The organism is Paenibacillus sp. FSL R10-2796 (assembly GCF_037965315.1).
In the GTDB taxonomy this organism is placed as follows: Bacteria; Bacillota; Bacilli; order Paenibacillales; family Paenibacillaceae; genus Paenibacillus_AQ; species Paenibacillus_AQ odorifer.
In genome coordinates this window covers 5,762,779-5,820,449 of record NZ_CP150178.1, presented here as the reverse complement: position 1 = coordinate 5,820,449, position 57,671 = coordinate 5,762,779, and the positions used below count along the sequence as shown (strand labels likewise).

The 57,671-nt window shown below is 43.7% G+C and carries 45 protein-coding genes, 8 tRNA genes and 3 rRNA genes (2 of these 56 only partly in view); 43 read left to right on the top strand and 13 right to left on the bottom strand.

All coding sequences use genetic code 11. The features are described 5' to 3' along the window. The 12 genes from NST58_RS26075 to NST58_RS26020 all read left to right on the top strand — a co-directional run. Nucleotides 1-377: the final stretch of a LysM peptidoglycan-binding domain-containing protein gene (locus tag NST58_RS26075; protein WP_339244609.1), read on the top strand. The gene continues 1,390 nt to the left of window position 1, outside the view; only the last 377 of its 1,767 coding nucleotides appear in the window; the start codon falls outside the window, past its left edge; it ends in the stop codon at nucleotides 375-377. Nucleotides 378-831: 454 nt separating this feature from the next. Further along, nucleotides 832-2,389, top strand: a 16S ribosomal RNA gene (locus NST58_RS26070). 232 nt (nucleotides 2,390-2,621) lie between these two features. Continuing rightward, nucleotides 2,622-5,543: ribosomal RNA gene (locus NST58_RS26065) — 23S ribosomal RNA — on the top strand. A 146-nt stretch (nucleotides 5,544-5,689) separates the two neighbouring features. Next, nucleotides 5,690-5,806: ribosomal RNA gene (gene rrf / locus NST58_RS26060) — 5S ribosomal RNA — on the top strand. Together the 16S, 23S and 5S rRNA genes form the textbook arrangement of a ribosomal RNA operon. 619 nt (nucleotides 5,807-6,425) lie before the next feature. After that, nucleotides 6,426-6,500: transfer RNA gene (locus tag NST58_RS26055), tRNA-Glu, on the top strand. 89 nt (nucleotides 6,501-6,589) lie between these two features. Further along, nucleotides 6,590-6,665 (top strand) — tRNA-Val (locus NST58_RS26050). A gap of 89 nt (nucleotides 6,666-6,754) precedes the next feature. Continuing rightward, a tRNA-Met gene (locus tag NST58_RS26045) sits at nucleotides 6,755-6,831 on the top strand. Between the two features lie 25 nt (nucleotides 6,832-6,856). Then, a tRNA-Asp gene (locus NST58_RS26040) sits at nucleotides 6,857-6,934 on the top strand. A gap of 14 nt (nucleotides 6,935-6,948) precedes the next feature. Beyond that, a tRNA-Lys gene (locus tag NST58_RS26035) sits at nucleotides 6,949-7,021 on the top strand. 36 nt (nucleotides 7,022-7,057) lie between these two features. Beyond that, nucleotides 7,058-7,132, top strand: a tRNA-Gly gene (locus tag NST58_RS26030). 10 nt (nucleotides 7,133-7,142) lie between these two features. Further along, nucleotides 7,143-7,219 (top strand) — tRNA-Arg (locus tag NST58_RS26025). Between the two features lie 19 nt (nucleotides 7,220-7,238). After that, nucleotides 7,239-7,317, top strand: a tRNA-Leu gene (locus NST58_RS26020). A 499-nt stretch (nucleotides 7,318-7,816) separates the two neighbouring features. Here the strand turns inward: NST58_RS26020 and NST58_RS26015 are convergent. Beyond that, on the bottom strand, nucleotides 7,817-7,981 hold the full coding sequence (locus tag NST58_RS26015; RefSeq protein ID WP_139331146.1) for a hypothetical protein: 165 nt from the start codon (nucleotides 7,979-7,981) through the stop codon (nucleotides 7,817-7,819). A gap of 262 nt (nucleotides 7,982-8,243) precedes the next feature. Beyond that, nucleotides 8,244-8,531, bottom strand: coding sequence for a transposase (locus NST58_RS26010; protein WP_339244607.1), 288 nt, complete (start codon nucleotides 8,529-8,531; stop codon nucleotides 8,244-8,246). Nucleotides 8,532-8,989: 458 nt separating this feature from the next. Here NST58_RS26010 and NST58_RS26005 point away from each other — a divergent pair, with 458 nt between their 5' ends. The 5 genes from NST58_RS26005 (at nucleotide 8,990) to NST58_RS25985 (ending at nucleotide 14,105) form a co-directional block, all read left to right on the top strand. Beyond that, entirely contained in the window at nucleotides 8,990-9,658 is a 669-nt protein-coding gene (locus tag NST58_RS26005; RefSeq protein ID WP_036687472.1) for a hypothetical protein, read from the top strand. Next, nucleotides 9,648-10,511, top strand: a complete 864-nt coding sequence (locus tag NST58_RS26000) for an ABC transporter ATP-binding protein (protein ID WP_076220372.1) — start codon at nucleotides 9,648-9,650, stop codon at nucleotides 10,509-10,511. The genes NST58_RS26005 and NST58_RS26000 overlap by 11 nt, the downstream gene beginning before the upstream one ends. Further along, nucleotides 10,504-11,712, top strand: a complete 1,209-nt coding sequence (locus NST58_RS25995; protein WP_339244603.1) for a hypothetical protein — start codon at nucleotides 10,504-10,506, stop codon at nucleotides 11,710-11,712. The genes NST58_RS26000 and NST58_RS25995 overlap by 8 nt, the downstream gene beginning before the upstream one ends. A gap of 18 nt (nucleotides 11,713-11,730) precedes the next feature. Beyond that, nucleotides 11,731-12,876 (top strand): hypothetical protein, encoded by a 1,146-nt coding sequence (locus tag NST58_RS25990; protein ID WP_076220373.1) that lies wholly within the window; start codon nucleotides 11,731-11,733, stop codon nucleotides 12,874-12,876. 71 nt (nucleotides 12,877-12,947) lie between these two features. Next, complete coding sequence (locus NST58_RS25985) at nucleotides 12,948-14,105, top strand: hypothetical protein (RefSeq protein ID WP_339244600.1); 1,158 nt, start codon at nucleotides 12,948-12,950, stop codon at nucleotides 14,103-14,105. A 207-nt stretch (nucleotides 14,106-14,312) separates the two neighbouring features. Here the strand turns inward: NST58_RS25985 and NST58_RS25980 are convergent, their stop codons facing one another. Then, entirely contained in the window at nucleotides 14,313-14,582 is a 270-nt protein-coding gene (locus tag NST58_RS25980; protein WP_254849021.1) for an AAA family ATPase, read from the bottom strand. Between the two features lie 726 nt (nucleotides 14,583-15,308). On the opposite strand from NST58_RS25980, the gene NST58_RS25975 reads away from it, so the two are divergent. The 5 genes from NST58_RS25975 (at nucleotide 15,309) to NST58_RS25955 (ending at nucleotide 21,888) form a co-directional block, all read left to right on the top strand. Beyond that, nucleotides 15,309-17,294: an AraC family transcriptional regulator gene (locus tag NST58_RS25975; protein ID WP_339244597.1), complete on the top strand. Its 1,986-nt coding sequence runs from the start codon at nucleotides 15,309-15,311 to the stop codon at nucleotides 17,292-17,294. Then, on the top strand, nucleotides 17,281-18,330 hold the full coding sequence (locus NST58_RS25970) for an iron ABC transporter permease (protein ID WP_339244595.1): 1,050 nt from the start codon (nucleotides 17,281-17,283) through the stop codon (nucleotides 18,328-18,330). Before NST58_RS25975 ends, NST58_RS25970 begins: the two co-directional genes overlap by 14 nt. Further along, a complete protein-coding gene (locus NST58_RS25965) occupies nucleotides 18,327-19,334 on the top strand; it encodes an iron ABC transporter permease (RefSeq protein ID WP_339244591.1) in 1,008 nt (335 codons plus the stop codon). Before NST58_RS25970 ends, NST58_RS25965 begins: the two co-directional genes overlap by 4 nt. 344 nt (nucleotides 19,335-19,678) lie before the next feature. Continuing rightward, the gene (locus NST58_RS25960; protein ID WP_036687483.1) at nucleotides 19,679-20,068 is read left to right on the top strand and encodes a BlaI/MecI/CopY family transcriptional regulator; all 390 of its coding nucleotides are present in this window, start codon (nucleotides 19,679-19,681) and stop codon (nucleotides 20,066-20,068) included. Nucleotides 20,069-20,070: 2 nt separating this feature from the next. Continuing rightward, entirely contained in the window at nucleotides 20,071-21,888 is a 1,818-nt protein-coding gene (locus tag NST58_RS25955; protein WP_339244588.1) for a M56 family metallopeptidase, read from the top strand. Between the two features lie 364 nt (nucleotides 21,889-22,252). On the opposite strand, the gene NST58_RS25950 is transcribed toward NST58_RS25955, so the two are convergent. The 3 genes from NST58_RS25950 to NST58_RS25940 form a co-directional block, all read right to left on the bottom strand. After that, nucleotides 22,253-22,882, bottom strand: coding sequence for a glycoside hydrolase domain-containing protein (locus NST58_RS25950; RefSeq protein WP_339244585.1), 630 nt, complete (start codon nucleotides 22,880-22,882; stop codon nucleotides 22,253-22,255). A 563-nt stretch (nucleotides 22,883-23,445) separates the two neighbouring features. Then, nucleotides 23,446-24,735 carry a GHKL domain-containing protein gene (locus tag NST58_RS25945; RefSeq protein ID WP_339244582.1) on the bottom strand — a complete coding sequence of 430 codons (1,290 nt, stop codon included), beginning with the start codon at nucleotides 24,733-24,735 and terminating at the stop codon, nucleotides 23,446-23,448. After that, complete coding sequence (locus NST58_RS25940) at nucleotides 24,728-25,465, bottom strand: LytTR family DNA-binding domain-containing protein (RefSeq protein WP_339244581.1); 738 nt, start codon at nucleotides 25,463-25,465, stop codon at nucleotides 24,728-24,730. The genes NST58_RS25945 and NST58_RS25940 overlap by 8 nt, the downstream gene beginning before the upstream one ends. A 156-nt stretch (nucleotides 25,466-25,621) precedes the next feature. Between NST58_RS25940 and NST58_RS25935 the strand changes: the two genes are divergently transcribed. Both NST58_RS25935 and NST58_RS25930 read left to right on the top strand, forming a co-directional pair. Further along, nucleotides 25,622-26,563 carry an ABC transporter ATP-binding protein gene (locus tag NST58_RS25935; protein ID WP_339244579.1) on the top strand — a complete coding sequence of 314 codons (942 nt, stop codon included), beginning with the start codon at nucleotides 25,622-25,624 and terminating at the stop codon, nucleotides 26,561-26,563. After that, nucleotides 26,560-27,342 (top strand): hypothetical protein, encoded by a 783-nt coding sequence (locus tag NST58_RS25930; RefSeq protein WP_076193197.1) that lies wholly within the window; start codon nucleotides 26,560-26,562, stop codon nucleotides 27,340-27,342. The genes NST58_RS25935 and NST58_RS25930 overlap by 4 nt, the downstream gene beginning before the upstream one ends. Before the next feature lie 210 nt (nucleotides 27,343-27,552). Here the strand turns inward: NST58_RS25930 and NST58_RS25925 are convergent, their stop codons facing one another. The 3 genes from NST58_RS25925 to NST58_RS25915 all read right to left on the bottom strand — a co-directional run bounded on the left by NST58_RS25925 (nucleotide 27,553) and on the right by NST58_RS25915 (nucleotide 31,281). Continuing rightward, nucleotides 27,553-28,473: an aldo/keto reductase gene (locus tag NST58_RS25925; RefSeq protein ID WP_339244575.1), complete on the bottom strand. Its 921-nt coding sequence runs from the start codon at nucleotides 28,471-28,473 to the stop codon at nucleotides 27,553-27,555. A gap of 162 nt (nucleotides 28,474-28,635) precedes the next feature. Next, the gene (gene fabV, locus NST58_RS25920) at nucleotides 28,636-29,826 is read right to left on the bottom strand and encodes an enoyl-ACP reductase FabV (protein WP_036687496.1); all 1,191 of its coding nucleotides are present in this window, start codon (nucleotides 29,824-29,826) and stop codon (nucleotides 28,636-28,638) included. 519 nt (nucleotides 29,827-30,345) lie between these two features. Continuing rightward, on the bottom strand, nucleotides 30,346-31,281 hold the full coding sequence (locus NST58_RS25915) for an aldo/keto reductase (protein WP_076185518.1): 936 nt from the start codon (nucleotides 31,279-31,281) through the stop codon (nucleotides 30,346-30,348). Between the two features lie 182 nt (nucleotides 31,282-31,463). On the opposite strand from NST58_RS25915, the gene NST58_RS25910 reads away from it, so the two are divergent. From NST58_RS25910 to yajC, 11 genes are all read left to right on the top strand, one after another. Then, nucleotides 31,464-32,438, top strand: coding sequence for an ornithine cyclodeaminase family protein (locus NST58_RS25910; protein ID WP_076185517.1), 975 nt, complete (start codon nucleotides 31,464-31,466; stop codon nucleotides 32,436-32,438). A 14-nt stretch (nucleotides 32,439-32,452) separates the two neighbouring features. Next, nucleotides 32,453-33,613: a membrane dipeptidase gene (locus NST58_RS25905; protein ID WP_280753799.1), complete on the top strand. Its 1,161-nt coding sequence runs from the start codon at nucleotides 32,453-32,455 to the stop codon at nucleotides 33,611-33,613. An 11-nt stretch (nucleotides 33,614-33,624) separates the two neighbouring features. Next, entirely contained in the window at nucleotides 33,625-35,751 is a 2,127-nt protein-coding gene (locus NST58_RS25900) for a CocE/NonD family hydrolase (protein ID WP_339244570.1), read from the top strand. Nucleotides 35,752-36,437: 686 nt separating this feature from the next. After that, nucleotides 36,438-37,163, top strand: a complete 726-nt coding sequence (locus NST58_RS25895) for a BofC C-terminal domain-containing protein (RefSeq protein WP_076130403.1) — start codon at nucleotides 36,438-36,440, stop codon at nucleotides 37,161-37,163. Nucleotides 37,164-37,408: 245 nt separating this feature from the next. Continuing rightward, nucleotides 37,409-37,912, top strand: coding sequence for a crossover junction endodeoxyribonuclease RuvC (gene ruvC, locus NST58_RS25890; protein WP_036677679.1), 504 nt, complete (start codon nucleotides 37,409-37,411; stop codon nucleotides 37,910-37,912). Beyond that, complete coding sequence (gene ruvA, locus NST58_RS25885; protein ID WP_036677675.1) at nucleotides 37,909-38,526, top strand: Holliday junction branch migration protein RuvA; 618 nt, start codon at nucleotides 37,909-37,911, stop codon at nucleotides 38,524-38,526. The genes ruvC and ruvA overlap by 4 nt, the downstream gene beginning before the upstream one ends. Before the next feature lie 36 nt (nucleotides 38,527-38,562). Further along, on the top strand, nucleotides 38,563-39,570 hold the full coding sequence (gene ruvB / locus NST58_RS25880) for a Holliday junction branch migration DNA helicase RuvB (RefSeq protein WP_036677672.1): 1,008 nt from the start codon (nucleotides 38,563-38,565) through the stop codon (nucleotides 39,568-39,570). A gap of 32 nt (nucleotides 39,571-39,602) precedes the next feature. Then, a complete protein-coding gene (locus NST58_RS25875) occupies nucleotides 39,603-41,702 on the top strand; it encodes a SpoIID/LytB domain-containing protein (RefSeq protein WP_339244567.1) in 2,100 nt (699 codons plus the stop codon). Between the two features lie 9 nt (nucleotides 41,703-41,711). Next, on the top strand, nucleotides 41,712-42,740 hold the full coding sequence (gene queA, locus NST58_RS25870) for a tRNA preQ1(34) S-adenosylmethionine ribosyltransferase-isomerase QueA (protein WP_076130401.1): 1,029 nt from the start codon (nucleotides 41,712-41,714) through the stop codon (nucleotides 42,738-42,740). Nucleotides 42,741-42,761: 21 nt separating this feature from the next. Further along, nucleotides 42,762-43,898 carry a tRNA guanosine(34) transglycosylase Tgt gene (gene tgt / locus NST58_RS25865; RefSeq protein WP_036677666.1) on the top strand — a complete coding sequence of 379 codons (1,137 nt, stop codon included), beginning with the start codon at nucleotides 42,762-42,764 and terminating at the stop codon, nucleotides 43,896-43,898. Between the two features lie 50 nt (nucleotides 43,899-43,948). Then, nucleotides 43,949-44,269 (top strand): preprotein translocase subunit YajC, encoded by a 321-nt coding sequence (yajC, locus tag NST58_RS25860; RefSeq protein WP_036677664.1) that lies wholly within the window; start codon nucleotides 43,949-43,951, stop codon nucleotides 44,267-44,269. Nucleotides 44,270-44,364: 95 nt separating this feature from the next. On the opposite strand, the gene NST58_RS25855 is transcribed toward yajC, so the two are convergent. Next, the gene (locus NST58_RS25855) at nucleotides 44,365-45,204 is read right to left on the bottom strand and encodes a phosphatase PAP2 family protein (protein WP_248549480.1); all 840 of its coding nucleotides are present in this window, start codon (nucleotides 45,202-45,204) and stop codon (nucleotides 44,365-44,367) included. 94 nt (nucleotides 45,205-45,298) lie between these two features. Beyond that, nucleotides 45,299-45,691, bottom strand: coding sequence for a TIGR04086 family membrane protein (locus NST58_RS25850; RefSeq protein ID WP_339169415.1), 393 nt, complete (start codon nucleotides 45,689-45,691; stop codon nucleotides 45,299-45,301). 226 nt (nucleotides 45,692-45,917) lie between these two features. On the opposite strand from NST58_RS25850, the gene NST58_RS25845 reads away from it, so the two are divergent. Continuing rightward, nucleotides 45,918-46,682 carry a DUF421 domain-containing protein gene (locus tag NST58_RS25845; RefSeq protein WP_076130399.1) on the top strand — a complete coding sequence of 255 codons (765 nt, stop codon included), beginning with the start codon at nucleotides 45,918-45,920 and terminating at the stop codon, nucleotides 46,680-46,682. 4 nt (nucleotides 46,683-46,686) lie between these two features. Here the strand turns inward: NST58_RS25845 and spoVB are convergent, their stop codons facing one another. Then, nucleotides 46,687-48,285: a stage V sporulation protein B gene (spoVB, locus tag NST58_RS25840; protein ID WP_076185511.1), complete on the bottom strand. Its 1,599-nt coding sequence runs from the start codon at nucleotides 48,283-48,285 to the stop codon at nucleotides 46,687-46,689. 196 nt (nucleotides 48,286-48,481) lie between these two features. Here spoVB and NST58_RS25835 point away from each other — a divergent pair, with 196 nt between their 5' ends. The 6 genes from NST58_RS25835 (at nucleotide 48,482) to NST58_RS25810 (ending at nucleotide 55,287) form a co-directional block, all read left to right on the top strand. Further along, nucleotides 48,482-48,733: a post-transcriptional regulator gene (locus NST58_RS25835; RefSeq protein WP_036677655.1), complete on the top strand. Its 252-nt coding sequence runs from the start codon at nucleotides 48,482-48,484 to the stop codon at nucleotides 48,731-48,733. 221 nt (nucleotides 48,734-48,954) lie between these two features. Continuing rightward, nucleotides 48,955-50,205, top strand: coding sequence for a protein translocase subunit SecD (secD, locus tag NST58_RS25830; RefSeq protein WP_036677653.1), 1,251 nt, complete (start codon nucleotides 48,955-48,957; stop codon nucleotides 50,203-50,205). Next, on the top strand, nucleotides 50,195-51,097 hold the full coding sequence (gene secF, locus NST58_RS25825) for a protein translocase subunit SecF (RefSeq protein WP_052097271.1): 903 nt from the start codon (nucleotides 50,195-50,197) through the stop codon (nucleotides 51,095-51,097). Before secD ends, secF begins: the two co-directional genes overlap by 11 nt. 143 nt (nucleotides 51,098-51,240) lie before the next feature. Beyond that, entirely contained in the window at nucleotides 51,241-52,191 is a 951-nt protein-coding gene (locus NST58_RS25820; protein WP_036677651.1) for a cation diffusion facilitator family transporter, read from the top strand. Between the two features lie 29 nt (nucleotides 52,192-52,220). Beyond that, nucleotides 52,221-54,623, top strand: a complete 2,403-nt coding sequence (gene recJ / locus NST58_RS25815) for a single-stranded-DNA-specific exonuclease RecJ (RefSeq protein ID WP_339244564.1) — start codon at nucleotides 52,221-52,223, stop codon at nucleotides 54,621-54,623. Nucleotides 54,624-54,768: 145 nt separating this feature from the next. Then, a complete protein-coding gene (locus tag NST58_RS25810) occupies nucleotides 54,769-55,287 on the top strand; it encodes an adenine phosphoribosyltransferase (RefSeq protein WP_036677647.1) in 519 nt (172 codons plus the stop codon). 253 nt (nucleotides 55,288-55,540) lie between these two features. Here the strand turns inward: NST58_RS25810 and uraA are convergent, their stop codons facing one another. Further along, nucleotides 55,541-56,854: a uracil permease gene (uraA, locus tag NST58_RS25805; protein ID WP_038572987.1), complete on the bottom strand. Its 1,314-nt coding sequence runs from the start codon at nucleotides 56,852-56,854 to the stop codon at nucleotides 55,541-55,543. A 313-nt stretch (nucleotides 56,855-57,167) separates the two neighbouring features. On the opposite strand from uraA, the gene NST58_RS25800 reads away from it, so the two are divergent. Next, on the top strand, nucleotides 57,168-57,671 hold the beginning of the coding sequence (locus tag NST58_RS25800; protein WP_036677643.1) for a bifunctional (p)ppGpp synthetase/guanosine-3',5'-bis(diphosphate) 3'-pyrophosphohydrolase. 1,677 nt of this gene lie beyond the right edge of the window; the window shows 504 of its 2,181 coding nt (coding positions 1-504); the start codon lies at nucleotides 57,168-57,170; its stop codon lies beyond the right edge, outside the window.

The window sequence follows — 57,671 nt, the reverse complement described above, 5'->3', positions numbered from 1 at the left end:
ATGGAGCAGGAATGCCTAATCAGGGAACGGTACCTACTTCTACGCTTGGAGCATTTGGTGGACCGGATAACTCTAATATTCCATCCAATCCGCAGTATCCAGGGATAGGTAATTATTCGCAGCATAATCGGGTGCCGGAAATTCAAGAACCTGAAGCGTTCGTGCAGGAATCTCCCGAAACGGCTAGAACAGAGAGTGATGAGTCAACTTCTAACGCATCTCTCAAGAATAAGGGGAATGTAGCAAAGGAAACAGCAACAGGCAAAAAAGCAAAGACCTCAGGTCAACCTAGTAGCAAGAAAAGCAAAACTGCTACGAAATCTCAAGGTTCAGCAGCGAGTACTAAAAAACGTAGAAATCCTTGGATTTCAAACTAATAAATTTATATATTAAGCCGTTGTTTGACTTACGTGTAGATTCTGTATCCTTAGAATCTACACGTTTTTTTATAGGTAAATAGGGATAAAAGATGTTAAATAAAGTGGGGCAAAAGCACTTATTTATAAAATATAAATTTTTAAGTGTTGTTTTTATGTAGGGATATATGGTACATTATAAATCCAGTCGCAAAGAGGAACTATAAAGCTTTCGGTTGGTGAATGATAATCTGAATTAGATTGCAAAGAACTTTGAAAAAAAAGAGTTGCAATAAATCAGAAAGCATGATATATTATAAGAGTTGCTGCTGAGACATTAAACGGCGCCAACGAGAACTTGATCTTTGAAAACTGAACAACGAGTGAGTAGGAAATCACGTAAGTGAAATCCAAAATTAGAGAATTAATTTTCTCGTCAGATGTTTCAAAATGAGCATATCGCTCTTTTCAATACTAATTGGAGAGTTTGATCCTGGCTCAGGACGAACGCTGGCGGCGTGCCTAATACATGCAAGTCGAGCGGAGTTACTTTGAAAGCTTGCTTTCAAAGTAACTTAGCGGCGGACGGGTGAGTAACACGTAGGCAACCTGCCCTTCAGACTGGGATAACTACCGGAAACGGTAGCTAATACCGGATAATTTCTTTTTTCTCCTGAGAGAAGAATGAAAGACGGAGCAATCTGTCACTGAGGGATGGGCCTGCGGCGCATTAGCTAGTTGGTGGGGTAACGGCCCACCAAGGCGACGATGCGTAGCCGACCTGAGAGGGTGAACGGCCACACTGGGACTGAGACACGGCCCAGACTCCTACGGGAGGCAGCAGTAGGGAATCTTCCGCAATGGGCGAAAGCCTGACGGAGCAACGCCGCGTGAGTGATGAAGGTTTTCGGATCGTAAAGCTCTGTTGCCAGGGAAGAACGTCCGGTAGAGTAACTGTTACCGGAGTGACGGTACCTGAGAAGAAAGCCCCGGCTAACTACGTGCCAGCAGCCGCGGTAATACGTAGGGGGCAAGCGTTGTCCGGAATTATTGGGCGTAAAGCGCGCGCAGGCGGCTATTTAAGTCTGGTGTTTAAACCTTGGGCTCAACCTGAGGTCGCACTGGAAACTGGGTGGCTTGAGTACAGAAGAGGAAAGTGGAATTCCACGTGTAGCGGTGAAATGCGTAGATATGTGGAGGAACACCAGTGGCGAAGGCGACTTTCTGGGCTGTAACTGACGCTGAGGCGCGAAAGCGTGGGGAGCAAACAGGATTAGATACCCTGGTAGTCCACGCCGTAAACGATGAGTGCTAGGTGTTAGGGGTTTCGATACCCTTGGTGCCGAAGTTAACACAGTAAGCACTCCGCCTGGGGAGTACGGTCGCAAGACTGAAACTCAAAGGAATTGACGGGGACCCGCACAAGCAGTGGAGTATGTGGTTTAATTCGAAGCAACGCGAAGAACCTTACCAGGTCTTGACATCCCTCTGAATCTGCTAGAGATAGCAGCGGCCTTCGGGACAGAGGAGACAGGTGGTGCATGGTTGTCGTCAGCTCGTGTCGTGAGATGTTGGGTTAAGTCCCGCAACGAGCGCAACCCTTAACTTTAGTTGCCAGCAAGTAATGTTGGGCACTCTAGAGTGACTGCCGGTGACAAACCGGAGGAAGGTGGGGATGACGTCAAATCATCATGCCCCTTATGACCTGGGCTACACACGTACTACAATGGCCGGTACAACGGGAAGCGAAGCCGCGAGGTGGAGCCAATCCCATCAAAGCCGGTCTCAGTTCGGATTGCAGGCTGCAACTCGCCTGCATGAAGTCGGAATTGCTAGTAATCGCGGATCAGCATGCCGCGGTGAATACGTTCCCGGGTCTTGTACACACCGCCCGTCACACCACGAGAGTTTACAACACCCGAAGTCGGTGGGGTAACCCGCAAGGGAGCCAGCCGCCGAAGGTGGGGTAGATGATTGGGGTGAAGTCGTAACAAGGTAGCCGTATCGGAAGGTGCGGCTGGATCACCTCCTTTCTATGGAGAATCGTTCTCTGCAATGAGAACATTCAAATCGGAAGCTAAGCTTCCAAAACTCAGGTTTAGGCCTGTTACTCACTCGTTGCTCAGTTTTGAGAGTTTAAGCTCTCAAGTAAGACTTGATCCTTGAAAACTGGATACCGAAACGAATTTGCGTTTTAGAACATCTTTTAGCAACTTGTGCAAACAAGTAAATGTTATTAGTGAGATTTTTCTTCGGAAGAATCAAGGTTAAGCTAATAAGAGCACACGGAGGATGCCTAGGCGCCAGGAGCCGACGAAGGACGTGGCGAACAACGAAACTGCCTCGGGGAGCTGTAAGCAAGCTTTGATCCGGGGGTGTCCGAATGGGGAAACCCAGCTGTGGTAATTCGCAGTTACTCATTTCTGAATACATAGGAAATGTAGAGGCAGACCAGGGGAACTGAAACATCTAAGTACCCTGAGGAAGAGAAAACAATAGTGATTCCGTCAGTAGCGGCGAGCGAACGCGGAACAGCCTAAACCTAAGAGCTTGCTCTTAGGGGTTGTGGGACGTCTCACATGGAGTTACAAAGGAATATGGTAGGTGAAGAGGTCTGGAAAGGCCCGCGATAGAGGTAAAAGCCCTGTAACCTAAACTGTGTTCTCTCCGAGACGGATCCCGAGTAGTGCGGGGCACGTGAAACCCCGTATGAATCCAGCAGGACCATCTGCTAAGGCTAAATACTACCTGGCGACCGATAGTGAAACAGTACCGTGAGGGAAAGGTGAAAAGCACCCCGGAAGGGGAGTGAAATAGAACCTGAAACCGTGTGCTTACAAAAAGTCAGAGCCCTATTAATGGGTGATGGCGTGCCTTTTGTAGAATGAACCGGCGAGTTACGTTTAACATGCAAGGTTAAGCCGAGAAGGTGGAGCCGCAGCGAAAGCGAGTCTGAATAGGGCGAATTAGTATGTGGACGTAGACCCGAAACCGTGTGATCTACCCCTGTCCAGGGTGAAGGTGCGGTAACACGCACTGGAGGCCCGAACCCACGTACGTTGAAAAGTGCGGGGATGAGGTGGGGGTAGCGGAGAAATTCCAATCGAACTCGGAGATAGCTGGTTCTCCCCGAAATAGCTTTAGGGCTAGCCTCGGTATAAGAGTAGTGGAGGTAGAGCACTGATTGGGTGCGGGGTCCGCAAGGATTACCAAGCTCAGTCAAACTCCGAATGCCATATACTTATTGCCGGGAGTCAGACAGTGAGTGCTAAGATCCATTGTCAAAAGGGAAACAGCCCAGACCATCAGCTAAGGTCCCCAAGTGTGTGTTAAGTGGGAAAGGATGTGGAGTTGCACAGACAACCAGGATGTTGGCTTAGAAGCAGCCACCATTGAAAGAGTGCGTAATAGCTCACTGGTCGAGTGACTCTGCGCCGAAAATGTAACGGGGCTAAACACACCACCGAAGCTATGGCTAGATACGTATGTATCTGGGGTAGGGGAGCGTTGTGTAGGGGTTGAAGGTGTACTGAAAAGAGCGCTGGACACTACACAGTGAGAATGCCGGTATGAGTAACGAAAAGATCAGTGAGAATCTGATCCGCCGAAAGCCCAAGGTTTCCTGAGGAAGGCTCGTCCGCTCAGGGTAAGTCGGGACCTAAGGCGAGGCCGAAAGGCGTAGTCGAAGGACAACAGTTTGAAATTACTGTACCACCGTAATCCGCTATGAGCGATGGGGTGACGCAGGAGGGTAGTGACGCGGACTGATGGATGTCCGTCTAAGCAGTGAGGCTGATGTGTAGGCAAATCCGCACATCGATAAGGCTGGGCTGTGATGGGGAGCGAAAATTGTAGTAGCGAAGGTCATGATCTCACACTGCCAAGAAAAGCCTCTAGCCAGGAGAAGGTGCCCGTACCGCAAACCGACACAGGTAGGCGAGAAGAGAATTCTAAGGCGCGCGGAAGAACTCTCGTTAAGGAACTCGGCAAAATGACCCCGTAACTTCGGGAGAAGGGGTGCCCCGGTAGTGTGAATAGCACGAGGGGGCCGCAGTGAAAAGGCCCAAGCGACTGTTTAGCAAAAACACAGGTCTGTGCGAAGCCGCAAGGCGAAGTATACGGGCTGACGCCTGCCCGGTGCTGGAAGGTTAAGGGGAGTGGTTAGGGGTAACCCGAAGCTATGAACCGAAGCCCCAGTAAACGGCGGCCGTAACTATAACGGTCCTAAGGTAGCGAAATTCCTTGTCAGGTAAATTCTGACCCGCACGAATGGCGTAACGACTTGGGCGCTGTCTCAACGAGAGATCCGGTGAAATTTTAATACCTGTGAAGATGCAGGTTACCCGCGACAAGACGGAAAGACCCCATGGAGCTTTACTGCAGCTTGATATTGAATTTGGGTACGATCTGTACAGGATAGGTGGGAGCCGTAGAAATCGGAGCGCAAGCTTCGGTGGAGGCGCCGTTGGGATACCACCCTGATCGTATCTAGGTTCTAACCTAGTACCCTTATCGGGTACGGGGACCGTGTCAGGCGGGCAGTTTGACTGGGGCGGTCGCCTCAAGAGTAACGGAGGCGTTCCAAGGTTCCCTCAGAATGGTTGGAAATCATTCGCAGAGTGCAAAGGCATAAGGGAGCTTGACTGCGAGACCTACAAGTCGAGCAGGGACGAAAGTCGGACTTAGTGATCCGGTGGTACCGCATGGAAGGGCCATCGCTCAACGGATAAAAGCTACCCTGGGGATAACAGGCTTATCTCCCCCAAGAGTCCACATCGACGGGGAGGTTTGGCACCTCGATGTCGGCTCATCGCATCCTGGGGCTGAAGTAGGTCCCAAGGGTTGGGCTGTTCGCCCATTAAAGCGGTACGCGAGCTGGGTTCAGAACGTCGTGAGACAGTTCGGTCCCTATCTGTCGTGGGCGCAGGAAATTTGAGAGGAGCTGTCCTTAGTACGAGAGGACCGGGATGGACGTACCGCTGGTGCACCAGTTGTTCCGCCAGGAGCATGGCTGGGTAGCTACGTACGGACGGGATAAGCGCTGAAAGCATCTAAGCGTGAAGCCCCCTCAAGATGAGATTTCCCAATTAGTAAGACCCCTTGAAGACGACGAGGTAGATAGGTTGGAGGTGGAAGTGCAGCAATGCATGGAGCTGACCAATACTAATCGGTCGAGGGCTTATCCTATAGTTAGAATGCAGATTCGTTTCGGATTCAGTTTTCAGGCATCAAGCTCAGATTTATATAGTCCAAGTGACTGTGTGATGATGAATTTGTTTTCAGCATTTGGCGATGCTGAGACCTGAATAATGCATTTGTACCGCAAATGCCCGTTTGGTGGCGATAGCGGAGGGGTTCCACGCGTACCCATCCCGAACACGACCGTTAAGCCCTCCAGCGCCGATGGTACTTGGACCGAAGGGTCCTGGGAGAGTAGGACGTTGCCAAGCACGCAAGACCACTGTTGAGTATTCGACAGTGGTCTTTTTGTTGTACGATGTTTAGCAGTTTATTATAAGGATAGGCAATCACTGTGAAGTGGTTTTTGAATGAAAATTAGTTCATGGAGGCAAATGATCATGATTATATGGATCAATGGTGCTTTTGGTCCAGGGAAGACAGAAACCGCAAATGAAATTTATCGAAGAAAAACATAGCTAGCGAATATGATGGAATAATTATCGTACCTATGACCCTAGTGAATCCGGATTATTGCAGGGAAATCATCAGCAAGTTAATTGATGGAGGTATAGAGCTTTATCATTTTAGTTTGTGTGCCTGCCGAGAGACCTTGCTTAAGAGATTAAGCATTAGAGTGAAGGAAAAGACTCTTGGGCTGCTCAGCAGATCGACAGGTGCATCAGAGGGCTTGATCACGAGGTATTTAAGCAGCATCTAGACACGAATGATAGAACTATAGGTGAAATCGTTGAGATAATAGCTCAAAAGCTTCATATCAATCTATTACCTAGGGAAGAGTAAAAAGAAAAATAATTAGTTTAGGTATTGCTATACTTAATAATACATGATATAATCTTTTTTGTTGTCAAAACAATTTGTTTTTAAAACGGCCCGTTGGTCAAGGGGTTAAGACACCTCCCTTTCACGGAGGTAACATGGGTTCGAATCCCATACGGGTCACCATTTCTTCTTGAAACAGCTTCAGACTTCTAGAAAAAAAGGTTGCATTACAGATTTGATTATGTTATGATAATTAAGTTGCTTCTTTACATGGAGGCTTAGCTCAGCTGGGAGAGCATCTGCCTTACAAGCAGAGGGTCGGGGGTTCGATCCCCTCAGCCTCCACCATAACACATCCCCAAAAGTGAAGTTAATGCTTCACTGAGGATTCTGGATACTTTCCGGGGGATCCAAGGGAATTAATACTTTTTTACTGACGCGGGGTGGAGCAGCCCGGTAGCTCGTCGGGCTCATAACCCGAAGGTCGCAGGTTCAAATCCTGCCCCCGCAACCAATTTTCATTAAGCAATTATTCTTCTGGAACCGTGGTGTAGTTGGCCTAACATGCCTGCCTGTCACGCAGGAGACCGCGGGTTCGAATCCCGTCGGTTCCGCCATTTTCTTGCTTTATGAGCCATTAGCTCAGTTGGTAGAGCACCTGACTTTTAATCAGGGTGTCGAAGGTTCGAGTCCTTCATGGCTCACTTCTTTAGTGAGTCGGACATCAATACATACCGTGTGCGGACGTGGCTCAGCGGTAGAGCATCGCCTTGCCAAGGCGAGGGTCGCGGGTTCGATTCCCGTCGTCCGCTCCATATAAATTTTGCGCCCTTAGCTCAGCTGGATAGAGCGTTTGACTACGAATCAAAAGGCCGGGAGTTCGAATCTCTCAGGGCGCGCCATATTTTAACTTAATACTTTGCCGGTGTGGCGGAATGGCAGACGCGCTCGACTCAAAATCGAGAGGGAAACCGTGGAGGTTCGAGTCCTCTCACCGGTATATCGAAAAAACTTGTAAGATTGCTTTCAGCAATTTTACAAGTTTTTTTATTTTCTGAGTATTGGTCATACCCCTGTCAAGTAGACAAATGAAAAAAGCTATGCTGCCAGCGCGCACCGATAGTTTTGCTTGAAAGCGGTGATATTTCCGCTCTTGAATTACACTGTTTGAGGTACAACTCCTCTGTTTTGAGATGCGAAAAGAAGGATTCGAAACATGCATTATCTAGGGAGGTAGCTTTGCGAGAGTGCTGCCTTTAATGCCGAATACCTCTAATCCTGTATTGTATGCCTGAGACGTGTATTGGAAGCCCTGAACCGAATGGAGCACGGCTTCCAATGTACGTCTCTTTTTCTTGTCCACTTCGTAACCGTATCCAACACGAGTTGAACATCGTTACGTTCTGACAATTGCAAAGTGACAATCTCGTTGTTGAATAGATCTTGTATGACGGATAAGTAATGAAAGTTAGTTCCGTCCGAAATATAGGTAATATCCGTTACCATTTTTTGCTGTGGTGCTGTGGTGCTGTGGCATGAAATTTACGTTTTAAGCGATTCGGGAAAACGATAGAAAGGGTATAACTAGACTGTCTTCGATTCTTTCGAATGATAGATTTGATCGATAGTTCTTTCATGATTCGCCATACTTTCTTGTGATTCACGTTGAAGCCTGCCTCCTACATGGCAGTCGAAATGCGAGGATAGCCTAAATCTGGATGCGAAAAATGAATGGCCATCATGTGTTCCTTGATCTCTTGATTTTTGTCATTCCTGGCTCTGACGCTTAGGCTATGTAGCTAGCCATTTGTAGTAACTGGTCCGTGATATCCCTGCAATCGCTATGAGGTCTGTAATATGATGCGGGTAGCGTAGTTCTCTCGCTGCCTGGGAGCTTCTCCTTTATTAGATTTGGATACCGCTTTTTTAAATATCCACCTGCGCTTTCAGGTAGTCACTTTCTTGTTCGACACTACCAAAGGACGTGCGAGAGCGACCTTTCCTAGGATTCATCTCTTTTTCCTCATTTTTACGTTCATCGAAAGAATCTCCGTTTTTCCATTTTCTCACCCAAACCTTCAATTGCGTGCAACTACGGATACCTTGTTGTTCAGCTATGATCGTATAGCTAGATGATCCATCTAAGTAGGTTCTAACCGCCTTTAATTTAAATGCTTCTGTATACATCTGAAATGTTTGTCCTTTTTTCGCCATAAAAATATCCCCTCCAAGTGTTACTCGAATCTCCATGATAACATGTAGTTTTTTTCGAGTGTCTACTTGAAGGGGATAATACCACTGTTCAATAAAACGGAAGTTTTATTTGTTCTTGTTCTCTTTATCTTTTCAATTACCGATTTTTTCGGATGAAGCTGTTCAATTTTTTATAGTGATGCGAAATGGTCATACAAAAAATTCGGCTACAGACTGATTCCAAGATCTATCATTCAGGAGATTTTACTCATAATACCATTGACAACCATTTGTTAATAAAAATTTAAGATCTACACACCTAGATTTTTAAGGTGTTCAATCTATAATTTGTACCAAGAAGAATAGGTATAAAATGGAAGTTGAGAAAATTGGTGATAAATTAAAGTTATACGAAAGATTAAGTCAGTTGAAATAAACGATAAAATGTAGAATTACATATAAAAAATGGAGGTGTCTTAGTGAAAAAAATCTTAATGTTTGTATTAACTATAACCATTTTGATTGGAGGAAGCCTCTACTTCCAAAATCAAAGCAGCTACTCAGAATATGCAAGCATACAGGATGATAAAACCATCTCAGAGGATTTAATTACCTTAGATAATAATCCGAAGGATGTAAAGTCAGAGAATAAGAATCCGGGCAATGAGGAATCTCCAAAGGATGCAACGCTAGATGATAAAAGGACTTTTGAGGATATTGCTTTGGACAAACGTCTTGATGAAGGGAGGAAAAAAAATGAAAGAACTTATCGGGAGCAAGGAAGAAAAGAGTCTTCAATTAGGCCAACAATAGAAGTTCCATCTCTTTCTATCGAGGATATAACAGGCATCTACAAAACAGTTGATGCATACATGAGAGAAAATTCAGATCGGTTTCCCGAACCAGCGGACAATGGCACTAGGGGAAACACTGATGATCCGAGAATCCAAAATATTCTATACAAGGAAGAAAAAACAGGTATCATAGCAGGATTCGAAAATGAAAATCTGTTCGCATGGGAAGTGAAAAAGCTGGACGGAGAATATACCAACCTCCTGTTAGGTAGAAAGTCTACGGGAGAAGAATGGCAAGTTCTCTCGGAAGGAGACGTATATCAATTGAGAGAGGAAATTAGCGATGGAAATTAAAGCGGAGAATTTAACAAGAACATTTGGAATGAAACGGGCAATCAGTGAACTAAATTTTACATTGCCTGAAGGTGTGTATGGGCTTTTGGGAGATAATGGGGCAGGGAAAAGCACCTTGATGAGAATCCTTGTGGCAATTGACCATCAAACTAGTGGTAAGGTTACCTTTAACGGCAAGGATATCTTCCATATGAACGACGACTACCGGAATCTTGTGGGATATATTCCCCAGGATTTCGAGGTTTATTCCGCGTTTACAGCAACAGAATATCTGGAATATATGGGAGCACTGAAGGGGTTGTCAAAAAAAGAACTGATGCACAAAGTTCCAGAGGTATTACAGTTTGTCAACCTGGAGAATGTTGCTAATAAAAAGGTCAAAACCTTTTCCGGAGGGATGAAAAGGCGGGTGGGCATTGCCCAAGCCATTATTAACGATCCGAAGATATTAATTTTTGACGAGCCCACCGCTGGGCTTGACCCCCATGAGCGAATCCGTTTTTCAAACATCATAAGCGAAATGGGACAGGACAAGATCATCTTGTTTTCTACCCACATTATTTCGGATATCGAAGCAATTACCACCAATGTGATCATCCTAAATCAGGGGAAAATTAAAGAGCAAGGTAATGTGCAAAAGATGTTATCCGGGATTAAAGGAAAAGTATTTACTGAGGAGATGGACAGAGAGCGACTGGCCTCCTTTAAAAAGGAGCACCTGATCGTACGGATCCGGCAGGAAGAAAACGTTGTTAATGTCCGTTACTTGGGAGAAAAGGAATCAGGCGCAATCGTATGCGAGCCCACGCTGGAAGATTACTACATCTACTTAGGGAGTGGGAGCCATGCGTAATTTCATTCCATTAGAACTGAAAAAAATATTAAATAAAAATACAGTAATTATCAGCCTACTCTTTCTCACTATTATTCTGATCCCCTGGATTCAAACCGCCAAGAGTATAGATGTCTTGGATGATGAGGGAACCATACATAGCGATCTTGGAGGCTGGAAAATTTTAAGGGAGCGCACGGTTGAGGGCACGATGACGACGGATTATTTATTACAAATGAAACAAAACTACGAAAACAGCGTGGACAAACCTTATATTGAAGGCGAAGTAGATACAGATCGCAAGTTGGGAAAAAGATTAACTTTTCCTCACGATGCGCTGAACTGGGAACTGAACTTTCCATATATAAAGTACCGTGTTCTCGATAACAGCTTAAATTTAACGGATGAGCAGCTCTCCAATTTTTATGTAGATTGGAAGGGCAGTTTTACCGAATATTTATCCACTGAACAAAATCTATTTCCTTATACAGAGAAACAAATCGAAATCATATCCCAGAAAATGCAAAAAGTACCCACCCCATTTTTATTCAAATACGATAGTGGCTGGGAGTACCTGAAAATAGGTTTATTAAATACGATCTACCTTTTCTTTATGTTCTTGGCCTTTATCCTATGCGAAGGATTCTCCAAAAACAGCAGCAAAGGAATTGACAAGGTGACCTTATCCACCAAGGAGAGCAGGAGGAGGCTGCTCAGCTACAAGCTTGGTGCCGCTTGTGTGTTTTCTACGATAGCCTATTTTGTGTATATTGCGATCATACTGCTATTTATTACCGCAGTGTATACGCTGCACGGCTGGGACTCTTCGGTTCAAATCGGAACAATTACATTTTATTCTATGAATCAGCTTCAAGAGGGGTTACTCTATATTTCCATGGGATACTTTTCCACACTTGTCGTGACGCATCTTATCCTGTTTTTGTCCGTGGTTTTTAAAAGAGGGAAACTGGTATTAGCACTTTCACTGATTTATTTTTATCTCGTAAATACTTATCAGATGGGGAGGGGGGCGCTGATTGAAAAAGTGATGGTCTTCATGCCCCAGAACTTTATCAATAATCTTATAGGCATAGAGAAATTATATTTTGTGGGTAATACTGTATTTCCTTATGTTTTTGTCGCCCTGTTTCTGGGTACTGTGTACATTCTCTTATCTCGAATCGGTATCTCTATATGGATGAGAAGATATTATTTACAGTAGAGGAAGGTAGGTGAAATCATGAGCTATTTATCAAAAGTAAACAGAAGTAAAATCCTAAACATAAACATATTCGGTTTTTTGTTGGCATTGTTTCTGATACTTACCTTTTACAACTTAGACACCATCAAAACAGGTTATTTAAATCAGGCAAGATATGAGGTAACAGATGGGACGGAATACCGGTATTTCTATCAACCGGAGGTATTGGATGAAGTTGAGATTAATAAAATTTTGGAAAAATACAGAGAACTTAGCCTACCAGAAGACAGGAATAAAGCGGATGTTGCAGATTTGCCAGCCTTGGATATAATTATCCAAGTGTATGGCTGGAACTGGACTGGAATACGGGATGTCTCAGCAGAACAATTTTATCAGGACAGGGCAGACATCATCAAAAGTGCACAGAAGGAAGCGGGGAGTTCTAGGGAAGGAATCAGCAACGGGAATTTTGCAGCGGCTTCTCTCTCCGAACCTATCCGGATGGGTTATGCCGAGGGATGGAAGAACGTTAACTCAGGGATGAGCCAGTGTGTTTTTATTGTCCTGGTTCTCATTTCCATTCTACTGGTCCCAATTTTTAATGAAGACGAGACCTTGGGCGTGGACGGACTGGTCAAATCCACGAGGTTTGGAAAACGTAAGCTGAGTAGGATACGGATTATCAACGCCTTCCAGCTCTCTTTATTGCTTTATCTGACGGCGGTAGCGATTTACATTACGCCTATATTCTTTATGTACGGTTTACAAGGAGCGGATTTGCCTATACAAAGTAGTCCACAATTTTTTTTATCAATGGTTGCGGTGAATTATTTCGAGCAGTTTTTAATCAACCTGGTTATTGGATATGTGGCAATCTCACTGATGACAGGGATTACTTTATTGATCAGCGTATTAGTCACACAGATTTATACTGGCTACGCCCTGTTACTATTCACCATAGCCATATCTTACGCCATTCAGATGAGCGAGGTATTCTTTCTGAAACATTATGTGGGCAATTTTCTGCCCATGCAAATAGCCAAGTTCAATAGCTATTACACAAGTTTTGAACCCTATGGAGGTATTTCTAGAATTATTGCCGTTCCTTCCATTACTGTTGCAGTTTTATTTATACTCCTACTATTTTTGCCAAGATGGATTAATAAAATGAGGTTTACTTCTTAGATTGAGCATTACGCATAAAGTTAAAACACATCAAGGATAAAAAAATGAAGTGAAGTTCGGAAAGAAGGTAGATGATGTATTCATTTTTTATTTTATGCGAAGCTGGATCAGAAAAAGATGGTATTAGCAACAACGGTTTAGCTCACGTTCTAGAGCACTTTGTTATACTGGCGATGCTCAAAGATTTTTTCACAGAGAAAGAAAGTAATTTGAGAGGACAAACAAGTTACTGCTATTGCTTATATAGTTGGAGCAATGCGAAGTACCAAGTAGGTTTAAACCTTATCTTTGAATTTGAAAACTATGTGAGGAGGATATTAGATAATAAAAATGAATATTATGACTTAATGTTAATGGCCATTAGAGAGGTCGAGGAAGAAATACTATCGAAACACAATGAGGTGGCAAAGATCAATGTAATGATTCATTTTTTAAATAAAGATATTGTTTCTCGACCAATAGGCCTACTTGAGGACGTAAAAAGTTTGAACGTTGACCAATTATTTGAGACTTTAAGTAGTATTTATGTAGCAGGAAATTTAAGATATTTCATTTTTAATCATGAAAAAAATGAGTTTGTTATTTCTGACTTGCCTCAAAAAACAAAGCGAAAAGGTTGTGTGGAAAAGCAAGAATTCCATGACAAAGAACTGGAACGGATAGCATCTAATTTAAATATAGATGTACAAATATTTAAATTATTTTGTAATAGTGATAAAAAAGTTGCACTTTCTAGTACTTATTTTTCTAAGATTTTTAACAAAGAACAAACGATTCTCAATGAATTGTACTTGATAAGTATTTGCAAATTATTAGATAAAGCTTATGGTGTCAAAAATAACTGTAAATTTGAAATTATATTTTTTAGTAATGAGGACTCTACTAGAATTTACTATATATTTGAATTAACGAGCAGCAATGATATTTACGAGACTCCAAATAAGATAACCATAGATGTGGAACAGATAATAAATTTCATGCTTGAAAGTGTAAATTTCCACGAGTTAAAAGAGGAGTTAAGGATAAATGTATACAGTAATAGATTTAGTCCAATAAGTCGAAGTGAATGCGAAGCAGAGATATTGAATAAAGTTTACTTTAATAATTTTCAAGTAATAAAAGATTATGAAGATTTTGCTGATATTTTACGGAATGTTACGATTGATAAATTCAAAGGATTCTTGTATTTTGCGTTAGGGGAGATAGATGACTTAATTATTTTTGAATAACGTAAAAGACAGGCCGACAGTTTTCCTCGCTTTGGAGTCTAGAGTCCATTTTCATTGATCAAAATAAACTTGCCGGATGACTGACTTCTATGATACACCACACTTTCACTAGACGAATGGTTTCATTATATAAATTGGTACGGGTGTAGCACCTGGTCATCAAGTCGCCCTCAATGCGAATATGTGGATTGATTCGCTTCTTTACCTTCACAATGATCTGAGCAGTTGAGTGCTACCAAAGCATTGATATTGAGTAAGCCAAGTGTTGCTAGGAATCAGGTCAATGTTACCTTGAGAATGAATGCACTCATCGGGCGATGGAAGCGGTTCGTCCGTCATCATCGCGTTCTTGATGTTGAACATAGAGTAAGGGAGTTTATCAGGTTGTTCGATACCAAAGTACATCGTTAGATTCCCTTGAGGATCAAAATCAATCAGTAATATCTTTTTTCCTTCATTATATAAGGCGTAAGCCAGGTTATAAGCGGTGGTGGTTTTACCTGTACTGCCTTTTTGATTAGCGATAGTGTTTTACTGTTGTTTTGCTCATATCAATTCCCCTCCCTGAAGCCAAAGCTTCGATATTATCTGTCAATGATAGGGAGCGGGCTGATCTGTTATAGTTCTCTCCGAGTTCTCTCATTTGTGCAAAAGCGACTACTATTTGAGAAGATTCCCGGAAGCCTTGCGGCGTTTAAATCTAACGAAAGAACCTGCAAAAAAACTTGATCTTACAAGGATTTTCGCGGGCTTTAGATTCCTTTTCTTTGACTTAGTTTCTGCTATCTTCCCGATAGCATGAGCGACTCAAAATCGAGAGGGAATCCGTGGAGGTTCGAGTCCTCTCACCGGTACCAACTAAATCAACTCAAAGTTCATTAGATACTATATCTGATGAACTTTTTTGTTTGTTTTTTTACAATTCAGTTCATGCCTGTGCCGGAAAACTTTTGATACATCCTTCAAGTGTGAATAAGAAATTGTACTTAGTGGTACTGAGGAAGATTAATGTAAGCGGATATGTGAATGAGATAGAGGCATTCCTGAGGAAGCTCCATTTCGAAAGCTATAAGCAATCATGATACTAAACAGCGATTGACAAAATAGAGGAACTACCTAATACTAATTGATAATCATTATCATTTATTGTGAAATATAATTAATTCAAATAGATTGTGGAGCAGATCGGAGTGTATTGCAAAGATGAGGCTGGAAGATCATATTTTCGCATGGAATTATGCCGCTGTTAAAGTACTTGATATTCGACATGCTGTGATGAAGCCTGGGGACAAGCTGCAAGGCTATGTATTACCAGCATGTGGATTTATCTACTGTGTGCGGGGTACGGCCAGCTTGAATCTCAACGGCATAGATTACGACGCAGACCGTCACTTTATTGTGCATGGTGGCAAGGGCATGAGACTAAGTATAGAGACAGGGAAGTTGTTTCAATACTATTTATTATTCTATAGAGCCTCCTTGCCAGGAAGAAAGGATTTAGCAAGACTTTTAGAACGCAGCAATCCATTTCGGATGCAGTATAGCTTCGAATCTTTGGAGCCATTACCACTGCACTATCAACTAATGGCAATGGAACAACTTTGGGCACAAGGAAGCCAATTGGAAAGAATTCAAGTTAAAGGCTTGTTCTATCAGTTTATACATGAATTATTAAAGCAGTTCACAAAGGATGGAATTAACCTCAGGCAACCGGATGTCATTGGGCAGGTTGTCCGTTATATTGAGGAGCATTATCGTCATAATTTATCACTAGAATCTATAGCGGAGCAATTTAATTATAGCCCTCGTCATCTATCAACCCGCTTTAAAGGGGAGACGGGGTTTAGCTTAATTGAATATTTGATACGATTCCGGCTTAAACATGCAGAAGAGCTATTACGATGTACCGATGCTCCACTTCGCGAAATTGCAGAAGAAGTTGGATATAGCGATGTATATTACTTCAGTCGTATGTTCAGTAAATACAATGGTCAATCTCCCATCCGGTTCCGCAAGGAAAGCAGGCAGGTGAGCTCATCGGACAATCGTCCATTTACCACCGCCAAATTCTCCATTGGCGAGCACATATCCTCCCGATATAATGTTATTGAGTATGATAATCATTATCATTACTATTACCAAAATGAAATAACCGGAGGGTCTTCACCTATGAGATTAACAAAGACGTCAAGTTTTATTGTAGCGATGCTGCTTAGCTTTACCTTGCTTTTAAGTGCATGTGGATCTGCAAGCGTTGGTTCTAATGCCACGAATTCTAATGGATCCAAAGCTTCTGAAGTTACATCATCACCAGCAAATAATTCAATTGCAGCTGACAATGTCAATAAGGAGGCTCAGACAAGAACTATCTCTACAATAAAGGGAGATATTGTTGTTCCAGCTAATCCAAAGAGGGTTGTCGTGTTATACCTTCAAGGGGATCTTGTGGCCCTCGGCATTAAGCCAGTAGGTACTTCGAGTGTTTTTGAAGGAGCGGCCTTTGCAGAAGAGCTGGGGGGGATTGAAGATCTAGGTTCATGGTATGAGCCTAATCCAGAGGCTATTATGGCAGTAAAGCCGGACTTGATCATAGCTGCTTCTGAAGAAACTTACGAAATCCTTAAGGATATTGCACCGACCGTTCCAATTCCCTATGAAAAAATGGCGACGGATGAACGTGTAATGAAGATTGGCGAGGTATTTGGCAAGGAGCAGGAGGCACAAGCTCTACTAGATAATTTCCACGAGAAGTTGGAGAAGAGCAAGCAGCAGCTTGATGAACTTGGAATTTTGGATAAGACAGTAACCATTATCGAAGGCGGCAAAAAAGAGATGGCGGTGATCGATAGCAAGCTTTATGGAAGGGGCTCTCAGATCATTTATGAATATTTAGGGCTAAAAGCACCAGAGATTCTTCAGAAAAAGATTGATGGCAGAGAGAAGGCTACTGGAGGGTTTGTTTCCTTAGAGGTGTTACCTGAGTATATAGGAGACTTCGTGTTCCGCTCTGTATGGGATGGGGCTGATGATTTGTCGGACAATCCAATTTGGAACAGCATTCCAGCAATCAAAGAAGGTAGATTGATCGAAATCGGGTTTGATTTTTCATATTATTCCGATATCTACTCTCTTGATAAGCAGCTAGATTTTGTAGTTGAGAAGCTAGTGTCAGCGTATGAAAAAAAATAGAAAGCTAGATGATAGAACAACCGTTATCCCTGATTTAAGAGGGAAATCGTATTTCGGTCTGTTTCTACTCCTAGGGATACTGCTGCTGCTGCTTTCAGTAGCAGCTTCTATCTCATTTGGCTCTGCTTCTATGAGCCTGAAGATGGCATGGACAGCGATTTTTAATTTTGATCCTGAACTGACCGAGCATCAGATTATTCATGCCCTTCGAATTCCGCGTACAGCAGCTGATATTATTGCGGGTATGTGTCTCGCGGTAGCAGGAGCGGTTATGCAGGGCTATACGCGAAATCCCTTAGCAGATTCCGGATTAATGGGAGTAAATGCAGGAGCAGCTCTTGCAATGGCCGTTACACTGGTTTTTCTTCCAGGGCAACTGCAGACAACAACCTTGCTGGTTAGCTTTATTGGCGCAGGACTTGGAGCAGGATTAACGTACCTTGCCGCTTCATTGAATCGTTCAGGAATGACACCTCAACGACTGGTGCTAGCTGGAATATCAATTACAATGCTATTTGGAGCTGTGGGGTCATTTATCTCATTAAACTATGGAATTGGTCGTGCCCTTGCTTATTGGACTTCGGGTAGTGTGGCTGGAGCAACATGGGTGGAAATTAGGCTAGTTATACCTTGGTTCTTAGGTGGACTGGCTTTGTCACTATTCATTTCACGCTCTATCACTGTTTTAAACTTGGGAGAAGAGATCGCGAAAGGCTTCGGGCAACGGATCGTTCTCGTTAAGATGATAGCTATGCTAGCGGTCCTTTTACTTGCGGGTGTAGCTGTTGCACTTGTAGGGCCAATCGGCTTTGTAGGGTTGATTATTCCGCATATTATGCGTTTTTTTGTAGGTGTAGATTATCGTTATATTATTCCGGCATCAGCCATTTACGGCGGTGCACTTATGGTTGTAGCGGATATCGCAGGAAGGCTGATTAATCGTCCGGCAGAGACAGCACTGGGCATTATTTTTGCAATGATTGGTGTTCCTTTCTTCTTGCTAATTGCGAGCAAAGAGAGGAGAGCCTTCAAATGAATGTTGTTAAATCGCATAAGGCTACAATATGGATTCTATCTCTCATAATACTGCTTATTGCAGGAGCTATTCTTAGTCTTAATATGGGAAAGGTGTCCCTCAATCCACTTGAAGTATTTCAAGTATTGCTTGGACAAGGTCCAGAGGAGCATAATCTTGTTGTTTATAAGTTTCGTCTTCCTCGGATCGTATTAGCGATACTTGTTGGATTTGGGATGGCACTGGCAGGTGCAGTTATGCAGGCTTTGCTGCGCAATGATCTGGCTGATCCCGGCATGCTTGGTATTAGCTCAGGTTCAGGTCTTATGGTGTTGCTGATTATCTCAACGGTAAGCATTCAAGGCGCCGCTATAACATTATTACTGCCGTCTATGGCATTCTTAGGTGGTCTGCTGGCAGCAGCTCTGATCTATGTTCTAGCCTATAGAAAACGTCGTATGATTTCTTCTACACGACTTGTCTTGACTGGTGTTGCGATCAATATGGGGTTTAGTGCGCTGTCGCTATTCCTGACTTTAAAGCTTGATGACCAGAAGTATGAGTTTGCGCAGCGTTGGCAAGCAGGATATTTATGGGGGGACAAGTGGTCTTATATCAGCTTGTTGGCACCTTGGGTATTGCTGCTATTCGCATATATTCTTTCTAATTTCAGGACATTGAACGTCTTGGTGCTAGGCAACGAAATTTCGATAGGATTAGGTGTTGCTGTAAAGAAGAAATTTTTGTGCTTGGCAATTGCGGCTGTAGGCATAGCTTCTGGCTGTGTAGCGCTCGGGGGCTCGATCTTCTTTATTGGATTGATTAGTCCGCATGTGGCTCGCAAGCTGGTAGGTCACGACTACAAAGTTCTTCTACCTACTTCAGCGCTTATTGGTGCGCTATTGCTGCTTGTAGCGGATACGATTGCTCGAACGGTCAGCTTTAAGTCAGATATTCCCGCAGGAATTATTGTAACAATGCTGAGTGTGCCTTACTTCCTATATCTATTGATGCGTTCAAAATAAATATCGATAGGTTCCATTCCTCTCACCGGTATACTAAAAAGGTCTATAAAATTGCTTAATAAGCGATTTTATAGACCTTTTTCATTTTCAGAGCTTATTGAATTTCTAATAGGAGCATTAGGTTTTCCTCTACTACTACTTCTGAATTACCCTATTTCCAAAGTTCTAGTGTATACCGTTAGCTTCGCATTCGATGATTTAGCATTGATACTATAAAGTGCAAACCTTTTCCTACTTTTCAACGTCTCTAATTTATAGAAACAAAAGAAAAGATGACTTGCATTTTATTTATACAGTTGTATAATAGAAGCAGTTATACAACTGTATAATATGGAGGTTGATTCATGATTAATGAAATTAAGAAGCTACCTGATGCAGAGTTAGAAATTATGCTTGTCATTTGGAAAACTGGGAATCCAGTGAGTTCTTCCTACATATCGAATCAATTACGTAATAAACGAAATTGGGCTTTGGCTACTTTAATGACGGTACTTTCGCGACTCGTTGATAAGGGATTTCTGTATTGTGAAAAGGAGGGACGGAGCAATAGTTATCGTGCAGCCATCTCAGAAACGGATTATAAGGAATGTGAAGGGAAATCTACTCTTGAAAAACTATTCGGTAATTCTATTCAAGATATGGTGATGTCGCTGTACAATGGCAAGGCTATCGATAAAAATGATCTTGCAGAACTGCGTGAAATGCTTGACCGGGTAGAAAGAGAGGATTCCTGATAATGACCAGCCTTTTTTTGGATTTTTTAATAATTTCAGTAACGACAAGTCTAATGATTTTCATTTTAATGTTCTTGTCTCCATGGTTAAGCAAAAACTATTCGGCAAAATGGAAATATTGGATATGGATGATTTTGACTATACGCTTGCTACTTCCATTTAACATTTCGTTTGCCAATAATGTCGTACGGATTCCGCTTCCTGATAGCTCAAAGATAAGTACAGTGTTTCAAGACATTCCTTCCAACAGCATACAAATTGATATGTCAGGGATTTCTCATCCTGTTCAGCAGGCCGCATCGTTAAATCATATACCATCTCTTATGGACATCTTAACTTGGCTCTGGTTTTCCGGGTTCGTACTTTTTTTGCTTTATCATTTTACCAGTTACTACTTTTTCAGAAAACAGTCTCTTCGTTGGAGTAATTCTCTTTTAAGTGACCAGATGGTATTGAAAATAAACCAAGTTTATAAAGAAATGAAAATGAAATTATCCATCACCGTTTTAATTAGTGAAAAGGTTCCAAATCCAATGTTAGTTGGTTTTTACAAGCCGATTCTCTTCTTGCCGCATGATCAATATAACGATGAAGAGCTTGAATTTATCTTCAAGCATGAGTTAGTTCATTATAAGAGACATGACATTATATACAAGATACTCCTCTTAATTGTACATGCAATTCATTGGTTTAATCCTTTCGTGTGGTTCATGGTACGCCAAGCAGGACGTGAAATTGAAATTTACTGTGATGAGACGGTAGTGGGTACACGAAGCTTATCTTACCGTAAAAAATATTGTGAGGCTATCTTATCTGTCATGCAGAATTCGGATCCCCGCTTTTTGGCTTTATCAACTAACTTTTCAGGAGGGGGAATTTCTATGAAAGAGCGATTTATATCTATTCTTAATACGAAGAAAAAACGAAACGGCATCACTCTATTTTATACCGTCCTGCTTTTGATCGGGGTAATCAGCGTGTTGGCGGCGTGCACTAATATAAAAGGCAGCGAATTCATCAAACCCGGCACGATCTATTCCATTGGCTTTGATGGGGAGCAAGTTGTTGTTAATGATGCTGGCAATTCGTACTCCATAGATGCAGAGGGGAACGTTTCTGTTTCATATCGGAATGGAGATGTTAAAGCAAATGTGCCATTAAAATTGGATACGACCGGAGGGGTTCTGGGAATGGGGCAAGAGAACACCGGTTATTTTATATCCGAGGATAAAACAGCTATTGTTTATGGTTTTGCAGATGGAAAATCATTGCCGCTGCATGTTTTAATCAGTAATGATAAGGGACAGACATGGAATGACTATCCTATTCCTGGAGCAATGGGATATGAAACAAAATTTATCGGTTTCACGAATAAAAATGATGGTTGGCTGGTCAGTGGTGCTTCACAAGGAGTTGGGAGTGCGCTGAATTACGTATATCAAACCTCTGACGGAGGTAAGACGTGGAAAGAGATAGGCAATCCAAATGATATATATTCGGAACATTTGACCGGCGTGGGGTTTTCTAGTTCGGATATCGGGTTTTTAGGGTACAGATATTATATGGATGAGGGTCCTGTAATTTATTGGACCAAAGATCAGGGGCAAACTTGGGAAAGGCTTGCTGTATCGCTTCCAGAAAAGTTTGATAAATATAAAAAAAATCCCCTTTCTCCTATCTTTAATAGAAAGGAAGGACTGTTCCCTATCTCGTTAATTGATCAAGATACCGGTGTGGCAGGAACTATATATCTTACCAGTAAAGATGAAGGAATCACTTGGGTTTATGATGAAGCTTATGATAAGCTTCTAAATCCTTAAAAAAAGCGGCCATTGGAATGGCCGCTTTTTGATTGTCCAATGGGATCTCAGATAATGGGAAAATAGATACGATGAATACTAATTCCCGAACTAAAGTCAAAAAGGCTTCTATCCTAAAGTATGCCTAAGGATAGAAGCCTATGAGAGAAATATTCGAAAAGAGTATTAGCGAATTGTAAGGGATCCAATTTTGCAACGTTCATTGATTAAAAAATAACATGAATCCAATGAATTAATATGTTGTGTTACAGATGCAACTTCTTATAGGATATTATAAGGTATCTAGCGGTACATGCAGCAGTGAGAAAATTCGGAGGCTAAAGGATCCCTTCTATTTGTTTCTCAATTTGAATAAAATAGGTTACTATTTCCAACCCCCTCCTCCATGAGAAGATGACTCTACGTAATCAATCTTAATCTGACCGTTGCCTGAGCCAAGCGTGGTGTTAAAATTATATTGAGTTAAGTTCCAATCATTGAAAGTCCCTGCCCAGCTATTATCGACGATAAAAGTATAACGTGTCGTAGCTGAGAAGGAGCCGCGGATGTAGGCACAAACAGCTCTTGAACCGTAGATTCCCACTTTATAACCGTTAGGATTTTGAGTGCTGCTGTTTAGAACTGACATTATCCCTTGGAAATAAGGCACAACATTTCCAGTAATTTGAGTAGTGGTCATATCGCGATCCACGGCGAAATAAATCGGAGTGGCATTCGTTTGTCCGAAGTCATTTGCCAATTCTACAGCATCTTTCGCATCACTAACACCCTGTGCATTCGTAAAGTAACTGACAGTTGTTCCACCTTTGTTTTCATAAAGGGATACTATGAACAGCCCAGCATTAGAAATTCGTGTAATCTCAGCATCTGTAAGCCCGTCATGAGAACCTTCTACACGGTTCAGGTATCGTCCAACAAATGTAAAGTTATTATTTTGAAGTGTCATCAATCTTGCTGAAGTAACGTTTGTTGCAGTATCACAACCCAGTGCCAATGTGGTTTCCTTCTTTCAAATTATTAGATAGATTTCTTTAAACTGCATTCATAAGACCTCTATGAGAAAGATTGGCGCCAACCTAAAATAGTATATGAGAAATAGTTCACAAGTTCTTGGGGGAATAATTTAGTAGATATAAAAGAGGCAATTGACTTTAGTTAGTTGGATATGAGGTTCAACCGTGCTAGATTCATTGTTTGAGGAGTAACTAGCATATTTATAAATCTAATCTAGAAAAAGAAGAACAGATCTGCATTTTTATTGAGATTTTTATTAAATTTCGCTTAAGTTTGTTAGGGGAGAGTTGGTTTTCTCGTAGTGCATTTCGTTCTCTTTCTAATGTCCAACTGTGGGAGTTTTGTATCCTTATGACTTTTTGTGAATGCGGAAAAAGCCGCGAAAAAGCTTCATTGTACAAGAATTTTTTTGGCTTTTTAGATTTCTATTCTTAGACTTATATTTCGGTATCCTCACAATAATATGTTTACTCAAAATCGAGAGGAAAACTGTGGAGGTTCGATTTATCTCACTGTTAACTAAAAAAGAACACCCTATTGTACTTACGATAGGCTGTTCCTTTTTTTACAGGGGACCATAAAAAGAACAATTTCGACTTGAAATAGATTATTGTTATATGAAATATCTACTAAACCATTACTATCCTCAACGACCTTCTGGATACTTTTTAAGCCTATACCATGACCGGATTTATTAGTTTTTGTGGAGCAGATGTCGCCAAAACGATTCGTATGAATTTCATTCACATAAGGATTCTGAATCCGGATGAACAAGCTTTCATTAAGATAATGCATATGTATGGTGATATAGCACTCTTCATTTCTTTTATCGCAACAAGCTTCAATGGCATTGTCCAGTGCATTTCCTAAAATCACACTGATAACTGTGGTGTCGAGCGTCAGCTGTGCAGGGATGTTCAAGTCTAACTTGAAGGGGATCTGATGCTTCTCAGCGACCTGCTGCTTGTAGTTGATAATGGAATCAATAATCGTATTCCCGCTATTGCTGACGCCTATTGGATTGTCTATTTGCCCCAGTAAGTTGTCCAACTCATTTAGATTGGCAGCTTCACCGGATTGTACCTTTGCGCGTAAACCTATGAGAATATTTTTAATATCATGCTGGAACTTAAAAGATTCTTCCTGTACTTCTTTTGTCAAAAGATATTGATTTACATAGTAAGCATTTTGTTGCTCAAGTAAATAACTTTGGTTCAGCGCAGATTGGATAACTAACATACGGTCACATAAGATAAATATCAATAAATTTATGATGAGTAGTCCTGTGGATAGGATTGGAACAAGGGTAGGGAAGGACTGCATATAAAGGCTGGAAGCGAAGCTGTAGATCCCTAGTGTGCTTATAGAAGGGCAAATAAATAATAGAACCCAATACCATTTAGATAACCCGCCATTTCCAAAGGCTTTAGCTACGCGCACGGATACAAAAGCTAATATAAACATCAGCAGCTTGGAAAGAAACTGGTTCAGAATATATCCCTTTGTCGAGTAAAATAGGGGCAGTGATAACTCACTAAGCGTAATAAGCGCAACCAGAAAAAGAGCGGCAACGATCCGCCATTTGATATTTCCATTGTAAAAAAAAGATAAGAGAGCAATCAGGCCAATATTGAGTGTGAGTAGGATTGAGCCTGGCAGTGAGCTATAGTGCAGAAAGACAATACAGAGGAAATATAGAGAGTACACGATAACAAGATTGGCTTTGGTGGTAAGTCGGCTAACGAAACAATGGCTGTAGAAGTAATGAATGATGATAGGTAAAAGTGGAAGCGTTACTAGATAGAATAACTCCTCCAGAAAGATATTATCCAACAAGACTCCCCCTGAATTTCAGATATTTTTTCTTAAAATCGGCACTGTATTTTGCACTAATGGGTAAGGCTTCGCCATTAAGGAGAATTACTCCCTGGTTACTGATTTCTTTAATAAAGTAAAAGTTAACGATGTAGGATTGATGGATTCGGACAAAATCGCTCACAGGAAGCTTCTGCTCTTCCTCGTTTAGTGTACTGTAGTAGTCGAGTTGATCGTTGCAGGAATAAAGAATAATTCTCCGCCGGTTGCTTTCCAGATAGATGATATTTCGATAGGGGATTAGAATTTCTTTTCCTTTTTGCTGTAGTGATAAGAAGTTTTTTTTGCCTTGCTGGAGCTTGCGAATTACTTTTTCAATCGTAGAAATCAGTTTTTGCTTAAATATCTCTGAATCGATAGGTTTCTTGATAAATCCCGAGGGCTGAACATCGAAGAGTTGCAGATGATATTCATCATGACTAGAGACATAGATAAGCTGCACTAGATCATTTTCATCATTTCCCCGCAGTACATACCCAGCTTGTATTCCATCCATATCCGCCATTTCAATGTCCATAAAAATAATATCAAACGCGCAGGCTTCTTGAATGGCCTTAGTGAAGCTTTCTCCGGAATAAAAGATCGACACCTCTATTTTCCTTGTGAAATTCCTTTGAGTCTCCAGAATAAGTCTCTCTATTAATTCAGTAGTGGGAAAGTCATCATCACAGACAGCAATACGTATCACTTTATCATTCCTTTCGACAAGAATTGTCCAAAATATCCGGGAATTTGTCGACCATATAAGTCACATTATACAAATCCTTCTTAATAATTACATTAACTAACTTGATTATTACAGTTTGAATGTAGTGTCCATGACAACATGTTAGGATGTGGAAAAGTGAAAAGAGGAGTGTTTGATTTGACTCAAACGATCTTTGAGGCCAGAGGTTTAAGCAAACAATACGGAGAGTCTTTTGCGCTTCAGGATGTCTATATGACGATTGGGGCAGGAGATATTTATGGGTTTGTTGGCGAAAATGGGGCAGGTAAAACTACATTAATGAAAATAATAGGCGGATTGGTACATCCGACACATGGCGAAATCTCTCTTTTTGAAAAAAAGGACACAAAAGCTGTTCACGAGGCGAGGCGAAAGGTTGGATTTCTAATTGAAAGGCCAGCGCTTTATCCTAATCTAAATGCGAAGCAAAATCTTACGTTTTATTGCCGTGCGTTTGGGATTAAGGATAAGAGCAGAATTGCGGAAGTATTGCAGGCAGTTTCTCTGGCAGATGCCGGTTCTAAGCTAACCTCAGAATACTCCCTTGGGATGAAACAACGTTTAGGTCTGGCTATTGCTCTACTTAACGATCCCAAATTTCTGGTATTGGACGAGCCTATTAATGGTCTTGATCCGTCAGGCATTGTAGAAGTGCGAAAGATCCTGGAGAAGCTATCTAAAGAACAAGGAGTGACTATACTAATCTCCAGTCATATTTTAAGTGAGTTGCAGCTACTAGCGACCCAATACGGTTTTATTCATAAAGGAAGGTTAATCAAAGAAGCTTCTGCGGAGGAACTCTTGCATACGGCGGAAACTAAGATCTGTATTCGAACGGCTGATCCCGCAGCGACGCTTCAGATTTTGAAAAGTGAACTCCAACTAGAAACCATTACGATCACCGAAGCAGGAGAAATTTTAATTCCTAAAGAGAGTACAAATCTGGAAGAGCTGATGTCTTTTTTTCTACAGCGGGGCATCCATATTGAAGGGATTAACCTGTCGGCTCCAAATCTTGAGAACTATTATATGGATCTAATTGCTGGAGGTAACGAATGAGTAATTTTCTTAAGGCTGAAGCTTATTATGTAACCAAGGATCCCATGTTCAAGGGGATAAGTCTTCTTTTGCTGTTTGGAAGTGCCTTATTACTGGTTTGGATGGGGGTACAAGTAGGATTTGATATAGACAGTCCTTTAGAGCCTTTAATCACTAGCATTCAGTTATCTTTTTTTCTGTATTTTATCATCCCGATTTACGTTTGTTTTTTTGCTACCGAGGGATTTGAGTATGGGTCGGTTCAAACCATTATCGCTTCGGGTCAGAGCAGGTCATTATATTTACTGGGAAAATATCTGACCGAATTAAAAGTTGTATTATGGTGGGTAATTCAATTTTTTGGTCTTTTTTATGTATTGTATATGCTGGCAGCGCTTGTTACGGGTTCCCATATCGGAAATGAAAGCTTAGAGGGGAAGTTTATCGTTGCTATGGGGGCTATTGGATTCAATATTTTGTATCTCGCAGCTTATTCCGCTGTCGTGCTGTTGTTAGGAGTATTGATGAAAAAATCGGCTACCGCTGTTATTGCCACGTTTGTTTTTGTATTTGGCGATTTTCTGCTCAGTGGTTATCTTAAAGACTCATCATATGTATATCTGCGAATGGTTTCTGAAAATACGCTAACGACGCAAATTTTTAAATTCTCTGCTGTAAATTCACATGAAATATATACCCTAAACGAGGGTGTTCGTATGATCCTAATCCCTGTTGTAATCATAGGAGTTTGCTTGAGCGTTGCTTTAATTTCTTTTGAAAAGAGAGATGTGCATCTATAGAGAGGAAGGATGTATTATGAAAAAGGATAACAAAAGAACAACTATGATCTTAAGTATTTCGGTAGTAGTTATTATTTTTTGTGTTCTTTTTGTGAGTATACGAATATCTTGACGCTGTCTATCTAGTTTTACTAGAACGTGAGGATTGAATCGCTCTCTGGTAAAAAAGCCACGGCGTACGTTAATAACGTACCTCGTGGCTTTAGGTGTTTATGGAAGGACATTGCCGGCAGCACGGTAGATTTCATACCATTCTTGCCGAGTAAGAGTAATATTGGAAGCTTTGGCAATATCACGCAAGCGCTGCGTATTAGTTGTGCCAACGACAGGCTGCATATTTGCCGGATGTCTGAGAATCCATGCGATGGCAATCGCTGTATTGGTTACGTCTTTTTCAGCTGCTAAGCGGTTAATGACCTCGTTCAATTCAGGGAACTTATCGTTATCTAAGAATACGCCTTCAAAGAAGCCATATTGGAAAGGCGACCAAGGCTGAATGGTCATGTCATGCAGGCGACTGTACTCCAAAATCCCGCCATCATGAACAACTGAACCGGAGTTAGTCATATTCACATTGAAACCTGTATCAATCATGCCAGTGACCATAATGCTCAATTGCAGCTGGTTGAACAGCAGCGGTTGCTTAACATTTTTCTTAAGCAGCTCGATTTGCAACGGGTTCTGATTGCTGACACCAAAGTGTTTGACCATACCTTTGCTTTCCAGAATATCAAAAGCCTCAGCGACTTCTTCTGGCTCAAATAGCGTGTCAGGACGGTGAAGCAGTAGGACGTCGATATAGTCTGTTTTCAGGCGCTTAAGGCTGCCTTCCACGGATTGCAGGATATGTTCCTTGGAGAAATCAAAAAAACCGTTGCGGATTCCGCATTTGGTTTGGATCATCATTTTATCACGCATACCCGGATTGTTCTCCAGTACACCTGCGAATACTTCCTCGGCTTTGCCAGCTGCGTAGATGTCGGCGTGGTCAAAAAAGTCTATTCCAAGCTCGAGGGAGCTATGTACATGTGTATCTGCTTCTTTTGCAGATAAATCAGCAATCCGCATACAGCCAAGCGAAATTTGTGACACCTCAAGTGCGCCGTTTGCTACACTAATTTTTTTAACCAAAAGTGACTCACTCCTTCGAATGTTAGTAGAACATGCAGTATTCAATCAAACCATATCATAAAGAGGGGAGGTAAGCCAATGTCTATCTAAAAGAGAAAGAGGTTATCTCATCAGTAGAATTCACTACTTCAGAGATAACCTCATTTGTCTATAGATCAGTTATTAATACATATTTGGAATGTCGACATTAGGATCAATATCAGCTTCGTAGTCTACACCCTCTGTTCTAAAACCAAACAGGTTAAAGAAATCTTGGCGGTAGCCTTCAAGATCAGCAAGCTCACCTGCATTGTCGGTTGTCAGCTCGTCCCAACGTTTCATAACCTCAGTCTGAACATCCTCACGCATTTCCCAGTCATCAATTCGGATCAAGCAGCCTCCGTCAGCAGTAGCTTCGCCCCCACTGTAAAGATGCTCAGAGAATAAACGGTACATTTGTTCAATACAGTTCTCGTGCAGCCCTTTTTCCTTCATTACTTCATACAATGCAGAGATATAAAGAGGGACTACAGGAATCGCGGAGCTGGATTGGGTTACCAGAGCTTTGTTCACGGAAACAAAAGCACGTCCACCTTGAGTGGACAGGCGATCATTCAGTTGGATCGCTGTTTGTTCCAGATCATGTTTGGCTTGACCAATCGTTCCGTCGCGATAGATAGGGTGAGTGATTTCAGGCCCGATATAGGAGTAAGCAACGGTTGTAGCTCCATCGGCAAGCACGCCAGCTGCTTGAAGCTGATCGATCCACATTCTCCAATCTTCGCCGCCCATAACTGCGATGGTCTGACGTACTTCCTCTTCTGAAGCAGGCTCAATAGTGGTCATGGAAACTTCACCTGTGTGGAAGTTCAAGGTTTTGTTCGAATAAGCGGTTCCCACCGGTTTAATGACGGAGGAGAAGGTTTCTCCTGTTACCGGATGAGTGCGGCGTGGTGAAGCGACACTATAGACAACTAAATCAACTGTGCCATATTCAGCTTTAATCAATTCAATGGTCTTCTCTTTGATAGCATCGGAGAAGGCATCGCCAACTATGCTGTGAGATTTAAGTCCAAGCTGCGCTGCTTGTTGTTCAAAAGCTGCGGAGTTGTACCAGCCAGCAGAAGCTGTACGTTGACCTTCAGCAGCTTTATCAAAGAAAACACCAATAGTGTTGGCGCCAGCACCGAAAGCGGCTGAAATTCTGGAAGCTAGTCCGTATCCGGTAGAAGCGCCAATGACTAGTACATTAGCAGGTCCCTCAATTTTCTTTTGTGCTTTTACATATTCAATTTGTTGTTGTATTTGTTTGGCGCATCCCTCTGGATGGGCTGTTGTACATATAAATCCGCGAGTTTTAGGTTGAATAATCATCAAGGAATTCCCCTTTTTATAAAAATTAAAGTCCAATGTTACTTCAGAGAAAGTATAGCAAACAATATTTACTAATACAAAGAATTTAGGATATTGGAGAAGAATGACTGCTCTCCACTACGATCGACTGCCATCCGCTGCCGCTTACGGACCCAGATGACGTTATATGCAAATTTATCGCCTTTTCAGCAGGGTTTCGGACCCCAGAGACGTTATTGCTTAGAAAAAGGTTCATATTAGGTGTATTTTGTGCCAATAGCGGCTATGAGGTCCGTTGGAATTCCAAATGTGCAATAATGCTGCGTTACGGGTCAACTGTGTCCGATAGGGCATTGTGCGGGGAGCTGTGATAGGTCGATCGAACGTACGAAGGAAATAAAACGAACGAATGACGAAACTTACGAATCGTGGCAATCGAACTATCTAACCCGAATCATCCGATGAACCCAAGCAGAAAAGGGGCTGCCCCAGCAGCCATTTCGTGGCCATGGGACAACCCCTTAATCTAATGAGGCTAGATTACGCCTTAAATATGGAATCTATAGTTTTGATCTCTTCTGGTGTCAGCTGCACCTTCAGCGTCTCTAAGTTGGAAACGATCTGCTCAGGACGTTTGGCGCCCGGAATAAGCGCATCTATGGAAGGTACGGTCAAATACCAGGCAAGTACGACATGTGCGACTTCGACACCTTTGGCATTGGCAATCTGACGAACCTTGTCCACCTTCTCCAGATTCTTGGCAAAGGTCTCCCCTTGAAATAGCGGGTCATTTTTTCTAATGTCGCTGAATGTATCGCCTTGCTTATATTTGCCGCCCAGCAGACCCGACGCAAGTGGGAAATAGGGCACGAAAGAAATGCCATGCTCCTGCGTATAAGGCAGCAAATCTTGTTCCGCATCACGATGCAGCAGATTGTAGTGGGATTGAAGAACATCCACATGACCGTCTTTGTTGGCTTCTTTCAGCTGATCAATGGAGAAGTTAGACACCCCGATGGCTCTAATCTTCCCTTCATCCTTCAGCTTCTTAAGTTCACCTACAGCTTCGTCCTTAGGTGTGCTTTCATCAGGGAAATGAATATAGTAAAGATCAATATAATCGGTCTGGAGGCGTTTCAAGCTGTCTTCTACAGACTGTCTTAGAAAAGCTGGAGAGTTGTCGAGTGTAATCTTGTCACCGGTAATCACGTGAGCGCCTTTAGTAGCAATGACCACATTGTCGCGGCCGCCTCTTTCCTTCAGCACTTCGCCAATCAGTTCCTCGGATCTTCCTGGTCCATAAATAAAGGCGGAATCAATAAAATTAATCCCATGATCCAGAGCGCTGCGCACAATATTTCTGCCGGTTTCATCATTTAAACCCGGAAATAAATTATGCCCGCCAACAGCATTGGCACCCAGACCCAGCGGGAGAACCTGCAGATTGGTTTTTCCTAAAGTTATTTTATTAGCCATAATCAATAGTCAGCTCCTTAAAATATAATACGTACTATATTAAGTATAGAGAATAACTCGGGTCAGGACAAATTTTGCCTTCCAGCTTTATACATGAATATTTAAACCGGATAAGTTATGATAGTAAGAAAATTTTATATTTGCGTTCGTGCAATCATGATGAGGAGAAGGAGGTCCGTCTTATGCTAGTCATTAATCAAAATGAAGTGGCCGAACTGTTAGCTATGGAATCTTGCATCTCCGTTATGGAATCTGTTTTGAAGGCTCTGTCCGCTGGACAAGCCGTACAAAGCTTAAGACAAGTGCTTCCTTTACAAAAGAGCAATCTGCTCGGTTTAATGCCGGGTTATTTGCAGCATGAAGAGGTAGCTGGTGCCAAAATCATCAGTGTATTTCCCAGCAATCATGGTTCAGGCCTGCCTTCTCATCAAGGTCTTGTTACCCTATTCGATTCATCTACGGGTGTTCTGAAAGCTATAGTGGATGGACAAAAGATTACAGCCATTCGTACGGCGGCAGTCAGTGCAGCAGCAACCCGATATCTGGCCAGAGAGGATGCTGAAATCCTTGCTCTTCTTGGAACTGGGGAACAAGCAAAAAGTCATCTGGAAGCGATGTTGCGGGTTCGACCCATCCGCGAGGTAAAAGTATGGAGCAGGACACTCGCAAAGGCACAGGATTTCCAAATGGAGATGAGCCAAAAATATGATGTGCAGATCATTGTTGCGGAGACAGTTCAAGCGGCAGTCAGCGCAGCGGATATCATTTGTACCGTGACGGCATCCACCGAACCTGTGCTCAAGGGAGAATGGCTGAAACCGGGTGTACATATCAATGCAGTCGGCGCATGTAGACCCAATGATCGTGAGCTGGATTCGGAGACCGTCCAATTAGCTAAGTTATATGTAGATCGGCTGGAATCCGCTCAGAATGAATCTGGGGATTATTTAATCCCGCTGAACGAAGGCAAAATCACAGCAGATCATATTGTCGGGGAGATTGGTGAGCTGATCAGTGGCACTATCGAGGGCAGAAGGTCGGCAGCTGACATTACTCTTTTTAAAGGATTAGGGCTGGCCATAGAGGATTTAGCAGCAGCTAATTTTATATATAATGAAGCTGTTAGATTACATAAAGGCACTGAAATTGCATTCTAAGGAGCGACTACACAATGAGCACTTATGAAGGTCTGTATGATTTCAAGTTGACGGAGCAAGAGGAGGAGCGGGCTCAACGCTTGCATGAGCAGAACATTATTATCGATCTGCTGTTTCAAGGTCCCTTATCTCCAAGCGCGATTCCAGACTCTATCTCTGACAGAATCAAAGAATTATGTGAGCCTTATAAAGATGAGCCAATGGTATACAGCAGTATGCCTGCAAAAATCATCACAAAGCTATCTGCGAGCGGAGAGATCCCTGAGTATAAGGAAGAGTGGTACAAGTCCGGAATTACAGCAGGGAACCGCGAACTTCATTTAGAATCCTTAGACAGCATCATTACAAGCATGGCAGAGGTACAGCTGCAATTTGATTCTGCAGATTGGTTAATCAAAGCCTTAACTGCCGAAGACATACGTGCTGCCAAGCGTAATGGTTATAAAGCGGGCATTATCACAGCACAAGAAACGGATGGTCTGGGCACGAATCTCGATCAATTAGATGTACTTTATAACTTCGGATTAAGAATTATACAATTGACCTACAACAATCAGAACCAGATTGGGGCGGGCTGCGCAGAACAATCGAACGCCGGGGTCACTAATTTTGGGAAAAGATTCATTGCACGCTTGAACAAGCTGGGGATCATTGTAGATACGGGACATTGCGGGAAACAGACTACGTTAGATGCCTGCGCTTATTCCACAACTCCGGTTATTGCTTCACATACGGGTGTAGAGGCGATCTATCCGCATATGCGCTGTAAAAGTGATGAGGAGATTATCGCGATAGCCAAGACGGGTGGAGTTATTGGTATTTTTGCTATGCCTTGGTTTGTTCATGAAGATCCTAAACATACAACTATTGACCATGTGCTGGATCATATCGAATATGTAATCCGGCTTGTAGGCGTGGATCATGTCGGAATTGGAACGGATTGGCCGATGAGCGATGTGCTCTGGTCATTGGTTTATTTTAAAGAACATATCGCACCCAAGCTTGGATTCGCCAAAGGAGACGGACCTTCTACAGAAACCGTTGCTGGACTTGAGAAATATAGTTATTTTATTAACTTTACTAGAGGTTTGGTTGCCCGCGGTTATGCGGATGCAGATATTGCTAAGATCATGGGCGGCAACTGGCTGCGCGTATTTGAAGAAATTTGCGGATAGGGGATAAACAGATGACAACCTACTTACACACATCTACATTTAACGTCTACTTTTCTGGTGTTTATACAGGCAAAATTCATTTTACAGAGCAACAGATCATGCTAGCTAAGGTCGATCCGCGCAGAAGAACGCAAATGCAGGACAATGTGCTGGATGGACAGTTCAAGACCGTACTCCCGCTTCAAAAAATCCATAAACATTTGGATGCTTATGCTAATGCAGAATGGGCAGAAGACGAGGTAGTGCTGAGTAATGGCGATATCTATCAAAAGCATATCCAGTATCAGGCGCAGATTGAAGGCCACGAACTGACCTCACAAGTATGGGCGCTGCGCAAAGAGACGGCTCTGGACATTGTGACTTTGGACGGGGAAATTATCGCTTTTTTAACGCCGAATCGGTATGGTATTGAGCTTATGGTTAAAGCAGGTTATGAGAAGCTGACTCCGTTAGTGGTCTACGACGATCCTCTTCTATCCAAGGCAGAATATGGTGTGAACGATTTGGGTACTGATCTGATTCCGATGCGCGATGGGGTGAAGTTGGCGACAGATGTTTTTTTACCAGAGGGCATTAAGCCGGGAACTAAGCTGCCGACAATTCTCGTAAGAACATGTTATGACCGCAACGGAAAAAAAGAGATTTTTATGAGATGGGCCAATAAAGGTTATGCAGTAGTATCGCAGGATGTTAGAGGTCGGGCAGATTCGGAAGGCGAACTGATTCCTTTTTATAATGAACGGGATGACGGTTATGATACGATTGACTGGATTATTGCTCAGGAATGGTCGGATGGCAACGTCGGCATGTGGGGCGCATCCTATCTAGGTTTTGTTGTTGTGGCGGCGGCCACCAGTGGGCACCCGAATCTGAAGGCGGTTGTGGATGAAGTGAACGTGGGCTCTCCATTTGTTGATACTGTTCGCAAAGGGGGAACCCTTTGTTCTTGGCCATTGCTCTCTTGGACTCTTGCTCAATCTGTGGGTGCTCGGACGGATTTTGATATCTTTGGAGGCATTACGGTGAATCCGGAAGCAGCCGTTGATGCAAGACCGATTAAAGAGATCCCTCAGCAAATGATTGGCAAAACATCAGGTCCATGGGATCTGTGGAACCAGCATCCGGAGTATGATGATTTCTGGAAAAACTGTACTTTTACCGAGCGCGGTGATCAGGTGCAGGTGCCTATGTATGTTATCTCAGGTTGGTATGACGGCGACAGCGCCGGCGTATCGGAAACATGGAGAATGCTAACAGAACATGATGTGCCAAATCGAAAAATCCGTCTGGGCGCTTGGGAGCACGGGCCGAACAGAGCTAGAGACTACGAAGGCGTGAGCTTCGGCAATGATGCCGTAGTCTATGATTACGATGTTTCTGTGCTGCGCTGGTTCGACCGCTTCCTCAAAGGCATTCCAAATGGAATAGATCAGGAGCCTAGAGCCTCTTATTATGTTGTTGGTGAAAATCAGTGGAGAACGTCCGCGGATTGGACACCTGCTGAAGCCACCACTTCTTCCTTCTACCTTTCCAGCGGCGGGCGAGCGAATTCAGGACAAGGGGATGGGCAACTGCTTGCAGCGCCTGAGGAACATTCTCCTGAAGATACTTATATCTATAATCCTCATGATCCTATGAATGATAGCGGTGAACGAGAGCCTGAGAATTTGCGAAAATACGAGCTGCGCAATGATATCCTTGTCTACACTAGTGATATTCTGACGGATGAGCTGACTGTGGCCGGAGAATTGTCTGCGGTTATCTATGCTGCCAGCACTGGCAAAGATACGGATTGGGTTGTTACGCTTAGTGACGTGAATGAACAAGGGGACTCTATCCGGTTATCCAATTATATTGTCAGAGCTAAATACCGTCATGGATTGGAAGCGCCTGAGCTGCTGATTCCCGGGCAGGTGGAGAAATATGATATTTTCATGCCGAATATTGCCCATAGATTTGCTGTGGGACACCGAATTCGGTTCTCGATTACTTCGTCCAGTAAATTCGTTGCTTTCCCTAATACAAATACAGGCAGTAATCCGTATGAAGATTCAGAAGCGATTACTGTGCTGCAGACTGTTTACCATAATCGTGAGTATCCGAGCCATGTGAAGCTGCCGGTGGTTCCTAACGCTTAAATGTGACTTTAATACGAAGAAAGGGCTGAACAAAGGTAAAGGGAATTAACACTTGAAGCTGAAGCAGCATTTGATGACAAATGATGCTTCAAGTGACGTACCGAGAGAGTACTGAGTGAACACCGAGTGAGGCCTAGGTGAAACAAAAAGTGAAGAATGAGCTTATGCTTCAATTGAAGCGAAAAGTAAAACTATAATAGAGCGATTAGGGAATTTCTCCCTGAAATTCTTAGGATTCTGGTCGTCAGGCATATAATTGAGGAAAAACTCCCTAATTTTATGTCTGATTCCCCGGAAATAAGGAAAACAGCCTATTTATTAGGGAGGAATTCCCTGGTTTCGTTCATTTAGAGCAAATTTCTCCTACTTTCAGGGAGTTTTTCCCTAATTAGTTTTAGATCCACTCCGCACAACGCGCAAACGCAGAACACATACTCCCAGCACCAGAACGCATTCCCCAGCACGCAAACGCAGAACGCCTACATCGCCACCATCCCAAACGCCATCGCCCAATCCAATGGCATAGCACACTAAGAACTAATAGTCTATTGGTTATACCATAAATCTTGAACTATACTGCAAGGTCAACCTTGTATTTTTGGAGAAATGTCGATTATTCACAGAAAAGCGCATAAATGCTCCCTTCTTAGGTCACAATAGGGAAAAACCAGAATGAAGGGATTAACGTGAACGCGTTTCGCTTAAAAAAACAACTTTGGCGGCGATGGAGACGTTGGAAAAAGGCGCTTTGGGTAGGAGCTGCTTGTATAGCTTTTACTGTACTGGCTTGGCGCAGTATGCAGGTACCTGAGGAAATCAGTGGACTGCTGACGAATTCTAGCTGGGCGGATAGTGCCGATAGTGAGCTGGCCGCAGCTGTCTTTAAAGTAGGCGAGGACAGTGATGAGGCAAAAGAGAAGGGCACTTTAAATAATGAACAACTGCTGCAAACCATCACCCAAAGTGGGCTCAGCAGAACCGTTCATTTAAAAACAACCTATGTGTCCGGAGAAGAGATTCAGACGTTGCCGGGCGTAAAGAACCCGCTTCAGCTGAAGACTATAATCAATGAACACCCTGAATGGAGCGGTTGGATTAGTTCAGAAGGGGATTTGTGGCTGGAACAAAAAGTGAATGATTTATCGACAATGATAAAAAATGAAGCTTACATTGGTGTAGATGCGTTTGGGAATTTGACCTTGTTTAAAGGTCCGCCAGTTCAGGAGAAGGTACTGAAGACTTTTTTTCAAATGGATATGGGTTCCCTGAAATCCTCATTGCCGGAAAATATTTGGAAAGAGCTTCATGAGGGGATTCGTGTTCAGGATATTGAAGAGTACAACAGTGTGCTGTCTACCTTCAGTGATTATGCCCGCGAAGCTGCTGAGCATGTCATGCAGAACAAGCAATAGCTTTGATAAAGCTGTCCTAAAGTCATTATTAATGGCTGAGGGCAGCTTTTTTGTGTGAAATGAAACGGGGAAGAGTCTTAACTGTAGGCCTAAAGTTGCCATTTCGCTGCAAACAGTAAACTTTTTTTCTCCCGCAAGGGGGATTTTTGCTATAATGGTTAGAAGGAATACATATGTTCGCTTCATGGCGGAGGAATGGATGAAAACGGTGGAATAATCTGCCTGTTATAGAGGAGAGATCGTGTTTGCGTATTTTGGGAATTGATCCGGGGCTGGCGATCGTCGGCTTTGGCTTTGTGGATAAGGAAGGACATAAACTGACCCCCGTCCAATATGGTTGTATTCAGACTGAGGCTCATACGCCTGAAGAAGAACGACTGCTGCATGTCTATGAAGGCATGGGTCAGCTCATTGATAAATATAAACCCGATGCTGTGGCGATAGAAAAGCTGTTTTTCGCTCGCAACGTTACTACAGCATTGCCAGTGGCGCAGGCCCGCGGTGTGACTATATTAGCTGCAGTACAGCGGGGTCTCCCCGTCTCGGAATATACACCTATGATGGTAAAGCAGGCTGTTGTGGGTTATGGTAAGGCTGAGAAACGGCAGGTCCAGGAAATGGTGAAGCTGCTGCTGAAGCTATCGGCGATTCCGAAACCCGATGATGTGGCGGATGCGCTGGCGGTAGCCGTATGCCATGCCCATTCGAGCAGTCTTAATTCTAAATTAAATGAGGTATTGCGAAAATGATAGATTTCTTAAGAGGACCCGTCGTTCATTTGGAGTCGGAATATGTGGTGCTGGATGTGCAGGGAGTAGGTTACCGGGTATTCTGCCCGAATCCTTATGCTTTTGCTAAAGTAGAAGGACCTGTAACGATCTATATTCATTACCAAACACGTGAGGACGCTACGCTATTATTTGGGTTCCCGACTCGTGAGGAACAAAAATTGTTCCGCAAGCTGATAGAGGTATCTGGCATCGGTCCTAGGGTTGCGCTTGGAATCCTGACAGGTGGAACACCGGATCAGTTGATTTCAGCGATTTATCAAGAGAATATAACGTTCTTAACGAAATTACCGGGCATTGGCAAAAAGACGGCACAGCGTATGATCCTTGATTTGAAGGACAAGCTGGACGGACTCAGTATGGCTTCAATGCAAACGGGATTGTTTGCAGTGCCAACGGAAGAAGCAACGGATGGATTGGCCTGGCAAGAGGCGCGGGATGCGCTTAAGGGGCTGGGTTATACCGAAAGCGAATTGGACCGCGTGTGGCTCGCGTTGAAGAAAGAGGGAGCAGAGACAGGCACTGTAGATGTGCTGATGAAGAAAGCACTAGGGCTGCTATATATAGCTAAGTAAAGCCGTACACATCCTAAAGAAAGGGAGCGATAGGAAATGGATGACCGGATTATATCCGCGAATTTGATGATGGATGAGCAGGCGGTAGAACTAAGCTTGCGTCCTCGTTATCTGGGAGAATATATCGGCCAGACTCAGGTGAAAGAAAACCTGAAGGTATATATAGAAGCGGCCAAAATGAGAAGCGAAGCGCTGGATCATGTACTGCTGTACGGACCTCCGGGTCTGGGCAAAACAACGCTCGCTAATATTATCGCCAATGAGCTGGGTGTGAACCTGCGAACAACTTCCGGCCCTGCGATAGAGCGTCCAGGCGATCTTGCCGCTCTGCTGACGAATCTGCAGGAAGGCGACGTGCTTTTCATCGATGAGATTCACCGTTTGCACCGCACGGTCGAGGAGGTTATGTATCCTGCGATGGAGGATTTCGCGCTGGATATCATGATCGGCAAAGGGCCAAGTGCCCGTTCGGTACGATTGGATTTGCCGCCGTTCACACTGATAGGTGCCACAACCCGGGCAGGACTACTGTCTGCGCCACTGCGTGATCGTTTCGGAGTGGTCAGTCGCCTGGAATTCTATAACATAGATGAGCTGAGTTACATTGTTTCTCGAAATGCGGATCTTTTAGGCATTGAGATTGTTGGCGATGCAGCAGAAGAGATCGCGCTTCGTTCGCGGGGCACGCCGCGGATTGCTAACCGCTTATTGAAGCGGGTCCGTGATTTTGCTCAAGTGCGCGGAGATGGAATTATAACTCCTGAAATTTCTGGGGAAGCATTGAAGATGCTTCAGGTGGACCCACGTGGGCTGGACAGTATTGACCACAAGATGTTAAGTGCTATGATTTCAAGCTTTCGCGGCGGTCCTGTAGGACTGGATACGATTGCAGCTACGATTGGTGAGGAAAGTCAGACGATTGAGGACGTATATGAGCCGTACCTGCTGCAGATAGGTTTCTTGCAGCGGAGTCCGCGTGGAAGAATTGTAACCCCGGCCGCTTATCATCATTTAGGGCTTCCGCTCCCTCCGGAGCAGCACTAGTTCGTCACTACAATTATAAAGGAGGATGCTGGATGAAGCATACGAAGAGGAAATGGAGAGGGGTCGCCCCGCTAAGCAAAGGATTGCTTGCGGCTGCGCTTGCTGTAGGAAGTTTCCTGATCCCTGCGGGTGCCAGTCATGCCGATTCTAATAGCACGATACGAGTTGCTCTTTATGCTGATATTGGAAGTAAATATAAATCCACTGTGCCAGCAGTAACACTGCTATCAACGCAAAGCTTTACTTTGCTGTCGGATCAAGCAGGAAGTGCTCCTTTGGTGTCTGTCCCAGCACAGAAGCAAATTCGTGTAAGTCTGGACGGATATAGAGTTAAGGTGATGGAGGTTTCAAGCTGGCAGACAGCAGCGGATGCAGCTAAAAAGCTCCAATCCACCTCCGATAAACCGCAGATTTTTGCAATCTCCAGAAATGGAGCGACTGTGTATCAGTTGTACACGGGCGTCTATGCTAGTGAAGCAACTGCCAAGGATGGGCTTACCCGTGTAGTCAAAGCAGGGTTGAGCATTCCTGCTGACCAAACCCCAGCAGTGAAAGGTAATAAACATTTATCAGCTGGCCGCTATTCTTCGGAGCAGGAAGCAGATGTGGCGCTTAATAGCCTCACTGCAGCTGGTTTGGATGCTTGGAAGGTGTTTCTGGCAGGAAACGATGGCAGTGCACAAGTAGAGGTATGGGTAGGCGAAGCTGCCAACGATAGTGATTTAACAGCTGTTCAGGCCGCTGTGTCTACGGCGGCACCACAATTTACGGTTTCGGTGGCGACCTCGCCTGGATTAATACTGCGTAAGGATGCCGGACTGGATTTTAGCAGTGAAACTCAAGCCGATCATTATCTGGTTTCTGGAAGCAATGCTAAATTTCTTGCTGCAGGCAGCGAGGCTGGGATTCAGTTAGTGGAAAGATCCAAGCGTACATATCGCGGAAATTTGGAACTGAGCAATTTGAGCGGATCGCTGGCTGTAATTAATGTAGTGCCGCTGGAGCAATATTTGTATGCCGTAGTTGGAGGAGAGGTTTCCTCCAGCTGGCCAGAAGAAGCGCTAAAAGCTCAGGCTGTCGCCGCCCGCAGCTATGCGCTGTCCCAAGGCAACCGTTTTGATGTAGCGAATGTAGTAGATACCACTCTTAGTCAGGTATATAACGGAATCGGGTCTGAAGCTCCCTCCATTATCAAAGCTGTAGATACTACTGCTGGTGAAGTGCTGATGAGTGGTGGTAAAGTTGTTGAGGCTGTATTTTCTTCCAATAGTGGAGGTATGACAGCTGACCCTTCAGAGGTTTGGGCGAATGGTGGCGATGTATTTGCTAGTGTTCCAAGCGTTGAAGATGTTTCGGCTGCTGCTGCTAAGAAGTGGTATTATGTTCTGCTTGCGAATGGTACCTCTGGTTATGCACGTGAAGATAATATTAAATTGACGGGCAGCAAAACCGCTGCCGGACTCGATATAGTTACCGCTACAACCAAAGATGTGAATATACGTCCTCTGCCAGTTATTGAGAGCAGTGTTAGTGCAGTCGGAAAGCTGAATCCGGGTGAGAACGCTGTGGCTCTGGATAAAGTATATGAGTCTGGCAGCTATAGCTGGATTAAAGGGCCGTATACCTCTGCTGAACTTCTAAAAAGCCTGCAGGGTAAAACAACAAGCACGCTCCCTTCCAGCATCTCTAACCTGCAGGTCACCCAGCGCGGTCCTTCTGGAAGAGTGATTCAGGTGAAAGCTAATGGTCAGGCTCTGAATGTGAAATATCCTGATATGTTCCGCTCCGCGTTTAATGGATTACCTAGTACATTGTTTGATATTGTGGCACCCGGAAGTTATACTGTATTAGGCGCTGACGGCGCTACCGCCACAATTAGCAGCTCGCAGAGTGCTGGCGTGCTTTCCGCATCGGGGAAGGTTAATGTGAATGGCAGTGGAACTGTAGTGATGGGCGGAGATTCTGCGGCCAGAGTGATCACTAACAGCTCGGGCTTTCTGTTCATTGGACAAGGCAACGGCCATGGTCTAGGCATGTCGCAGTGGGGCGTGAAAGGCATGGCGGACAGCGGGTATGATTACAAGCAAATATTGCAACACTATTATAAGAACGTTACTATAGTTAAGGAATGAAGACAGACCATGAATGTAGATGCTTATGATTTTCATTTGCCGGAAGAATTGATTGCCCAGACACCTCTCGCTGATCGCAGTGCTTCTAGACTGCTTCTAGTGAATAAGGAGGATGGAGAGCTGGCCCACCGGCATTTTACCGATATTATTGATTATTTTAATCCCGGAGACACGCTTGTTCTAAATGATACGAGAGTCATTCCAGCGAGATTGTTTGGAGTGAAAGAAGATACTGGTGCTAAGGCGGAAGTGCTTCTCCTAAAGAATCTTGGGGATGATCGCTGGGAAGCACTTGTAAAGCCAGGGAAAAAGCTCAAGACAGGCGCGGTGATTATCTTTAGTGATGAGCTTCGTGCCGTTATCGAGGACGAAGCTGATATGGGCGGCCGTACGCTTCGTTTCATATATCAGGGTATTTTTCAGGAGATTCTGGACAGGCTGGGAACGATGCCGTTGCCACCTTATATTAAGGAAACACTGGATGATCGTGAACGATATCAGACTGTGTATGCTCGGCATGAGGGATCGGCCGCTGCGCCTACCGCAGGGCTTCATTTTACCCAAGAATTGCTGAAACAGATTGAGGCTAAGGGTGTAAATATCGCTTATATCACCCTTCATGTAGGTCTCGGTACTTTTCGTCCGATGTCTGTAGAGAAGGTTGAAGAGCATGTTATGCATTCTGAGTATTTCGTAATGTCTCAAGAAACGGCAGATACCATAAATGCTACTAAGGCACGAGGCGGCCGTATTATTGCAGTTGGTACAACGTCTTGTCGGACACTTGAAACGGTCGGAAGACAATGTGAAGGTGGTCCGCTTGTGGAATGCAGCGGCTGGACGGATATTTTTATCTATCCAGGGTATAAGTTCAGTGTAGTAAATGCGCTAATTACCAATTTCCACCTGCCAAAGTCTACTTTGGTTATGTTGGTTAGCGCTTTGGCAGGTCGGGAACATATTCTAGCTGCTTATGAAGAAGCGATAGAGCAGAAGTACCGATTCTTTAGCTTTGGAGATGCAATGTTTATTTATTAAGGTAAGAGGATGGGTTAACTTATGGCAGCAATTACTTATGAGCACATCAAAACGTGCAAACAATCCGGAGCCAGACTTGGAAGAGTCCACACTCCACATGGTGTGATTGAGACACCAGCATTTATGCCAGTCGGCACACAAGCTACAGTCAAGACTATGAGTCCTGAAGAGCTGAAAGAGATGGATGCCCATATTATTTTGAGCAATACTTACCATCTGTTTCTAAGACCAGGCCATGATATTGTTCGTGAAGCTGGTGGACTGCACAAGTTCATGAACTGGGATCGCCCGATTCTGACAGACAGCGGCGGGTTTCAAGTATTCTCGTTAAGCGACATGCGCAAGATTACGGAAGAAGGAGTTCATTTCCGTTCCCATTTAAATGGGGATAAGAAATTCCTGTCTCCGGAAGTAGCGATGGAGGTTCAGAACTCTCTGGGTTCAGATATAATGATGGCATTTGATGAATGTCCTCCATTCCCGGCCGAATATGATTATGTGAAAAAATCACTGGAGCGCACCACGCGCTGGGCAGAACGTTGCCTGAAAAGTCATGCTCGTCCTAACGATCAGGGTCTTTTTGCTATCGTGCAAGGGGGCATGTATGAAGATCTGCGCCGTCAGAGCGCGGCTGATTTGACTTCCATGGATTTCCCGGGGTATGCTATTGGGGGGCTCAGCGTCGGAGAGTCCAAGCAGCTAATGTATGAAGTGCTGGATTATACAGTTCCCCTGCTGCCACAAGGCAAACCTCGCTATTTGATGGGCGTGGGTTCACCGGATGCGCTGCTGGAAGGATCAATCCGAGGAGTAGACATGTTCGATTGTGTCTTGCCTACTCGTATTGCCCGTAATGGAACAACGATGACCAGTCAGGGAAGACTCGTTGTACGCAACGCTAAGTATGCCCGTGATTTTGGGCCGCTTGATCCGGAGTGTAATTGCTATACATGCCGGAATTATTCCCGCGCTTATTTGCGCCATCTAATCAAAGCCGATGAAACCTTCGGACTTCGATTGACGACATACCACAATTTGCACTTCTTGTTGGATTTAATGCGTAAAGTGCGTGAAGCCATCAAAGAAGATCGGCTGCTTGATTTTCGCGATGAGTTTTTTGCCAAATACGGATTATATGATAATCTTAAAGGCTTTTAGGGTTTGATTTAAGAGTCATGCTTTAATGTACTTTGAAAGGGGGGAGAAATATGATTCAATCGTTTCAATATGCAACTGGCGCAGGTGGTGGAGGTAGTATACTAGGCCTGGTAGGTCCCTTTGTCCTTATGTTTGTAGTATTCTACTTCTTGCTGATTCGTCCGCAACAAAAGAAGACCAAAACTCGTAACGCAATGTTGAAAGCTCTGAAAAAGGGCGATAAAATCGTTACTATTGGAGGACTTCACGGTACGATCATGGAGATTTCCGATGATATCGTGGTTCTGCGGGTCAACGATGTAACTAAGCTGACTTTTGATCGCGGTTCCATCAGCCACGCTGTGGCGACGGATGTCGAAGAGAAAGTATAGACTTGTTATTTAAGTACATAAAAAGCGGTGTCTTCTCATTGGAGAGGACACCGCTTTTTTGATCTTTAAGGTTATTAAGATTTAGCAGTTTAACTTTAACGTACATTTGTTACGCGGCTCGGAACGGTAAGCGACTCTTCACGTCCCCGCAAAGTTAATTTGGCGAGTTGAACGCCAACTGTAGAGGCTAGTACAGCTAGCAAGGTTCCACCAATCATATCTGTAAGCCAATGAATGCCCAGATAGAAAATTCCAAAGACGATTACAACTGCAGAAATACTAGTGATGGCCATCCAGCGGCGGTTCCCTGAACGGAAGGCCAGAAGTGCCATTGTAACAGATATGGACGTATGTAGACTCGGGAAGCAGTTATTGAGACCGGATAGCGGTCTATATTCCTGTTCGAATTTCGGAAATACATCCAGCATAGTAAATTTGACGCCCGCTGGCAGATAGGACCAAACCTCGTTTACCGGGAAGTAAAGATAGAATGGAATCGCCAAGGCATAGTTGATAATAATAGCATAGCAGGTGGCATATAACATCACCCGGTTTTTATCTAACAGATAGACCCCTAATGATGCTGCTAGAACAGACTGAAGCATGAAAATGTAGAAAAAGACGATGATCGGTGTTAACCATGGACTGTAGAATATATCCTGAACGGCTTGGACAAAATGACCCTCTAGACCAAATATAAACGGCGTATAATCAGAGGTAAGATGCATTTTTTGTTCAATTTGCAGTTCATATTTATTTATGGCTAATACGCCAAACATTCCTGCAATCAGCAACAAAAACTTATAGGATCGCAGCATCTCTTTCCCAATTTCAACCAATGCCATGAGTGGATTACGTTTAGCGCCAATCCATACTAATATCACTACTAATGCAACTGTGTACAAAACAATATGGTTCATTGATTGGTAAAACAAAGCAATCGAAGCCTCCTTGATCTCTTAATGAAGTCAGATGATCACAGTTTAACATATTTTCAAGGAATGTTTCGAATTTAATGGAATTATAATTTTAGCTTTTTTGTAAATTAACGCCAAATATTCCGCCGAGAGCGCCAATTGCTGCAGCTGCCAGAACCCATAGCAGATCCACACCAGAGGGTGCGCTGTCCAGTGCCAAAAAACCGATCAACAGAACGATAATCCCATAAAATGCGCCTGTAAGACTTCCTTGATACCAGCCTTTGCTCGTGGCTCTGCGACCGGCGGTTAGTCCTCCGAATGCTGCAGCTATGCCGTGTACAATGTACGTGTACATTGAGAGATCCTGCTCCTTCAGACTGCTGCCCCATAACAAAAGTGAGAGGACAAACGCACCCATCAGCATCCAAAGGAATGATCGACATAGGCCAGATAACACAGGATTGGCTATTCTCCACGAGAACATGCGCCGGATTAAATACATGGTACAACCTCCTAAAGTTTTTTTGAGGAAAAAGAATCAACATAGTTATTATTCATTGTATGGGATGGCTTGCCCCAATAGTACAAGAAAGGGCATTGCAGCCTTTTTACCATTAATTAATATGCCGGCTTCCGAATGTTCCCTGCACAGAGCGGTCAGAATAGGGTTACATTAATCCACCCGGGAAAACAAGTCTGCGGGTGAGAATGGAGGGGAGCGAAGCTATATGTTCCAGCATATCTCTACCCATATTTTCTTGACCGTGCTGATGTATTTCTTCATATTCCTGTGTATGCGCATCATGGGGAAGAGGGAAATAGGTAAGCTGTCTGTATTTGATTTAACGATCTCCATCATGATTGCTGAGATTGCTGTTTTTGTGCTTGAGGATATTAATCGGCCGATCTATGAAGGAGTCGTTCCGATGGCAACATTGGTGTTGATACAGGTAATTGTGGCTCAGCTCAGTCTTAAGAGCAGAAAGCTCAGACTTTTAATGGACGGCAAACCGAGCATACTCATTTCTGGCGGCAAGCTGCACCGGGGCGAAATGCGTAGGCAGAGATATAATATTGATGATCTGCTGCAGCAGTTGCGTGGACAGAACATCGCCAGTCCTGCTGACGTGGAATTTGCAATCCTGGAGCCTAGTGGACAGCTAACCGTATTCGAGAAAGAGAAGGGGAGTTCATCCTCTAACCCATCAGGCAATAGCAGTGCAGCTGCTGAGCATAAAAAGAGTGACGATAATAAAGGGAACAAGAACCGTAAGATAGAGCTGCCGAAGAATAAGATCAGATATGAAGGACTTCCAATCCCTCTGATTATGGATGGAAAGGTGCAGGATCAGAATTTAGAGATGATTGGAAAAACCAGATTTTGGCTAAGAACTCAAATTCGCCAAAAGGGAGTATCTGATTTCAAAAATGTTTTTCTATGCTCCATAGATCATAAGGGCAGAATTTATGTCGACCGTTTGGACAACAGATAGCCTTTTAAAGCCTGCGTTTGATAAACGGCAGACGGTCCAAATCACGAATTGAGATAAGGCCAGCTAACAGACTGATTCCGAAATACAGGACCATTCCTATCGCAGAGGCAAATATAAATTGAATCCATTGTACATCTGCAATGGGAATGGAAGTGTATACATAATGCACGCCCGCTCCCATAATGACCATTGCACATAAGGTTTTTATGGTTTCGGTTACTCTTAAAGATAATGAAATAAGACTGACCACACTGTATCCGTGAAGCATCGTAACCAGAATGCTGTTCACAATAATGGCTATGATGGCGCCGTAAATTCCATATTCAGGTTGCGATGCCAGTATTACGATCAGAATGATTTTGACTACTGCTCCAATTAAGGTATTGATGAGTGCCCTGCCCGGTCGATCCATAGCTTGCAGCGCAGCTTGTAAGGGAGCTTGAACATAAATGAACAAGGCGAATGGAGCCATGAGCTTCAGCATAGGAGCTGTATCCGCGTTACCATATAACAAATTGCATAGCGGAACCGCCAGGATATACATAAGAACAGCAAAAGGAGCCCCTGTTACCAGCGCAAGCCGCAACGCTTGATGCATACGCTTGTGAATGGTGGGCAAGTCCTTTCTTGCCGCAGCTTCTGATATGGAAGGAACCAGAGACACAGCAAGTGAAGAGGTTAATGCCCCGGGCAGCAGCAATAAAGGAACAACCATCCCTTGTAAAGACCCGTACTGAGCTGTAGCGGCAGCAGCGGCTATACCTGCCAAGGCGAGACTGCGCACAGTAATAATAGATTCCAGCAGATAAGAAAAAGAGCCTACAAGCCGACTTGCCGTAACGGGAATGGATATGCCTAGTAACCGCCGTAATATGGGGGAGTTGGCTTTCACACCTTGTGTATCAGATGGGATAACCTCCGGCTCGAGAGCGGGTTGCTCTGGAGTCGGATTTGTCTGCTTTTTATCTTTTTTAGTAATGACATAATATTGCCACAGAATCGCTAACATTCCGCCAATTTCTCCTACCGTCACACCTAACATCGCTCCAGCCGCCGCCATAGCAATACCCTTAGGAAGCAACAACCAGGAGAACCAGAGCATAAAGAATATTCGAACTAAAGATTCGAAGATGGAGGAGAGCGCCGATGGTATCATGTTCTGCTTGCCTTGGAAATAACCGCGGTAAATTGCAGATACGGCGACAATCCCAATCATTGGGATCATGGCAATAAACGTATAATAAACCCGATGGTCTGTTAAGATAACATTGGAGACCCATGAGGCACTTACCAAAGCAACCAATGTAAAGAAGATTGCAAGTCCAATACTAAGAGCAAGTCCAGTACGTAAAATCAGCCGTGATTTTTCAGGCCGATTCTCTCCTTCTGCTTCCGCCACCATCTTGGCTATCGCCAGTGGAATCCCGCCTGTAATGACAGTAACCAGCACAAGAAAAAAAGGATACGCGAGCTGATACAGACCCACACCTTCTGCTCCGATAATACGGGGTAAAGCAATCCGGGGAATAAATCCAAGCATCCGATTAATGATGCCGGCGGCTAGCAAGATTAAAGTTCCTTGTATAAAGCTCTGTTTCTTCAAAGGTCACGCCTTCTTCCCAAAATGAAATAAAACGCTGGCGAACTTGTCTATTCTTATGGATATGCTGTACCCCTATCTCGGCATGCCTTGTTTTAGTGGCATTAACTTTTTGTGACGGAAGAAGGAAAGCGAAGAACAAGAGTCGAATATCTATGGTGAGCATACGAACATGAGCGATCTTTGGAGGTGTCAACACGTGGAATCGGAACAGTGGAATCATGATCAACATAGTGAAGAAATCGAAGCCATGTGCCGCAGCAAAGCTGAAGAATTCCGGCTCCTCGGCTATGAGTATGTAACCAGCAAGGATATTTGGGATTGCATCAGCCGTAATTATGATAAGGAAGGCTTGCCTCCCCTACATAAGCTGGTAAACGACATTTATTCCTTGAAAGCCAATAGTTACATGAATTATTTGACTATTGCGGCCTATCGGGGGTTGAACTGAACAATAAACCACATATTTCTTTTTGCGAACTGCCTGATAAAGCAGTAAAGTAAGAGAATAATAACTCCACATCTCCTATTAAAACGGATGTCTTGCTGATTTAGGCAGGGGCGGCCGTTTCTTTGTGTGAGTATAGCTCTATCAATGCTGTGAATTGACGGTCATTTCGCGTGTAGCTATAATAGGAATATTGAGTTAATGAAAGGGGAACTAGCTAGAGCATGAAGAGACTAATGGGCTTTTTTATTACCGTGCTCGTTTTGACAGGCGTTATGGCATTTACTACTCCTGGACTGCTGGACAAGGTTAGACTTGGTCTTGACCTGAAAGGCGGATTTGAGATTTTGTATCATGCTGAGCCTATGGAAGCGGGAGCAGCATTGTCCCGAGCTTCTCTGCTGAAGACAGCGGAAAGCTTAGAAAAACGGGCGAATGCGCTCGGAACAAGTGAACCAGAGGTAACTACTGAAGGTACGGACCGTATCCGTTTGAAAATTGCGGGCGTAACGGATGAAGCCGAGGTTCGTAAAAAAATGAAGGAACCTGCAGTTCTGACTTTCCGTAGTGCTGCTGAAGGTGACGCTGAGGGAACTTACAGCAAAATCGAACTGGTAGGTAGTGATTTTGTTGAAGGTGCTGCAGAAGTTGGACGGGATAACCTGAATCAGCCAATCATCAGCATCAAGATTAAGGACAAGGATAAATTTGCAGAGATTACTAAACGTCTCTTGGGAAAGAATCTCGCAATTTACTTGGATGAGAACAAACTATCTGACCCTACGGTACAAGCAGTACTTACCGATGGCAGTGCTTCTATTTCTGGTAACTATACAATTAAGGAAGCGCGCGAACTTGCAGACACGATTAATCTAGGTGCATTACCACTGAAGCTGACGGAGAAATATTCCCAAAGTGTGGGTGCTACCCTGGGTAAGCAATCGCTTGATCAAACGATTCGAGCAGGTCTGCTGGCTTCTGTGATTATCCTTATTTTCATGATCGGAATGTATCGTTTGCCAGGTCTTTTGGCTAGTTTTGCCTTGCTCTTGCATACATGGGCGCTAATTGCGGTCTTCGTCTTCGCGGACTTCACCTTGACGCTGCCTGGTATAGCCGCATTTATTCTGGGTATAGGTATGGCGGTCGATGCCAATATCATTACCAACGAACGGATAAGGGAAGAAATGCGCAGTGGAAAAAGTATACTGTCCTCCGTTAAGGCAGGGAATAAATCCTCTTTCCGGACAGTAATGGACTCCAATGTGACTACTATTATTGTGGCAGCAGTTATGTTTGCCTTCGGTACAGGTGCGGTCAAAGGCTTTGCATTGGTGCTGATTGTAGAAATCGTGCTGAGTATCGCCACGAATCTTTATTTCTCCCACTGGTTGCTTAGCCAGCTTGTCAAAGCGGGTAAGCTGAACAAACCGAAGAGCTTCGGTGTTAAGGAGAGTGAAATCCGTGCGCTTTAAGAAAGAGCTTGATTTCGTACATTTGAGTAAATATTTCTATATTTTCTCTATCGCATTGACAGTAGCAGGATTGATTTTCCTGGCGACATTTGGCCTGAATTACAGCGTTGACTTTAAAGCTGGATCTAATGTGGACATCTCCCTATCCAAGAATTTGAACTTGGATCAGGTTAAGACTGCAACTAGTGCAATCGATGTCGATCATGAACCGACGATTTCGTTTGGTGATCAGCGTGTGAATATTCGTTATGACGAAGTTCTTGATGAGGCTCAAGATGAAGCCCTAAAAGCTGAAATCCTTAAGCTGGATGACAAAGCATCATTTGAAATTAACACCGTGGACACTGAAATGGCTAAAGAATTGGCACGTAATGCTATTTATGCAGTTCTGATTTCTTGTCTGGGGATTATTATTTATGTAAGTATTCGTTTTGAATGGCGTTTCGCCGTGGCATCGATTGTGGCCTTGCTCCATGATGCCTTTATCGTAGTCGCGCTCTTCTCTATCTTCCGCTTGGAAGTGGATTTGACGTTCATTGTAGCGGTGCTTACGATCATCGGTTATTCCATCAATGATACGATCGTTATCTTTGACCGTATCCGTGAGAATTTACGTTTTGGTAAACAGAAAACTTATGAAGACTTGAAACACCTTGTGAACAAAAGTGTGGCTCAAACGCTCATGCGTTCTCTCTATACTGCATTTACCGTATTTATTGCGGCGTTCTTCCTGTTATTGTTCGGAGGCGAGTCGATTAAGATGTTCTCGCTTGCGATGGTAATCGGTTTGCTCTTCGGAGCTTACTCTTCCATCTTTATTGCAAGTCCACTCTGGTTAGTGCTTAAAAAGCGTGAGAAGGTTAAAGTGAAGAGCAGCCCGAATAAAGGTTAGAAGAAATTAGCATCGAAGTTCTACTTTTCTTATACGTTTAAGAAAGCCGCGTCAAATGCGACGCGGCTTTCGAAATCTTTAGGGTCATGTCATGTGTATTGAATCATCATGAGATTACTTGCTATTGGTAAGGAGGGCCTCGTATGAATAAAGAACGATCACCGCAAAGCGAGACGGTTGCTTGGACAGGGATCATTAGCGATGTTACTTTGGCAGTAGCTAAGGGGAGTTTTGGCTATATTTCAGGGAGCAAGGCATTAATGGGGGATGCTTTGTATTCCGGAGCAGATGCAGCAGCTAAACTGGCGGATATTCTTCCGTGGCGCTCTGAGCAAGGGAGAAAGAGTAAGCAACGGATCGAAGAACGGCGGGGCACTAAGGAGCCGCTGCTGGCTATACTTTTTTCGGTATTTATTCTTATGGGGGGACTGCAGATCGCATTCTCTGCAATCCGCGACTTAACAGATGGAAAATCATCTACACACGGACAGCTGGCGTTTGTAACCGTCTTAGTATCTATTGTGTTTAAAGAAGCTGTTTTTCAATATCAATATCGCTACTTTAAAAAAATAGGTGATGGCAGTCATGCTGCATATGTTAATAGTCATCGTTTCAGCTTATATACATCTATCACAGTATTAGTCGGAATTTCGTTATCCATGGGTGGTACCTATTGGCATCCTCTATCTTATATGGATCCTATTGCTGCACTCTTAACCGGAGTTTTAATTCTTCGTAAAGGCTATTCACTCATTGCTAGCTCTATTAACACTAAAAATGCGCAGGAGCTTCCTTCGGAGGAAGCCGCTAATTTTATTGAAACAGTGCAACGTGTTCATGGCGTCATTCGCGTAGAACATTTGAAGGCACTTGAGCAAGGGAATTATGTGAATCTTCAAGTGAAAATCAGTGTGAATCCGCGGATTACGGTGATGGAAGCACAGGATATTTCGGAATGCGCTAGGAAGCTGCTGCAGCACCGGTTTGTTCATGTCGGTGAGGTGCATATGGACGTTGTTCCTTATGATCCCGGCTATCCGTACAAAAGCAATTATGAATTGCCGGATAATGATATTCCTACGTTGCTTCAGTAGTTTGCAAGGTGAGAGAAAGGTGAGTTCTATTGCTTTATTCAAAAACAAGATGGCAATCTCCGGCAGCCAATCCCGACACAGTTAGGGATATGGCCCGGAGCCTTTCTATTTCTCCACTCTTATCCTCACTATTAGTAAATAGAGGAATGAACACGCCTCATGAAGCTCTAAGCTTCATGGATGGTAGTGAGGAAGAACAGCATGATCCGTTCCTACTCAAAGGAATGGCTGAAGCGGTTCCTAGAATTAGAAAGGCTTTAAAAGATGAAGAACATATTCTTATTTATGGCGATTATGATGCCGACGGGGTGTCCAGCACAGCACTTATGATTCATCTGCTGCGCTATTTAGGCGCTTCCTTTGATATTTATATCCCACACCGCTCTAACGAGGGCTATGGGCTGCATAATCATGCCCTGGATTGGGCTTTACAGCAAGGTGTCTCCTTAATCATTACAGTAGATACTGGCATTAGCGCTTATCATCAGGTTGCTTACGCTAATGAACTGGGGATCGATGTGATCGTTACGGATCACCATGAACCTCCTGAGCTTTTGCCAGAGGCCTATACGCTTATTAATCCCAAGCTGCCAGATTGCCCTTATCCGTTCAAAGGATTAGCGGGCGTAGGTGTGGCTTATAAGCTTGCTCAGGCTATTCTAGGGGAAGAGACTCCCACAGAATGGGCAGAGATTGCAGCGATAGGAACGGTTGCGGATTTAATGCCGCTGCTTGGCGAGAACCGTGAGATTGTTAGAAATGGCTTGGAAAGTATGCGGCATTCAAGTTTCCCGGGGATTCGTGCCTTACTCGCTGTCAGCGGTGTGAACATGAGCACTGTGAGTGCGGTCAATATCGCTTTTGGCATGGCGCCGCGCATCAATGCCAGTGGTCGCCTGGATCATGCTGGACGGGCTGTGTCCCTCCTCACTACCGAGCATGCGGCTGAGGCAGAGCAGCTAGCTGGAGAGCTTGACCTGCTTAACAAAGAACGCCAATTGGTGGTAGAAAGAATTGTTGTTGAGGCCACTGCCAAGCTGGAGCAGATGACACAGGGTGGCGAAATCCCAGACATCATTGTTCTTGCTGATCATGGCTGGAATGTAGGTGTGGTAGGTATAGTGGCTTCCAAACTGCTGGAGCGTTATTATCGGCCTGTGATCATTCTGGATATACATCCAGAGACCGGAATGTGCAAAGGTTCTGCTCGCTCCATACCTGGACTTGATATCTACGCTGCACTTTCTTCTTGTTCTGAGTTAATGGATCATTTTGGAGGTCATCCAGCCGCTGCGGGAATGAGCCTGCATCGGGATGGATTAGAAGTCTTTGCTGCAGCATTAAATGAATATGCGTCCGGGGTGTTAACGCCAGAGCATTTCGTTCCTGTTGCTTCCGCTGATGCAGAGGTGTCAATCTCGGATTTATCACTGCAGACCGCGCTAGAATTGGAAAGGCTTGCACCTTTCGGAATGTCTAATCCGTTGCCGAAGTTTATTATTCGTGGGGCTACCGTGAAAGAGACACGTACAATGGGTCAAGATGGAAAACACCTGAAGATTGTATTGCAGCAGGGGAAAAACAGCATTGAAGCCTTGGCGTTTGGTAAAGGCGCTTTATCCAGGCTGCTACCGGCGGGTACTACGATCAACGTGTTAGCTGAGCTGTCGATCAATGAATGGAATGGCTCACGCAAATCACAGCTGATGCTGCAGGATTTATCTGTGCAGGATGCCCAGTTATTCGATCTTCGTGGTGCTGCTGACGCCGTACGGCAAGCCGCACATATTAGAGGACTACTTCTTCCTTATAGTGGTGCGGGTCCGTATCGAGCTGCTGCAGTGTTTCAGAACGGACGTAGTACGCCTGCAAGTGAATTGATAGGAATGTCTTTATGGGTATATGATAAAGAAGCTGGCATTAGCGCTGCTGTTAAGGATGAGCCCCTTCAGGAGTCAGGGCATGTCTCTCTGTTATGCATACTGGATATGCCGGAGACTCCTGAACAACTGGATGCGCTGCTCCAAACCTTCCCTAATGCTGATAATATTGCGTTATTGCATTCTATCAAGGATGGCCGAGAACGACTTATTACTCCGACACGGGATCATTTCAAAATACTATATAAACTGTTGGCTTCGATCACCTCAGTTGCAACGCCTGAGAACGAAGTTTTGTTGCGGTTAAGCCGCCAGTCCTCGTTAAGTATCCGCATGCTTAACAACATGCTTGATGTGTTTGAGGAGCTTGATTTTATTAAAAGAAGTCAGGGAAGTGTGGCGTTTATTACTCAGCCAGTAGCTAAAAGTCTGACAGCTTCGAGTCATTTTGTCCGACTGGGACAGATGGCGGAGATGGAGCAATACTTCATGGAGGGCAGCCTGTCAGAGTTACAGGACTGGATGTTATCGCGTCGTTTAGGCGTATCATAATCCATGCGAATATGAGATGCTGAGCGTACCCAACGGTGTATAAAAATGCAACGCTCATATAACAAAGCGAATGCTTACGAAGCAAGTTTTGCCGATCTGAAATCAAAGCAGCTTATGCTTACAAAACTTATAGGAGATGATAAATTTGGATTTTAAAGATAGTATTCGTGTGATTCCTGATTTCCCTAAAGAAGGTATTAGTTTTAAAGATATCACCACATTGCTTAAAGACGGTGAGGCTTACCGCCAAGCGATTGACGCGTTGAAAGCTCTCGTAGCGCACTTGGAAATCGACGTTATCGCTGGACCAGAAGCACGTGGCTTCGTAGTTGGAGCACCTCTTGCTTATGCGATGGGGGTAGGTTTTGTGCCGATTCGTAAAAGCGGTAAGCTTCCATATGAAACTATAGAGGTAGGTTATGATCTTGAGTATGGCAAGGACACCCTTGCTGTTCACACAGATGCTATCAAGCCTGGTCAAAAAGTATTGATCGCTGATGATTTATTGGCTACTGGTGGAACCATTGCTACTTCGGTTAACCTTGTAGAACAGCTTGGCGGTAAAGTGGTAGGTGCTGCTTTTCTGATTGAACTGGTTGAGCTTGCTGGGCGTAATAAGCTTTCTGGAGTTGAAGTTCTTTCCTTGGTGAATTACGAGGATTAATCTTGTAAAGTTTGTCTTTTCCCGGGAAATAAACGGGGATTTGGCTCTCGAATTATGCTGAAAAGTGCAAAGATTAGCGCGTGACGCAAAGGGTGGAAGTTAAACAGTAATTGGAAAATGTAAGATAATAACAGCAGCTGTCTGCCTTTTGGCGGAGAGTTGCTGTTTTGTATCTGAGTCAATAAAAAAAGCTGCCCAAGTCCATAAATGGATGTTGGAACAGCTTTTTTAAAATTCTATTTTTTATAACCGATTAATGGGCAGTTTTATCACTTTCTCCGCCATCATTAGACAGTCCAAGCACTTCAATGAGTTTGAAGAACAGTGCCAATACGATACCAACAATTGTAGCCAGCGCCATACCACTAAGTTTAACGTTGCCCATAGTAAGGGTTGTACCACTGATTCCGACAACGAGTACCAACGTAGCCATGATCATGTTCGTAGCCTTGGAAAAATCAACTTTTTGCTCAACGAAAATACGTAATCCGGAAGCCGCAATTACACCAAACAGCAACAGGGATACACCACCCATTACAGGGGTTGGAATATTAGCGATGACGGAGGAGAAAGTACCAGAGAATGAAAGCAGAATAGCAATCACCGCTGCGCCGCCGATTACATATACCGAATATACTTTAGTCAACGCCATAACCCCGATATTTTCACCGTAGGTTGTATTTGGAGTAGAACCGATAAAACCGGAGATAATTGTAGATATCCCGTTCCCCATCAGAGAGCGGTCAAGTCCAGGATCTTTTGCCAAGTCTCTGCCGACAATATTGCTTGTAACTAGTAAATGTCCAATATGCTCAACAATAACAACTAATGATACCGGGATAATAGTGAATATTACATTCCAATCAAATGAAGGAGTAACAATGGAAGGATGCGCTAAAAATTTTGCATTAGAGATAGCAGCGGTATCCACCATTTTCAAAATATATGCTAAACCATAACCAGTGACGATACCAATAAGGATGTGAATGATTTTTGGAAAACCGCGGAAGAGTACAGCTCCAATTACAGTTACACCAAGTGTCACCATAGAAAGTGCGATTGTTTTGCCATCTGGAGTCCAGTCTGCAACTGCAACGCCTTCAGGAGCAATAAGTCCTGCCATTCGTGCGGCAACAGGTACAAGTTCAAGTCCGATCGTAGCTACGATCGCTCCCATTACTGCTGGAGGGAAAACAACATCAATCCATTTGGTTCCTGCATAACGAATGATCAATGCCACGAGCACGAATATAATACCAGTGACGATAAAAGCACCCAAAGCAAGCGAGTATCCTTTCATGTGATCATTTGGGTAACGACTGAGTACTGACAATACCGGTGCAATAAAGGCAAAGCTGGAACCAAGGTATGCAGGGATTTTACCACGACAGATCCAAATGTACAGCAATGTACCGATACCATTCATAAGCAAAATCATTCCAGGGTCGACCCCGAACAAGTTAGGCACTAGCACTGTACTGCCAAACATGGCAAACAAATGCTGGAGACTTAAAAGAAAGCCTGGGCCCCATGGAAGTTTTTCGTTAACTTGAATTTCGCGTTGCAATGGAGTTCACTCCTCTTTCTTATCTGATATTAGGTTGTCCGGCGAAAATCCGCCTTTACTAGATTAAATAGAACTTGGCTTTTTTACAACAACATTTTCACAAGTGTTATTAATTTGTCCGAATTTAATTACTTTTACTTCTGGAATACCATGAGATGGCAAGTGTTGACGTAATCCTCCTTAAGCCTCATAATTATAGACAACTTTGAATAAGGGCGTAAGTAAGCTTGGACAAATGAAATGATTGGAACCTGCAGATTTTTGAACAGTTGCGGGTTCATTTTATTATAGAAAGGAATCGGATACGACGAGAATGGGCATTGAGCGATTAATTGATAAGGCTGGCGCCTATATAAAAGATAAAGATCTTCTCCGCATCCGGGAAGCTTATGAATTTGCCGATCAGGCTCATCACGGGCAGATCCGCAAGTCGGGGGAGCCATACATTCTGCATCCGCTGGCGGTGGCAGATATTGTCGTCAATATGCAAATGGATGTTATATCTATTGTTGCAGCGCTTTTGCATGATGTGGTGGAAGATACGACGGTCTCACTGGAACAAATCCGCGCTAAATTTGGCGATACCTGCGCAATGCTTGTTGACGGCTTAACGAAGCTGGAACGCATTCGCTTTCGCTCAAAGGAAGAGCAGCAGAACGAGAATTACCGCAAAATGTTTATTGCTATGGCCCAGGATATCCGGGTCATTGTCATTAAACTGGCGGACCGTCTGCATAATATGCGAACGTTAAAATACCAATCTGAAGAGAGCCAGCGCCGTATTTCTTATGAGACGTTGGAGATCTTCTGTCCTGTA

What these genes read in the sequence shown, in the direction of transcription:
- NST58_RS26010 (WP_339244607.1), bottom strand. Translation starts at nt 8,531, where the DNA reads ATGGCGAAAAAAGGACAAACATTTCAGATGTATACAGAAGCATTTAAA.
- NST58_RS26000 (WP_076220372.1), top strand. Translation starts at nt 9,648, where the DNA reads ATGGAAATTAAAGCGGAGAATTTAACAAGAACATTTGGAATGAAACGG.
- NST58_RS25995 (WP_339244603.1), top strand. Translation starts at nt 10,504, where the DNA reads ATGCGTAATTTCATTCCATTAGAACTGAAAAAAATATTAAATAAAAAT.
- NST58_RS25990 (WP_076220373.1), top strand. Translation starts at nt 11,731, where the DNA reads ATGAGCTATTTATCAAAAGTAAACAGAAGTAAAATCCTAAACATAAAC.
- NST58_RS25985 (WP_339244600.1), top strand. Translation starts at nt 12,948, where the DNA reads ATGATGTATTCATTTTTTATTTTATGCGAAGCTGGATCAGAAAAAGAT.
- NST58_RS25975 (WP_339244597.1), top strand. Translation starts at nt 15,309, where the DNA reads ATGAGGCTGGAAGATCATATTTTCGCATGGAATTATGCCGCTGTTAAA.
- NST58_RS25970 (WP_339244595.1), top strand. Translation starts at nt 17,281, where the DNA reads ATGAAAAAAAATAGAAAGCTAGATGATAGAACAACCGTTATCCCTGAT.
- NST58_RS25965 (WP_339244591.1), top strand. Translation starts at nt 18,327, where the DNA reads ATGAATGTTGTTAAATCGCATAAGGCTACAATATGGATTCTATCTCTC.
- NST58_RS25960 (WP_036687483.1), top strand. Translation starts at nt 19,679, where the DNA reads ATGATTAATGAAATTAAGAAGCTACCTGATGCAGAGTTAGAAATTATG.
- NST58_RS25955 (WP_339244588.1), top strand. Translation starts at nt 20,071, where the DNA reads ATGACCAGCCTTTTTTTGGATTTTTTAATAATTTCAGTAACGACAAGT.
- NST58_RS25930 (WP_076193197.1), top strand. Translation starts at nt 26,560, where the DNA reads ATGAGTAATTTTCTTAAGGCTGAAGCTTATTATGTAACCAAGGATCCC.
- fabV (WP_036687496.1), bottom strand. Translation starts at nt 29,826, where the DNA reads ATGATTATTCAACCTAAAACTCGCGGATTTATATGTACAACAGCCCAT.
- NST58_RS25915 (WP_076185518.1), bottom strand. Translation starts at nt 31,281, where the DNA reads ATGGCTAATAAAATAACTTTAGGAAAAACCAATCTGCAGGTTCTCCCG.
- NST58_RS25910 (WP_076185517.1), top strand. Translation starts at nt 31,464, where the DNA reads ATGCTAGTCATTAATCAAAATGAAGTGGCCGAACTGTTAGCTATGGAA.
- NST58_RS25905 (WP_280753799.1), top strand. Translation starts at nt 32,453, where the DNA reads ATGAGCACTTATGAAGGTCTGTATGATTTCAAGTTGACGGAGCAAGAG.
- NST58_RS25900 (WP_339244570.1), top strand. Translation starts at nt 33,625, where the DNA reads ATGACAACCTACTTACACACATCTACATTTAACGTCTACTTTTCTGGT.
- ruvA (WP_036677675.1), top strand. Translation starts at nt 37,909, where the DNA reads ATGATAGATTTCTTAAGAGGACCCGTCGTTCATTTGGAGTCGGAATAT.
- ruvB (WP_036677672.1), top strand. Translation starts at nt 38,563, where the DNA reads ATGGATGACCGGATTATATCCGCGAATTTGATGATGGATGAGCAGGCG.
- NST58_RS25875 (WP_339244567.1), top strand. Translation starts at nt 39,603, where the DNA reads ATGAAGCATACGAAGAGGAAATGGAGAGGGGTCGCCCCGCTAAGCAAA.
- queA (WP_076130401.1), top strand. Translation starts at nt 41,712, where the DNA reads ATGAATGTAGATGCTTATGATTTTCATTTGCCGGAAGAATTGATTGCC.
- tgt (WP_036677666.1), top strand. Translation starts at nt 42,762, where the DNA reads ATGGCAGCAATTACTTATGAGCACATCAAAACGTGCAAACAATCCGGA.
- yajC (WP_036677664.1), top strand. Translation starts at nt 43,949, where the DNA reads ATGATTCAATCGTTTCAATATGCAACTGGCGCAGGTGGTGGAGGTAGT.
- NST58_RS25850 (WP_339169415.1), bottom strand. Translation starts at nt 45,691, where the DNA reads ATGTATTTAATCCGGCGCATGTTCTCGTGGAGAATAGCCAATCCTGTG.
- NST58_RS25845 (WP_076130399.1), top strand. Translation starts at nt 45,918, where the DNA reads ATGTTCCAGCATATCTCTACCCATATTTTCTTGACCGTGCTGATGTAT.
- secD (WP_036677653.1), top strand. Translation starts at nt 48,955, where the DNA reads ATGAAGAGACTAATGGGCTTTTTTATTACCGTGCTCGTTTTGACAGGC.
- NST58_RS25820 (WP_036677651.1), top strand. Translation starts at nt 51,241, where the DNA reads ATGAATAAAGAACGATCACCGCAAAGCGAGACGGTTGCTTGGACAGGG.